At 50.9% G+C, this 57,671-nt stretch carries 55 protein-coding genes (2 of these 55 cut by a window edge); 22 read left to right on the top strand and 33 right to left on the bottom strand.

Features of this window, described 5'->3' with window-relative positions; all coding sequences use genetic code 11:
- The 23 genes from FEF65_RS09520 to FEF65_RS09410 form a co-directional block, all read right to left on the bottom strand.
- Window positions 1–1,504 carry the 5' portion of a carbamoyltransferase family protein gene (locus FEF65_RS09520; RefSeq protein WP_138239577.1) on the bottom strand. The gene continues 248 nt to the left of window position 1, outside the view, so 1,504 of the gene's 1,752 nt are visible here — the first part of the coding sequence; its start codon is at window positions 1,502–1,504; its stop codon lies off the left edge, out of view.
- Between the two features lie 30 nt (window positions 1,505–1,534).
- Window positions 1,535–2,695 carry a glycosyltransferase gene (locus FEF65_RS09515; protein ID WP_161595219.1) on the bottom strand — a complete coding sequence of 387 codons (1,161 nt, stop codon included), beginning with the start codon at window positions 2,693–2,695 and terminating at the stop codon, window positions 1,535–1,537.
- A 19-nt stretch (window positions 2,696–2,714) separates the two neighbouring features.
- The gene (locus FEF65_RS09510; protein ID WP_138239575.1) at window positions 2,715–3,827 is read right to left on the bottom strand and encodes a glycosyltransferase family 4 protein; all 1,113 of its coding nucleotides are present in this window, start codon (window positions 3,825–3,827) and stop codon (window positions 2,715–2,717) included.
- A gap of 5 nt (window positions 3,828–3,832) precedes the next feature.
- Complete coding sequence (locus FEF65_RS09505) at window positions 3,833–5,080, bottom strand: hypothetical protein (RefSeq protein WP_138239574.1); 1,248 nt, start codon at window positions 5,078–5,080, stop codon at window positions 3,833–3,835.
- 70 nt (window positions 5,081–5,150) lie between these two features.
- On the bottom strand, window positions 5,151–5,696 hold the full coding sequence (locus FEF65_RS09500; protein ID WP_138239573.1) for an acyltransferase: 546 nt from the start codon (window positions 5,694–5,696) through the stop codon (window positions 5,151–5,153).
- Between the two features lie 24 nt (window positions 5,697–5,720).
- Window positions 5,721–6,857, bottom strand: a complete 1,137-nt coding sequence (locus FEF65_RS09495; protein ID WP_161595218.1) for a glycosyltransferase family 4 protein — start codon at window positions 6,855–6,857, stop codon at window positions 5,721–5,723.
- Window positions 6,854–7,864, bottom strand: coding sequence for a glycosyltransferase family 2 protein (locus FEF65_RS09490; protein ID WP_138239571.1), 1,011 nt, complete (start codon window positions 7,862–7,864; stop codon window positions 6,854–6,856). Before FEF65_RS09490 ends, FEF65_RS09495 begins: the two co-directional genes overlap by 4 nt.
- Window positions 7,865–7,964: 100 nt before the next feature.
- Entirely contained in the window at window positions 7,965–9,140 is a 1,176-nt protein-coding gene (locus tag FEF65_RS09485; RefSeq protein ID WP_138239570.1) for a DegT/DnrJ/EryC1/StrS family aminotransferase, read from the bottom strand.
- Window positions 9,141–9,188: 48 nt separating this feature from the next.
- Window positions 9,189–10,586, bottom strand: a complete 1,398-nt coding sequence (locus FEF65_RS09480; RefSeq protein WP_138239569.1) for a hypothetical protein — start codon at window positions 10,584–10,586, stop codon at window positions 9,189–9,191.
- 101 nt (window positions 10,587–10,687) lie between these two features.
- Window positions 10,688–11,371 (bottom strand): SGNH/GDSL hydrolase family protein, encoded by a 684-nt coding sequence (locus FEF65_RS09475; protein WP_138239568.1) that lies wholly within the window; start codon window positions 11,369–11,371, stop codon window positions 10,688–10,690.
- A gap of 13 nt (window positions 11,372–11,384) precedes the next feature.
- Window positions 11,385–12,122: a cytidylyltransferase domain-containing protein gene (locus FEF65_RS09470; protein WP_138239567.1), complete on the bottom strand. Its 738-nt coding sequence runs from the start codon at window positions 12,120–12,122 to the stop codon at window positions 11,385–11,387.
- Complete coding sequence (locus FEF65_RS09465) at window positions 12,119–13,117, bottom strand: N-acetylneuraminate synthase family protein (RefSeq protein WP_138239566.1); 999 nt, start codon at window positions 13,115–13,117, stop codon at window positions 12,119–12,121. Before FEF65_RS09465 ends, FEF65_RS09470 begins: the two co-directional genes overlap by 4 nt.
- Window positions 13,114–14,163 (bottom strand): nucleotidyltransferase family protein, encoded by a 1,050-nt coding sequence (locus FEF65_RS09460; protein ID WP_138239565.1) that lies wholly within the window; start codon window positions 14,161–14,163, stop codon window positions 13,114–13,116. The genes FEF65_RS09465 and FEF65_RS09460 overlap by 4 nt, the downstream gene beginning before the upstream one ends.
- Window positions 14,160–14,786, bottom strand: a complete 627-nt coding sequence (locus tag FEF65_RS09455; RefSeq protein WP_138239564.1) for an acetyltransferase — start codon at window positions 14,784–14,786, stop codon at window positions 14,160–14,162. The genes FEF65_RS09460 and FEF65_RS09455 overlap by 4 nt, the downstream gene beginning before the upstream one ends.
- Window positions 14,783–15,865, bottom strand: coding sequence for an N-acetylneuraminate synthase (gene neuB, locus FEF65_RS09450; protein WP_138239563.1), 1,083 nt, complete (start codon window positions 15,863–15,865; stop codon window positions 14,783–14,785). Before neuB ends, FEF65_RS09455 begins: the two co-directional genes overlap by 4 nt.
- Window positions 15,862–17,016 (bottom strand): UDP-N-acetylglucosamine 2-epimerase, encoded by a 1,155-nt coding sequence (gene neuC, locus FEF65_RS09445; protein WP_138239562.1) that lies wholly within the window; start codon window positions 17,014–17,016, stop codon window positions 15,862–15,864. Before neuC ends, neuB begins: the two co-directional genes overlap by 4 nt.
- Window positions 17,013–18,164: a LegC family aminotransferase gene (locus FEF65_RS09440; RefSeq protein ID WP_138239621.1), complete on the bottom strand. Its 1,152-nt coding sequence runs from the start codon at window positions 18,162–18,164 to the stop codon at window positions 17,013–17,015. The genes neuC and FEF65_RS09440 overlap by 4 nt, the downstream gene beginning before the upstream one ends.
- Window positions 18,164–19,354 (bottom strand): UDP-N-acetylglucosamine 4,6-dehydratase, encoded by a 1,191-nt coding sequence (locus tag FEF65_RS09435; protein WP_138239561.1) that lies wholly within the window; start codon window positions 19,352–19,354, stop codon window positions 18,164–18,166. The genes FEF65_RS09440 and FEF65_RS09435 overlap by 1 nt, the downstream gene beginning before the upstream one ends.
- 31 nt (window positions 19,355–19,385) lie before the next feature.
- Complete coding sequence (locus FEF65_RS09430; protein WP_138239560.1) at window positions 19,386–19,832, bottom strand: NanQ anomerase/TabA/YiaL family protein; 447 nt, start codon at window positions 19,830–19,832, stop codon at window positions 19,386–19,388.
- Between the two features lie 76 nt (window positions 19,833–19,908).
- Window positions 19,909–21,165 carry a lipopolysaccharide biosynthesis protein gene (locus FEF65_RS09425; RefSeq protein WP_138239559.1) on the bottom strand — a complete coding sequence of 419 codons (1,257 nt, stop codon included), beginning with the start codon at window positions 21,163–21,165 and terminating at the stop codon, window positions 19,909–19,911.
- Between the two features lie 275 nt (window positions 21,166–21,440).
- Window positions 21,441–22,409, bottom strand: coding sequence for a GNAT family N-acetyltransferase (locus FEF65_RS09420; protein WP_202978261.1), 969 nt, complete (start codon window positions 22,407–22,409; stop codon window positions 21,441–21,443).
- A 107-nt stretch (window positions 22,410–22,516) separates the two neighbouring features.
- Complete coding sequence (asnB, locus tag FEF65_RS09415; RefSeq protein WP_138239558.1) at window positions 22,517–24,340, bottom strand: asparagine synthase (glutamine-hydrolyzing); 1,824 nt, start codon at window positions 24,338–24,340, stop codon at window positions 22,517–22,519.
- Window positions 24,341–24,362: 22 nt separating this feature from the next.
- A complete protein-coding gene (locus FEF65_RS09410) occupies window positions 24,363–25,652 on the bottom strand; it encodes a nucleotide sugar dehydrogenase (RefSeq protein ID WP_138239557.1) in 1,290 nt (429 codons plus the stop codon).
- Between the two features lie 539 nt (window positions 25,653–26,191).
- On the opposite strand from FEF65_RS09410, the gene FEF65_RS09405 reads away from it, so the two are divergent.
- The 4 genes from FEF65_RS09405 (at window position 26,192) to FEF65_RS09390 (ending at window position 27,945) form a co-directional block, all read left to right on the top strand.
- Window positions 26,192–26,425 (top strand): AbrB/MazE/SpoVT family DNA-binding domain-containing protein, encoded by a 234-nt coding sequence (locus FEF65_RS09405; protein ID WP_138239556.1) that lies wholly within the window; start codon window positions 26,192–26,194, stop codon window positions 26,423–26,425.
- On the top strand, window positions 26,422–26,820 hold the full coding sequence (locus tag FEF65_RS09400) for a PIN domain-containing protein (protein ID WP_138239555.1): 399 nt from the start codon (window positions 26,422–26,424) through the stop codon (window positions 26,818–26,820). The genes FEF65_RS09405 and FEF65_RS09400 overlap by 4 nt, the downstream gene beginning before the upstream one ends.
- A 596-nt stretch (window positions 26,821–27,416) precedes the next feature.
- Entirely contained in the window at window positions 27,417–27,662 is a 246-nt protein-coding gene (locus tag FEF65_RS09395) for a type II toxin-antitoxin system ParD family antitoxin (RefSeq protein ID WP_138239554.1), read from the top strand.
- Complete coding sequence (locus tag FEF65_RS09390; protein ID WP_138239553.1) at window positions 27,655–27,945, top strand: type II toxin-antitoxin system RelE/ParE family toxin; 291 nt, start codon at window positions 27,655–27,657, stop codon at window positions 27,943–27,945. Before FEF65_RS09395 ends, FEF65_RS09390 begins: the two co-directional genes overlap by 8 nt.
- 666 nt (window positions 27,946–28,611) lie before the next feature.
- Here the strand turns inward: FEF65_RS09390 and FEF65_RS09385 are convergent.
- From FEF65_RS09385 to FEF65_RS09350, 8 genes are all read right to left on the bottom strand, one after another.
- The gene (locus FEF65_RS09385) at window positions 28,612–29,148 is read right to left on the bottom strand and encodes a peptidylprolyl isomerase (RefSeq protein ID WP_420813978.1); all 537 of its coding nucleotides are present in this window, start codon (window positions 29,146–29,148) and stop codon (window positions 28,612–28,614) included.
- Between the two features lie 62 nt (window positions 29,149–29,210).
- On the bottom strand, window positions 29,211–30,167 hold the full coding sequence (gene truB, locus FEF65_RS09380) for a tRNA pseudouridine(55) synthase TruB (protein WP_138239551.1): 957 nt from the start codon (window positions 30,165–30,167) through the stop codon (window positions 29,211–29,213).
- Window positions 30,168–30,265: 98 nt separating this feature from the next.
- The gene (locus FEF65_RS09375; RefSeq protein ID WP_238701315.1) at window positions 30,266–31,288 is read right to left on the bottom strand and encodes a DHH family phosphoesterase; all 1,023 of its coding nucleotides are present in this window, start codon (window positions 31,286–31,288) and stop codon (window positions 30,266–30,268) included.
- Window positions 31,285–31,629: a ribosome-binding factor A gene (locus tag FEF65_RS09370; protein WP_138239550.1), complete on the bottom strand. Its 345-nt coding sequence runs from the start codon at window positions 31,627–31,629 to the stop codon at window positions 31,285–31,287. The genes FEF65_RS09375 and FEF65_RS09370 overlap by 4 nt, the downstream gene beginning before the upstream one ends.
- 10 nt (window positions 31,630–31,639) lie before the next feature.
- A complete protein-coding gene (infB, locus tag FEF65_RS09365; RefSeq protein WP_138239549.1) occupies window positions 31,640–34,891 on the bottom strand; it encodes a translation initiation factor IF-2 in 3,252 nt (1,083 codons plus the stop codon).
- A gap of 9 nt (window positions 34,892–34,900) precedes the next feature.
- Window positions 34,901–35,479, bottom strand: coding sequence for a YlxR family protein (locus FEF65_RS09360; protein ID WP_238701313.1), 579 nt, complete (start codon window positions 35,477–35,479; stop codon window positions 34,901–34,903).
- A 13-nt stretch (window positions 35,480–35,492) separates the two neighbouring features.
- A complete protein-coding gene (nusA, locus tag FEF65_RS09355; protein WP_138239547.1) occupies window positions 35,493–36,962 on the bottom strand; it encodes a transcription termination factor NusA in 1,470 nt (489 codons plus the stop codon).
- Between the two features lie 58 nt (window positions 36,963–37,020).
- Window positions 37,021–37,503 carry a ribosome maturation factor RimP gene (locus FEF65_RS09350; RefSeq protein ID WP_238701312.1) on the bottom strand — a complete coding sequence of 161 codons (483 nt, stop codon included), beginning with the start codon at window positions 37,501–37,503 and terminating at the stop codon, window positions 37,021–37,023.
- Between the two features lie 277 nt (window positions 37,504–37,780).
- Here FEF65_RS09350 and FEF65_RS09345 point away from each other — a divergent pair, with 277 nt between their 5' ends.
- Entirely contained in the window at window positions 37,781–38,368 is a 588-nt protein-coding gene (locus tag FEF65_RS09345; RefSeq protein WP_138239546.1) for a urate hydroxylase PuuD, read from the top strand.
- Window positions 38,369–39,021: 653 nt separating this feature from the next.
- Here FEF65_RS09345 and FEF65_RS09340 read toward each other — a convergent pair.
- Both FEF65_RS09340 and FEF65_RS09335 read right to left on the bottom strand, forming a co-directional pair.
- Entirely contained in the window at window positions 39,022–39,846 is an 825-nt protein-coding gene (locus tag FEF65_RS09340; protein ID WP_138239545.1) for a substrate-binding domain-containing protein, read from the bottom strand.
- Window position 39,847: 1 nt separating this feature from the next.
- Window positions 39,848–42,433 carry a hybrid sensor histidine kinase/response regulator gene (locus FEF65_RS09335; protein WP_138239544.1) on the bottom strand — a complete coding sequence of 862 codons (2,586 nt, stop codon included), beginning with the start codon at window positions 42,431–42,433 and terminating at the stop codon, window positions 39,848–39,850.
- 169 nt (window positions 42,434–42,602) lie between these two features.
- On the opposite strand from FEF65_RS09335, the gene FEF65_RS09330 reads away from it, so the two are divergent.
- The 17 genes from FEF65_RS09330 to FEF65_RS09250 form a co-directional block, all read left to right on the top strand.
- A complete protein-coding gene (locus FEF65_RS09330; protein ID WP_138239543.1) occupies window positions 42,603–43,361 on the top strand; it encodes a motility protein A in 759 nt (252 codons plus the stop codon).
- A gap of 15 nt (window positions 43,362–43,376) precedes the next feature.
- Window positions 43,377–44,153 (top strand): OmpA family protein, encoded by a 777-nt coding sequence (locus FEF65_RS09325; RefSeq protein WP_138239542.1) that lies wholly within the window; start codon window positions 43,377–43,379, stop codon window positions 44,151–44,153.
- Complete coding sequence (locus FEF65_RS09320; RefSeq protein ID WP_138239541.1) at window positions 44,153–44,851, top strand: OmpA/MotB family protein; 699 nt, start codon at window positions 44,153–44,155, stop codon at window positions 44,849–44,851. Before FEF65_RS09325 ends, FEF65_RS09320 begins: the two co-directional genes overlap by 1 nt.
- A 57-nt stretch (window positions 44,852–44,908) precedes the next feature.
- A complete protein-coding gene (locus FEF65_RS09315; protein WP_138239540.1) occupies window positions 44,909–45,424 on the top strand; it encodes a flagellar basal body-associated FliL family protein in 516 nt (171 codons plus the stop codon).
- 14 nt (window positions 45,425–45,438) lie between these two features.
- Window positions 45,439–46,425, top strand: coding sequence for a flagellar motor switch protein FliM (locus FEF65_RS09310; protein WP_138239539.1), 987 nt, complete (start codon window positions 45,439–45,441; stop codon window positions 46,423–46,425).
- Between the two features lie 2 nt (window positions 46,426–46,427).
- A complete protein-coding gene (locus FEF65_RS09305; protein ID WP_138239538.1) occupies window positions 46,428–46,724 on the top strand; it encodes a FliM/FliN family flagellar motor switch protein in 297 nt (98 codons plus the stop codon).
- Window positions 46,725–46,730: 6 nt separating this feature from the next.
- Window positions 46,731–47,033, top strand: coding sequence for a FliO/MopB family protein (locus FEF65_RS09300; protein ID WP_138239537.1), 303 nt, complete (start codon window positions 46,731–46,733; stop codon window positions 47,031–47,033).
- Entirely contained in the window at window positions 47,033–47,791 is a 759-nt protein-coding gene (gene fliP / locus FEF65_RS09295; RefSeq protein ID WP_238701311.1) for a flagellar type III secretion system pore protein FliP, read from the top strand. The genes FEF65_RS09300 and fliP overlap by 1 nt, the downstream gene beginning before the upstream one ends.
- A 107-nt stretch (window positions 47,792–47,898) precedes the next feature.
- Window positions 47,899–50,859 carry a hybrid sensor histidine kinase/response regulator gene (locus tag FEF65_RS09290; protein ID WP_138239536.1) on the top strand — a complete coding sequence of 987 codons (2,961 nt, stop codon included), beginning with the start codon at window positions 47,899–47,901 and terminating at the stop codon, window positions 50,857–50,859.
- Window positions 50,860–50,937: 78 nt separating this feature from the next.
- Window positions 50,938–51,207 (top strand): flagellar biosynthesis protein FliQ, encoded by a 270-nt coding sequence (fliQ, locus tag FEF65_RS09285; protein WP_138239616.1) that lies wholly within the window; start codon window positions 50,938–50,940, stop codon window positions 51,205–51,207.
- A gap of 5 nt (window positions 51,208–51,212) precedes the next feature.
- A complete protein-coding gene (gene fliR / locus FEF65_RS09280; RefSeq protein ID WP_138239535.1) occupies window positions 51,213–51,995 on the top strand; it encodes a flagellar biosynthetic protein FliR in 783 nt (260 codons plus the stop codon).
- 6 nt (window positions 51,996–52,001) lie between these two features.
- On the top strand, window positions 52,002–53,072 hold the full coding sequence (gene flhB / locus FEF65_RS09275) for a flagellar biosynthesis protein FlhB (RefSeq protein WP_138239534.1): 1,071 nt from the start codon (window positions 52,002–52,004) through the stop codon (window positions 53,070–53,072).
- 28 nt (window positions 53,073–53,100) lie between these two features.
- A complete protein-coding gene (gene flhA / locus FEF65_RS09270; RefSeq protein WP_138239533.1) occupies window positions 53,101–55,185 on the top strand; it encodes a flagellar biosynthesis protein FlhA in 2,085 nt (694 codons plus the stop codon).
- A complete protein-coding gene (locus tag FEF65_RS09265) occupies window positions 55,175–56,236 on the top strand; it encodes a flagellar biosynthesis protein FlhF (protein WP_138239532.1) in 1,062 nt (353 codons plus the stop codon). The genes flhA and FEF65_RS09265 overlap by 11 nt, the downstream gene beginning before the upstream one ends.
- Window positions 56,233–57,147, top strand: a complete 915-nt coding sequence (locus FEF65_RS09260) for a MinD/ParA family protein (RefSeq protein ID WP_138239531.1) — start codon at window positions 56,233–56,235, stop codon at window positions 57,145–57,147. Before FEF65_RS09265 ends, FEF65_RS09260 begins: the two co-directional genes overlap by 4 nt.
- Window positions 57,147–57,365, top strand: coding sequence for a hypothetical protein (locus FEF65_RS09255; RefSeq protein ID WP_138239530.1), 219 nt, complete (start codon window positions 57,147–57,149; stop codon window positions 57,363–57,365). The genes FEF65_RS09260 and FEF65_RS09255 overlap by 1 nt, the downstream gene beginning before the upstream one ends.
- Window positions 57,362–57,671, top strand: partial view of a FliA/WhiG family RNA polymerase sigma factor gene (locus FEF65_RS09250; protein ID WP_138239529.1) — the start only. It continues 422 nt past the right edge of the window; the window shows 310 of its 732 coding nt (coding positions 1–310); its start codon is at window positions 57,362–57,364; its stop codon lies beyond the right edge, outside the window. The genes FEF65_RS09255 and FEF65_RS09250 overlap by 4 nt, the downstream gene beginning before the upstream one ends.

Raw genomic sequence — 57,671 nt, 5'->3', positions numbered from 1 at the left:
CAGTGCGCTTTTCCCCCCTGATCTGAAACACCTTCATCATAAATGGTACTTCGGCGTCAATCTCAAACCACTCAGCAACGGAGTCCCTGAGCACGGAGGGAGCAAATGGCCTGAAAGATTCACGGCGTTTTATTTTCAGGTTGAGAATATCTTTCATGTCTGAACGGCGCGGATCACAAACAATCGAGCGATTACCCAATGCCCTTGGGCCCCACTCCATACGCCCCTGAAACCAGCCGACGACCTTCCCTTCCGAAATCGCCTGCGCGGTTTTTCGACACAGTTCAGTTTCGTCGTCTATCAGCTTTATGACACATCTTTCGGATTCCAACTCAGTCCTTAGTCCTTCGACCTTAGTCCTGATTTCTTCACTGCTGAAATGGCTGCCCCAATAAGCATGATCCATCACAAATTGACGTCCCGCTTTAGGACTCACCTGGTGGTGAACAACAAATGCCGCTCCAATCGCACCACCGGCATCACCAGCGGCGGACTGAATGTACACATTCCGGAACGGCGTCCGTAGTGTCACCTTGCCATTGGCCACCGAGTTCATACCACATCCGCCGGCAATACACAGGTTATCTGTGCCATGCCGGGCATGGAGTTTATTCAGCAGGTGAAAAAACGCTTCCTCATACATTGCCTGGACTGAGTGTGCGATATCCTTGTGGCGCTGAGTCAACTCCTCACCCTTTTCTCGTGCAGGCCCCAGCAAATCAGCCAGTCGATCCGAATAGATCTGACCAACCGTCGGAATACCACTTTCCCACTCGTAGTTCACTTTCTCAACATGGTGTTTGAAATAGTCCAGGTTAAGACGGAACGATCCATCATCCTGCAGGAGTACAATCTGCCGCATCTGCTCCAGATATGACGGCTTACCATATGGTGCAAGCCCCATTACTTTGTATTCATCGCCATAGTGGGGAAAGCCGATAAACTGGGTCAGGGCCTGATAAAAGGCCCCAAGCGAGTGCGGAAAATAAACTTTATCATCGATTGAAATTTCACTTCCCTGACCGAATCCCCAGGCCGCACTGGCAAAATCACCGAAACCATCCACCGAGACCACCACAGCATCCGCATAGGGTGATACATGAAATGCCGAAGAGAGATGCGCCAGGTGATGTTCGACATGCCTGACTTCAGCCTTAAAACCATCGTTCGGAAACGCTGCCTCGAACTCCTGATCGACAGTACGGCGCTTATTTTGATCCTTGAGTTTATCCACAATCAAACTCAGCTCCGGTCGATTTTTCATCGTATAGCCGATTTTCTTCATCAGATTGGCCTTTGGGTCGGAGTTAATTGCTACGTAGTCAACATCGGCCAACTTAATACCCGCCTCTTTCAGGCAGTAACGAATTGCCTCAGAAGGAAATCCGGCCCAGTGTTTGATGCGACGAAAGCGCTCCTCTTCAATCGCGGCCACCATAGCTCCATCAACGACCAGACATGCTGATGAATCACCATGATAGGCATTAACTCCCAGAACAATCATTCTGTAACCTCTTACAATTTATTATTAAGATTATTTTGACAGGACCTTATTGTAGACCGCTTTCACGTCATTTGCGACCGAACCCCAGTCCAAATATTCAGAGATATGATTTTTTGCATTGAGGCCCATTGTTTTTGACAGTTCCATATCCTGTCCTAAACGGCAAATGGATTCGGCAACCACCCTTTCATCAGGCTCAATCCAGTAACCGGCATTCCAATCTTCAACCTGCGGCCAGGGACAGCCTTTGCTGAGAATGACTGGAAGTCCGTAAGACATCGCTTCTGCAATCGCCAAGCCAAAATTCTCGCTTTGTGACATCAATGAAAATGCATTCGCCGACATAAATGCATCTGCCTTCTCTTCCCCGTCTAGGTGGCCTGCAAAAATAAGATGTCCACTTGAAACAAGATCGGAGAACTGTGATTTCAATTGATTTACATACTCTTCATCACCATCGCCAACAAGAACCAATCGAATATGAGACATACTTTTCTTTGCAAGCCGCAATCCACCGCACAAAACGTTAAGACCCTTGATTGGATGAAGCCGGCCGACAAAAAGGAGTACAAATCCCCGGTCAGAAATATTGAACCTAGCACGAAGTTGTTTATCGCAACCGCTCTCCCCTTTTGGCAAATCAACACCGTTCGGAATCACGGACACAGGCGGAGTGATGTTCAGGGCCTTGACACTGGACTCCTCTTTTAAGCTGGTTGCGTGAATCCAGGCAGCGCCATTCAATTGCCGCTTTTCAAGAATGGCATAAGCTATCTTTTTCTTGAATGCGCTGACTTTCATTGCCTCAGATTCCAGCATTCCTCTGGGCGATACAATATAGGGCACGTTATTTTTCCGACATATGTGGCCTGCCATCCAGCTCATATAATTCCAGCAGCCATGGATATGTACCAAATCAAAATTATTAATGATTGATTCCAAATAAACTTTCATATCAGGGCAATAGAAGTAACCCTTCGGATAAGCCCTAGGTAAGTAGATAACCTTGACTCCATTAAAGGCATTGGCAGCGACTATTTGATCAGGAAGCTCAATGTTGCCATTTGCAGCTGAAGTCAATGCACAAACAATCATACCACTATTAGCTAGAGCAAGACATAACCCATGGATGCTTCTAGGAGGGCCGCCATAGCAATATGCTGGGGCAAAATATGCTGATACGTGCAGCACCCGAATACAGTCCTGCACCCTATGTTCGCTCTTTCAACCAGTACGGTAAAGGTCTCTCCTCTATACCGTCCATGTAGTTCACAATCGACAACAAATATTTTGCGCCAAAATCAGCACTTAGACAGTCGGCCCATCCTGCAACCCTCAACCGGTCGGCATCAGAAACTCGTCCCCTTTCGATGGCTTTAGCGATCAATTCAGTTAACCCTTCTACATCACCTGATTTAAATACGCCTCCGACCCCGCTTTCGGCCACTACCCCTGCAGCTCCACAGCGATCACTTGTTATCACTGGAGTGCCCACCATAAGGGCTTCAGAAACAACAGCACCCCATCCATCATGACGGCTCGGGAGGACTAAACAATCTGATTGCTTCATATACGCTGGAATTTCAAGCATTGGTAACTTTCCCGCCCATCTAACGCATCCAGGTATTAGTGCATCTGCTGTCGCCCTCAACTCCGAAGCCAACGGACCAGTTCCAATTACAAGCAGTTGCAGATTCAATCTGTGCAGTGGCTCTAGCGCCAAAATCAATAATTCAAGTGCCTTACGTTCAATCAACTGACCTACAAATATTAATCTAAACGTGACATCCGACTCCTCATTCTTTTCAATCAGACAGTTTTCGTTCTGAAGAAAATAAGTAAATGGAAAAACCTTCTTTGTTGAAACGCCACATGATATGACCCAGTCCGAAGTTGAGTATCCAATGGAGAGAACCCCTTCTAACCTATTGCGCCAAAGAAAAAAAAGACGCCGATACTCGATTCTTTTTAATATGCCTTTCCAGCCATAATCATTAACCGTTTCTACCATCGCCCACTGGCGCAACTTGCGTTTCGCAAGCTCTCTCTGTGCGATGCACACTAAACCATTGCCTCGAAGACCTTGGCAAAAATGAATAGAATCGTTAGAAGCTTTTTTCACTAACACGCAAACATCGAATTCATTTTCTACAAATTTTAGCTTCGCTCCACGCATACGCATTGAGCCCCACCCCAGCTTTTCCCGCTCAATAGAAGTCATTTGTTCCGCCACAAATATGACCTCAACATTGTGCGTACTTAAAGCCTCTGCCAAGCCCACCATATGAGGGCTAACTTCTGTTTGCCAAAACCAGAAGGACATTTCTCTCAAACCCGCAGCCCTTTAAGGTGCTTCTGACTGGAGACAGCCCAACTTAACACAATAAGTAACAACATCCCCATTCCACCTGCAGAAAACAGTACCGCTTCTCCCATATTCATAATTAGCGCCGTATAACTCGCAGCAAGAGCAACAACACCTCCCCATGCAACAACTCTAACAAGAGCTATTATCCACACGGTTACAAACAAGAATCCAACCAAACCCACTTCTTCAAAAACAGCAATAGGAAGAACACCTTTTTCAATTGGGGCACTAACGGGGAAGTCAAAAAAGGGGTCTCTTGTGACCCTCATAAAGTATGGCTCCGATGCAATACCAAATCCGATCCCTCCCAAGGGGTTCTCTTCAATATTACTCAACATCGCATCTATCAACATACCCCTGGAAGTATTATATGCATCAAGAATACCAGAAGTTTGTGCATGTTTAACCAAATATGAATCAATCCTGTCAACCAAAGCTGAGCCCATAAATAATGAAACAATTAAACTCGATAACACTGTAAATACAAACCGTTTGCTTAATACTCCTGGCAACACCGACCTCCATGAGCATCTAGTCAAAAAAGTTATAGTTAAAGCGGCAAGACCCAGTCCAAGAAAGAGAGATAATCCCGCAGTTCTAGCCTCTGACAATACAACCAAAATCAGGCAGGTCATAAACAATCCTATTGATAGCCAACTAGGTTGTGAATGCCTAAACATTTGCCCTCCAGATAGGGCTCCCAATATTGCCACGGTCATACCAAACGCTTGGGGTTGATTAAGCACACCTTGAAAACCAGTTCCGTTATTAAGATAACCTATTGGATGCCCAAGCAGCGGAATACTGGCCAACACCAACGAAAGAATTCCCCTATACATTTCACGTGAAAGTTTACCCCATTCATCATTATCGAGAAGAGACCACGCCGTAAGCAATGTCATAATGGACAAAGTCCAAGACACAACCTTCAAGATAGACACATCTGGAATAAGACTGATGATCAACGAGTGGGCAATAAAAAAAACGCTTAGAAACAGAGTAGTCTTAGAGAACGAATTAATACTTCTACTTCTAATAAACACCGATACCACTGCACTCGCTAATACTGCAAGTCGCCCGATTGCGCCAAACGATGAGTCTGGTGCTATTCCAGGATTAAGCACCGAAAAAAACCAAGTCAACGCCAAAGCTTGAATTGCTTGTGCAGGACCGAACAATGCAAATCCAGCGAGCAGTAAATAGCTCATGTCGGCAGTCACTGGAGATGCTATTCGCATCGCGATGACGGCCGCCAGAAAAACATACGTAATCGAATCTTTATTTATCTTCACAATCGGCCGGAGCTTTCTTCACATTTAGAGCAGTAATTTGACGCAATACTTTTGCAGGGTTTCCTCCAATCAAGCTACGCTCTGGAAACTCTCCTTTCACTACCGATCCAGCCGCAACTATGGAATGTCTACCTATGGTTGTGCCACCTAATATTACAGAACCTGCACAAACCCATGATTCATCTTCAATAATAATTGGTAGAGAATAACCATATCCCGCGACTCGACCGCATTCTTGATAATTGATTTCGTGCGACCCAGTAACCAGCATCACCTTGGGCGCGATGTCGCAGCTATGGCCAATTCGAACTAATGCATCTCCCCCCACAATAGAAACGTAATGGCCAATCCACGTATCATCGCCAACCTCAAGCGGGCCACTCAAGAAATAAGAAGCACTTGAAACAATCCGCACATTGTTACCGATGTTAGCACCGGCACATCTCAGCATCGTTCTTTTCAGCCCCCAGCAACGTGTTTCCGGCAAGAGGTTACACATCAGGTTGTACAGGTGTAATATAAAGGTGTTCAAAGCAACCTCAGCTACAATTAAATATTAAATGGAAAGGGCATGCCGATACACTTCTAACATCTTTTGAGAAAACACCTCAGAAGAAAATCGTTCATTAACCCAGTTAAAGGCAGCTTTTGCCTGCTTCTCTTGCTGAGTTACATCAGACTCCAACTGCAAAATTGCATCCCGAAGCGCCACAAAAACCTCCCAACTTTGCTCAAGACTAAAGCTTGTTGGCTCAGACCTTTCCACAAGCACCGAGTTGTCCACTGTTACCAAGGGATACTCTGCCTCAGATATCTCCCCATCCCCCAGCAAACCGACAACTGGCTTTCCACAAGCCATTGCCTCAGCAACTGACAGACCAAAGCCCTCATACCAAGACATGAACAAATAAAAATCAATTTTCGCATAAAATCCTGAAATATCTTCAACAGAACCTAGCCACCGAACCCTGTCACCAACCCCCAATTCAAAAGCCCGTAATCTCAAGGCTGTTCGAGCCGGGCCATCTCCAGCAATCGCCAATTCATATCTTTGAGGAAGCAACCCCAAAAGGTTTAACGCATCCTCGACCCCTTTATCTTCAACCACTCTCACAGCCATCCCCAACACACATTTATCGCTTGAAGCCATTGGGGGAGGCAGGCACAAATAATCGAAATTGACTGCATTGTGCACCACTTCCACCTTATCTGGTCGGACTTGGCACTTTTCAATCAACTGCTTAGCGGCACCATGTGAAATTGCTACAACCTTGTCGGCTGTACCACACAGAAGTCGAATACGTTTAAGTCGCTTATCTCCATCAACACCAATATTCGGTCGAAAATGTTGGTGCATAATTCTTTTTCGGGTAATTCCTATCCCCCCCAAAATCATCCAAGCGACATCATCTATATAGTGAATAATATCTGGATTTATTATTCTCACCAAACTTCTATATGCAAACCAAGCAGGAATATCTCTAGGGCCTGATGCATGCAGAAAATGGCAATTATTTCCCACGAGCCTTTGCAACCGCCCACCGCCGCCATACGCAACAGCCAAGTGTACATCAACACCAGATTTACGCATGGATCTGATCAAAACCTCAGCAACCCTAACACTACCGCCGGCTCTCTCATCATCTTTATATATGCAAATAAGCAGTTTCATTATTCCGTAATCAACACTCACCTAAGAGTATCAATTATACCTCTGCAATATCGTGCAAACCGCTCTTTTGTCTCTAGTGATAAAAGAGAGGCAACCACTCTATGGGCAATGGTTCCAGGGTGACCCTTCAACCCATAGTTTCGAGCAGAACTCAACCATTCTTTTCCCTCATCCAACATGCCTTTCCGGTAAAAGTACTTAGCATTGAAGTAACAGAATTCTGCCAATGCGGGAAAAATATCTTCAGTAGCTAGACCTTCACGCCGACACCATTCGACAACCTGTTCGACAACAAACCTCTGAGAGAGAGAAGCATTAGAATCCGAACTTTGCGAAACTCTCGAGGTATTAATTGGATGCTGCCAATAAACACCGCAACCTTCGTCACTAACTGCAACCGTTTCACCAGCCATGAGTGCACGCAGCATTATCTCACCATCTTGATTCCGCGACATTTGTTCATTCCATCCACCAATACTCCTAACTACTGATGTCCTCCAGAGCACTGAACAGGTCGGGACATATTGCCCCTTTAACCAAGAATCCATCCATTGCAAAGAGGAACGGTGTCTAGATGGCGCTACCACCCCCCCCTTAACGCCATCCACATCGCATATACACCATGGGCCAAATGCAATCGAATCACTACTATGATTTAGTGCCTGACACAACCCTCTCAGCAACGGACCTTCAATGGTATCATCAGCATCCAAAAACATTACATATTGATTTGACACATTTTCCAAGCCAACGTTTCTTGAGTATGGAGCCCCCATATTTCTAGCATTAGTTATAAGCTTCACTGAATCGTATTTTTCAAGAAATTCTCGTGTATTATCAAACACACCATCTTCGACAACTATGATTTCAGTATTTACTGATGGTTGCCCGATCACTGAAGATATCGTTCTCTCTATAGAATCACTTGCTTTATATGCTGGAATCACTACTGAAACAGTTTCCAATTTACTCCCCAGACCATTGGTACCCTCATTGGAACAACAAATAATATATTGAACGGCTTTCAACGGATGGCATTAGTAAATAAAAGCTAATCCGATCCATCTCAAAATCTTATCGACATATATCTATACGTCAGAGAAACTTATTTCTTTGGCGAAAATTAAATCATGAAGATTTAGAGTCAATAATGTGTACTGATAAATATTCCGACCAAGAAGGAATATTTACTATGTTGGAACTAAGATAATCAGTGTTCACATAATCTCCTTCAGAAACGACAGAATTTATCTTGAACTTCCGGTGCAGCGGAATTGGCCAGTTATAGTTTCCAACCTCAACCCCCTCTAATCTTAGACTATCCTTTATTTCACCACTCGCATCAATCATAACATAGCGATTCCAGAGCACCCCTTTAAAACTTAACGAAACTCCAAATTTTTTGCATAATCCAGCGTACACCATATCCATATTTGCCACATTTTTCGACAAATTATCAACACAATTCTTTTCTTGAAGACCTATAAGAGTAATTTTATTTTCCCTGATTCTTCTAATACTGATGTCAGACGACACATTCTTTCTAAATTTACCGTGAAAAGTCGACATCATAGATAAAAAAAACTTGGATTTTAGCAACAAACTAGGGACATGTAGCGAAAGGCAATTACGGATCATTGAAAAGTTATTGTAATAAGCCAGATAATTATTCTCGTCAGAAAATTGAAATAGAAACCTCAATAGCCTTAAGTCGAGATTGTTATCGCACATCTCTTCTAATGGAACATTAGAATATGCATCTAAAAAAGATTCTATTAAATTCCCATGTCTCGAATGGATTACTACTTCTCCTCCATCCATACATGTATATGGCTTATCAAATGCATATGAATATATACCAAAATCACCTTGAACATCTACTATACCCTTTGCGCAATGAGCCAAATCTTCGATCACCAACACGCCATGACATTTGCAAAATTCAATAATTTCTGAACGCTCTACATTTACTATTCCCTGATAGTGAGTAAGCAGTAGTATATCAAAAGATTCATGATTGTTGGCTATCCACTCAAACGAAATCGAAAAATCAGTCAGTTTAACATCACTCAAGACAACCTTGCAACAAGCCTGAAGAGCTGCATCCATTACTGATGTACAGTTAAACGATTGCATACAAACAGTTGGCCTACTTTTATCTCTTGATAAGAACTTCAGTAAAAATTTTAACGCAGCAGCCCCTCTATTAAAATAATATCCGGATACAGCAGAAGATCGGCCATCCACAGAGGAAAGCATATTTTCATCCAGGTATTTTGGAAATGCTCTTCTTATAGATAACATATCTTTCTTCCAAGTTCAATAACCACATAATGCACAGAATAAATCAATTTAGTTATTCAAGCCAAGTCGCCTTATAAAATTCGCCATATTCAAACCCCAACTTTCAGCAAAGAAATAGTCACTACCAACTCCGTTGTTAAACTCTGCATCAAAGTCAACCTGACTCGGGTGATCAACAAGCTTAACTATTCCAATTTTTACTAGGTCATTCATATGCTCTACCCCGGGCAAATTAACCAGGTAAGTCTTACACCCCATGGCGATACCTTGAAAAACTGCTGTGGAATATACACCCACCTGGAAAGCACATTCTGAAAACAATTCACTTAGTGAAACATCATCATTTTGAACTACATTTATATTAGCCTGCTCAAGATATGGATACCTATCTCGCCAAGTATCATATTCACAGGGGTGAAGTTTATAATACAAATTGTATTCCTTCCCAAGCCTTAAAGATAGCTCCATGGCAAAGAGCGAAAGCTTAGTCCCAACGCTCCACTGTGAAACAAACAGTATATTTTTTTTACCCTTTCTAACCCCATGCATTTCACTTGAAATATACGGAGCTCCAAGAGTGATGATATTCACATCATCGATAGGAAATCTAATAGATTTTTCCCAGTATTTTCCCATAGTTAAAAAGTAATCTGGAAACAATACTTTCTTTCCACCTTCAGGATAGCTATACCCCAAGTGGAAAGGACTAATCACCCCATGCTGAATTTCAATTACAGGGATAGATAACTGTCTACACGCATCAATTAAGTACTCTCGTCCATAACTGGAAATTAAAAAAACAGCTTTTGGGGATTTAATTAAGAGCAACTTTTTATAGAAAAAAAGATTCGTCAAATGGTATGAAATAGCGGATGAGACCATTGATGGAAAGTTCGCTCTAACACAAAACATTTTTTGAATTTCTGCATCAATACCATCCAGCAACTCCACTTCAAAATCTGAAAACTTAACCCTAAACAGACTGCACCCAAACCGTCTAATCACGCCATCCAGTAAGTTTGTATACATCACATTCTTTGTATGTGGATTGGAATCGGCAGTATCAAGGCTTTCGATAAGAAGGCATGACTCAGGCCCTATTGAGTCAATTAAATGATCAAAATAAATATCCCATGCTTTGTTATCACCTCCATTTCTTCTAAATGAAGATGCAGCACTAAAGAAATAGAAATCTTTCCTCCCTTGAAAAATAGGGCTTTTTAACAACCATTCAATTGGTCTTATTTTTTCTTTAGGGCTTTTGCCATGCTCGTGTTTAACAACTTTAACTGGTCGCGATTCAAAAACCCCCTTCTCTCGAATTATTTTTTCAAATACCTGGAAACGAACTAAATCCCAAACATTCACACCTTTAATTTTCAGGTTAAATAGCCCAAGATTGTCCTCTAGAGTCCTAAATTCATGAAAAATACAATTAAATCCCATTAAATACTTTCCTTTCTGAACCATTGAACACAGAAACAAGCCGGATCCAAATGCTAAAGTCGCAAAAGATTTTTACGCAAATGCTCTTAAAATAATATATTTCAAAAACAATTTTGAATCACCTCAAGCAGGTAACTTGCTAACAATTCATTTCCATATTTATTCAAGTGAATACCATCATCGCAAAGATCTGAATCATTAGAAATGATCTTGTTTACGTCCGCGAACTCAAATTGAAATTCTTTTGATGCATTGAATAATATTTTATTATATTCATTGACGTTATCATCAAATCCATAAGAACGATTAAGCACTGAAACCGGAGGCATAATGATCCCAAGAATGATCACTTTTGAGCCCGTTTGTTGAGCAGCACGACACACTCTCCAAACGTTACGGGCAAATTCATCTTTTTCCACATATACAATATTTCGATGTTTTGTAAAAAAACTTCGATTCTTCGAAAAAAAATGGATCACTCCATTTCTCATAAATGGCGGTACAATTGAAATGATGCGCCTCTCTATTGGTTTAAATAGCCTAGGTGCGCAGTCAACTATCCCTAAATGCATCACAAGCATATCAGGCTGAAGCCATAATATATCATCACAAATCTGTTGTTCAGAAGATTGCAGCCTTGTATCTCTGGCTCTAGAAAATCTAGATATAACATCACATCCAGAAACCTTTCTCGCAAGCAAATACGGATATGTATTCTCGTAAAAAACATTTTCACTCGGGCGTGGCATCCCAAGAGAATCACCCAATAAAACAATCTTATGCACAGTTTGCTATATACTATTTTAATTTAATAGGTAGTGAAACTTTCTGTTTAACACTGGAGTTCAATGCGACCAATTCAGGATTATCTCGACAGAGCTGGACTATTTCCTCAAGTGAAAATGTACTGTTACTATTATATAACTTTGCAAATATCTCAGATATCATATCGAAATCTTCTTGAGTATCTACAGTGAGCCTCAATTCAGGCCACTTCACATTACTATCGACAACCTCTAAGACCCCGCACTTAAACAGCCCTGTTTGGGTAAAATACCCCCCCCAAACCTCAGTATCGACCTCATCTTTGATCTCGCACGCCTTCTTAATTGCATCTCGTTTCAATGCATAAGAAAAAGTACCAAACGGCAGCCCCTCTATCCTTGAGAAATCAAAGTCTCCTGCCAAATGAAAATCAACCAGCTTGTCAATGTACACAGGATCAACAAATGGATTATCTGCCGTGCAACTTACAATCGTATCCACATCGAAAGCTTCTGCAGCAGACAGCATTCTAAACAGGACATCATCCGGGTCACCTCGAAAGCAGCGGATCCCCTCAGCCTGTGCAAACTCACATAGTCGATCATCCTGTCCTATTGTTGAGGTGCAGATAACTATTTCGCTTGGTCTTTGTGCCAAACGAAGGCGCTCTACCATGTAATGAAGCATCGGGCGGCCAAGAATCGGTTTCAACACCTTTTCCTTCAAACGGGTCGACTTCAACCTGGCCGTGATCAAGATTCCAATCTTCATACTAAATCCCCGCTCATGATCACGTTGCTAGCAGATATATCCTTTTCGACGGTTTTACCAACCGCAGACAATGCATCCAATTGACTCAAACCGCCGGATTGGCTGGTACGTCGAAAATCGAACAAATCGACCGTTAATTCTGTACCCTGCTTGATATCTTTAGTCGCCACAGCAGCCATCTTCATAGGGCCATACACCGAATAGTCTTGCTCACCCTTGTTCAACCCAATAGACCCATTACCGGCAAGCTGATTCAGCAGCTTCAACTTCTCAGAAAGTTGATTGAGCATCTCTATAGAAATAGCGGCTGAGTAGTCACACCGCTCTTTGCCATACACAGTCGTCACATGTTTCTCCACGTAACCCATACCATTCGCTGCAACCAATAGAGTTACCAGCTCATTGTTCTCATGGTTCCATGCAGTGTGATCAGCATATCCATATTCCAAGCGACTATAGAGGGATTGAAGCTTCCTGATTTTTGCCAAATTCACATCTTCATATTTGGTCGGATAGTTTTGAAAGCCAAACATCAGGATTGTTCTTCTGTCGGAAAAAGCCTCAACAGCAGCATCAATCTCCTGAATCGAGCTGCCTCCCACTCCGATGACTACAGGTACGTCAGGAGAGAGATACTGATTAACGGCTTTTTGCAAGCGCGGAACATTTAAACAAACCGAGTGCAATTCGACCAAGTCCGGAGTGAACTGCGCTGCAAATTTGATCGCAGTTGTGTCGTTTAGCAGCAGCATGAGCCCTTTGCCACTCGACTTGACGATATTAATCAATTCTTCCCACTGTAAAACGGATAGCATCCATGCTTTTAAAGTATCATATGCGGCGTGATCTCGACTCATATATTCATCTAAGTCGAGAGTGACATGCATTTTCACAATATCTGACCGTGACTCTGAACAAATACGGCTTACCAAGTCCTTCATGAACTCAAAATTACCTTCATGGTGCCAAGCTGTTTCAGCAATCAGCTTGATCATTCTGATGCCTCCTTATTTTGGTTAGCAAGCTTATAGTCTTCATGACTACCAACATCGCGCCACTCCTCCCGGAGTGGAAACACTGTCACTTTCTTTTTCTGTGCCTTCAATAAACTGAAGAGATCCGGCAAATCAAAAAATTGATCTTCAGGAATATTCTGTATTTGATCAGAATTAAATACATAAATTCCGGCGTTCACAAAATAGGAGTGTGCCGGCTTTTCGACCACATCGATAAAGCTCTCACCATCAATATTCACAACACCGTAGGGGACTCTAAAGCTGTAATCGCGTACAGCCATTGTAGCCACGCCACCGTTGGCTGTATGAAAATCGAGCAGTTGCCGGAAATTAAGGGTAGTCAGCAAATCACCATTCATAACAATAATTTGTTCCGACAGCCCTTCTTGCGGCAACAAACTCAATGCACCGCCAGTCCCCAGTGGTTTATCCTCTTCCAGATAGGATATTTCAACACCGAAGCGTTCGCCACTCCCGAAGTGCTCGACAATCATTTCGGCCTTGTAATTCACTGACAGCGAAAATCGTCTGAATCCCTGCTCGACAAAACGCTCAATTATGTGCTGAAGCATCGGCTTGCCGTTCACTTCCAGTAGCGGCTTGGGAATGCTCTCGGTCAATGGCCTGAGCCGCATACCCAAGCCTCCGGCCATCAGAACAACCAGCGTATCATTGATCCCCTGACGAAAAAGGCTTGTCTCGGTTTCAAGGCCTAAAACACATCCGTCATTATTAATTACCGGCACTGCATGAATCGATCGACCGCGCATCAAAACCAGTGCTTGATCCCTGCTGGCATTCTCGCTGAGGGTAAGCGGACTGCAATTCATGCAAACAGAAACTGGTGCCGAAAGATCAAGCCCACGAAGAATTCCTCGCCTGATATCACCATCGGTAACCGTTCCCAGCAGCCGTTGCTGCTGATCGATCACCAGCAAGATCTGCAATGCCTCGCGATCCAGAACCCTGATCGCCTCCAGCACTGGCAAGTCAGGACTCACCAGAATATTTTTCAGGTCTTTCATTTAACTATCCTTCGTGCGGGCACACCAACTACAGTCTGATCACTACCGACATCAGCAATAACAACTGCACCAGCTCCTACCACACTATAATCGCCAATCGAAATGCCCTGAATAACCGTACTGCCCGCACCAAGATGCACATGGCTGCCAATCGAAACATCTCCAGACAATGTAACACCGACAGAAACATGCGTGTTAGCACCAATAGTACAATCGTGGTCAACACCAGCCCTCGTGTTAATGAGAACATTTTCACCGCAGTAAACCCCGGTCTGCACAACCGATCCGGCCATAACCTGACATCCCTCTTCAAACTCAGCGTCTGCAGCAACAATCGCAGCAGGATGAATGAGCGTCGTAAATCGATAGCCGCGTTCCTTGAATCGGTTGTAAACCATGCTCCTGAGGTTTTGTGAACCAACGCTACCCAGGCCATTTGCCAGCTCCACGTCAGTACTGGAATATTTTCGGATGGAAGAATCATCACCAAGATACTCGACAGGCATTCGAGAAGCCTTCGTCGGCGCAAGATAGCCAATCACATTAGCTTGCATGGAACGTAGAGTATCCAGCACAACCCGTGCATGCCCGCCGCCGCCAATGATGATAACATCCAAGCTCACTCGGCAATCATCTCATCTGAAGCATAATCTCGTGAAGCCCGCTTTCCTAATAGCTGCCAATACCTAAACGGACTCATGCCATTGCCCGGTCGTTTAACTGTCATATTCTCCATACTGAACAACTCACCTTCCCGAATCAGTTCGGATGCGACCAGACTCTTTCTGGCAACAGCCCGATTTTTCAATTCAGAGGCAGCAGGCTTCTTTTCAGCAGTGCCAAGAGCCAGTTCAACTGTTCGAATAGCCGCAACCATGCTTGAAAGCTCTTCAGGCTCCAGAGATGCTTTATGGTCCGGTCCGTCCAAGGTCTTATCGAGAGTAAAATGCTTCTCAATCAGCGTGGCACCCAAAGCAGCCGCAGCCACGGACACGGCAATACCCTCGCTATGATCGGAATAGCCAACGCGCAACCCGAATGCCGAGCGCATCGTCTGCATTGCCCGCAAATTGATATCAGCCGGCGGCGCCGGGTATTCAGTGGTACAATGAAGCAGAGTAACTTTCTCCTTCAACAGACTCTTTCCACGCTCGCTTTCATAGGCAGCCCGAAACGCATTGATTGACGGATGTTCTTCAATTCCCAGCAATCCGAATGCGATCACGCCAAGTGCAGCTTCAATCTCCTCCAGTGTTGCCATGCCGGTAGAGACAATCAAATCACAGCCTGTTTGCGCATGTGCGAGCAAGAGGGGCCCATTGGTAATTTCTCCAGATGGAACCTTCAAAGTCCGCAAGCCGATTTCACGAACAAGAAAATTGAGACTCTCTTCATCAAATGCTGTTGAAAGAAAGCTGATCCCCATCTTGTTGCAATGGCTGAGCAACTCATGATGCACCTCACATGATAATTCAAGGCGTTTGAGCATAGCATGCTGTGACTCTTCCTTACCTGTGGCTTTCATTTGATATGCGGCTTTTTCAGCAGACCCGGTCACCAGCTTATCTGCCTTGAATGTCTGAAATTTCACAGCGTCAGCCCCGGCTTCAACAGCCGCATCAATCAACTGCCTGGCCATCTCCAGCGAACCATTATGATTTACCCCCGCCTCGGCGATGACAAAAACCCTGCCTTCAGTCACTCCTGCTCCCCCATAAAAAAATGCTTTTGAAGCAGTGCCGCCGGATCAGCAACATCACACAGTACTTTGACTATTCTTTCTGACGCATGCCCGTCGCCAAACGGGTTTCTTGTTGAACTGAAATCCTCGTCCAAAGCTCGGGTGATTGCTGTTTTAATTGCATCACGGTCCGCCTCACAATTAATAACAGAAGTTGCCTGAAGACGCCCCTTCTGGCGGTCACCGATATTCACTGATGCAATGCCAAAGGACGGTGCTTCATACAAGCCGCTTGATGAGTTGCCAACAACAGCGTCAACATGTTTCAATGCACAGAGATAATTTGACCCGAGCACATCGTACGCTTTCGCATGCGGATGAGACGCTACAAAACGATCCAGCATTGCATTGAGCGCCCTCCCTTCAGTATCCGCATTCGGTCGGGTAAATATTAATCCTGTATCTTCGCCCAACCCATCGAGAGCGGCCAGCAACTCTCCAAACTGCTCGCAAGAAGAGGATTGGCCAAGAGTAACGGGATGGAATGTCAGCAGCAGGTTTTTCGCATTTGGTTCAAACCCTATTGCATCAAAAAAATCATCTCTGCTCATTAACTCGGCTTTTTCAATGGCATCAAGGCCCGTTGACCCTACTACATACACATGCTCCGGATTCTCTCCCATCCGGGCTACCCGTGCAGCCGAACTTTCGTTGCTGACAAAGTGAATATGAGACATCTTGGTAATGCTGTGGCGAATCGATTCATCAAAAGCGCCTTCGGTTGTATCCCCCCCGAACAAATGGGCGACAGGTACTTTTGCAATAAGGGCAGCCTGCGCGGCAGCCAAAATCTCGTAGCGGTCACCCAGCAGCATCACCATATCAGGCCGGAGTTGATCAAACGCATCAGCAAAACCAATAACACCTAACCCGAGAGACTTGGTCACAGCAACCGGAGAATCAGATGAAAGCAACATCTCTACCCTCCCCGAAACCGGAAATCCATCGAGTTCAAAACGGTTAACGGTCATGCCGTATGCATCGGAAAGGTGCATGCCTGTCACAATCGTTTGAAGCTCTAGTCTATCGCACTCCTGTATTGCCCTCATAGGCCAGTACAGCAGCCCATAGTCCGCACGACCACTCGACACCACACAGATTTTCCTCTTCATTCGAGAAACTCCGGCAACACACTACTAGGGAGATTCACCACTCGTTCCTCCAGCCATTGGGAATTACTGATATTCCCTTTCCGGCAAGCAGCGTACATTGGCAGGCGAGTCATTAATGCCCAGATAGGACGTGTCATAACGCCCTGTTCGTTGGTCGCCGAAAGAAGTATATCGCGCTGCTTTTGATTTTCGCAAATCACTGCATTCAGCCAATAGTTGGAGCGACAGCCATCAGGTTCGGAAACAAACTGTAATTCTCCTCCCTTCAAATACTCAGCATAACGGTCAGCCAGTACTCGTTTGGCCTTAATAAATTCCTCAAGGCTTTCCAATTGTGCGCAACCGAGTGCTGCATTTAGATTCGGCATACGGTAATTAAAGCCCAGTTCGTCATGGACAAACTCATAGGGATGCGTTTTTTTTGCAGTCGTAGTCAGATGCTTGGCATGCGCCCCGAACTTTTCATCTGCAAGGATCATACCGCCGCCGCCGGTAGTCATAACCTTGTTACCATTGAAACTGAGCGTGCCCATTAGACCGAATGTGCCTGTGTGGCGGCCATGATAAAAACTGCCGAGCGATTCGGCAGCATCTTCAACCATGCTGATGTTCCACTCTGAGCAAACGGCAACCAACCCATCCAGATCGGCCGGGTGTCCAAACGTATGCATGGGTACACATGCCCGGATGATGATGCCATCAGACTTTGTCCGGCACAGTCCGTCATCCGAAATTTGGGCATGCTCCGACAACCACTCGCGCATCGCGATTGCAGACAACCCGAGCGTATTGCGATCGACATCGATAAACAGAGGCTGTGCACCGATATAGGCAATGGCATTACAGGTGGCCACGAAAGTCAGTGGTTGGGTAATCACCAGCTCACCCTGTTTGACACCCGCCAGCAACAACGCTGCATGCAGTGCAGCTGTGCCGTTAACCGTTGCCACGGCTCTGGGACTACCGGTATACGCCGCCATATCGCGCTCAAAACGATCAACATAGGCGCCAACACTGGAGACAAAAGTCGAATCGATCGTATCGTTAACATACTCTCGCTCTCGACCACAAAACACAGGGGCATGCAGGGGAATGAACCCCTCAGTACGGTACTGCTCCCGGACAAACCGGATCAGGGCATCAACCATCACATTTTCCCGTCAAGGTATTTCCCGGTTTCCTTATGCGCAAAACCGGGCAGCATTGTATGAAAAAGATCGACCAGCTGCTCTTTATGCCACAGGCCATCCAACTTCATCTGACTGACCGAATCAGCAAAATGGTTCAACAATGTATCATCAAATTCGGCTGCAGCCTTGATAACGCCGAGGTTTGTGAATCTCTCCATATCGAGGATCTCATCACCGGTATAAAATTCTTCGAAATCTTTTTCACCCGTGGTGTCGCTGGCTGTAAACAGGCATGGCCACTGTCCCTTCTCAGGAATCGTGTGCACCAGAGCCCGGGCTTCTTGTTCATCGGCACAGAGATAGGGCTCAAAACCACGCTGTCGCAGGTAATTCTCCGCAATTTCGGCAAAGGTAATCAAATGCAATTGCTCACTGAGCTTTGGAAAGAAGATATCCCTGTTTTCACCGAATATGCAGCTCATCAGACACAGCTCGCCGCTCTCCTGAGGAGTTACAAAATAGCGTTTGATATCATTCGGAGCGACGATCGGCTGGCGCTTTTCCAGTCGCCGGTTGAATCCGTGCAGCAATGAACCATCTGAAAATGCAACATTGGCAAATCGGGCAGTGGAAATACTGATATCCGAGGAGCGACGCATCAGAAACATTTCCATAATTCGTTTGCTGGCACCCATCATGTTCACCGGATTAGCAGCCTTGTCCGTCGAAACACAAAAGTATTTTTTAGCTCCGTTACGAACAGCCTGAAGCATGGTTTTTTCAGTATTGAAAATGTTTACATCAACCATCCGCATCAACGTAAACGGATCCTTTTCGCTCCTGACATGCTTCAACGCCGACAGATTCAGGATATAGTCGTATTCACCATCCGACCGAATAAACGCATCGTATTCCACGCTTCCGATATCCAGCGCAAATGTTTTGAAGTCACCGTCGATGTATCCAAATGAACTGCGAATATCGCGCACCAGTTCAACCAGGTTGTTTTCACTGATATCAACGACATGCAGTTTTTTCGGGTTGCGCTTGAAAATTTCTTTAGTCACTGCCTGACCAATTGAGCCTGCGCCACCTAGAACTATAAATGAAGAGCTACTGATAATTTCACCGAGTTTTTCGTTGCGTTCAAAAATATCCTGCACGAAAAGGGGGGCGTTTCTACCAATTAAATTTAGCATCCGTTTCACAAATGACCACCGGGCACCATATATAAGCCCATCACGCCTTCACTTTAACTACGATTTTCCGAACCGAACCAGGCACATCAGATATGCCTGGCATATGCAGATCTCCGGGAAAGAATATTGCAAACATTCCCCCACAGAGATTAACAAATGAAGCATTCCCACTATGTAAAGCATAATCATGCTCTTCATGATATGGTTTAACTACCACTTGATCTTGTAGTGGTGCATATCCAATCGACTCCTCCCCTCTAACGACATATTGTACATCGACATAAAGCTCGTGGCGCTCAAAAAAAGAGGAATCAGCGGGCTTTGTCTCATATTCGCTCACCAGTGCATATACACACTGGCCATCAATCTCATGTTTACCAATGCTCAGTGCCTCTAAATCATGACTAACGAGGAACTCTAGTGCCTTTGATACCCCATCACCCAGCCCTTGGTACAATTCGTATTTATCTATACAGTCTATTATCAACAGTAGCTCTCCTTCCCAAAATTCACTTTACACATTCAAAACATTACTCGAACATGAAATAGGCCAACCGACATATCTAACTATTTTTCATCACCCATGGCATCGGGAAAACCAAATTTGCAGCATACCAACACAACAAAAAGGAGAGAAGTTGCCCTACTACCACACCTAGAGCAACACCTATCATTCCGAACGGATCACATAGAACATAAGAAACAGCTAGTCCAACTGCTCCACTAAATATGGTGCTAATTGCTAAATATTCATTCTTATTCGCCACCTGTATGTAAATAGCAGTTGAGAAATAACAAGCCCCAAAGAATGAGGATAATGCAATCAACAATACAATCCATTGACCTTCGATAAATGAAACGCCAACCAAGTATGGGTACATAAACCAAGCGACCAATGAGAATACAATATACAACAATAAAGAACCGCCCATAACCTTATATGAACCTGAAACCAAAAGGCGCCGTCTGTAGCTATCATCCAATGCACGCTCCATTATTTTTGGATGCCATGCTTTGAAAAATGATTGATATAGTAAGTTCAAGGCCAATCCTGCCTGTGCCCCTACTGCATATATCCCGACATCTGAAGTAGTCATCTTCGACTCAATAATCATTCGATCCCCCAACGCAATCATCATTCCTCCCAACACATGGGGAACCAATGGCACGCCGTATCGCAAGGCATGTTTTACATGATGAAAAAGTTCAGTACCCGGAAGTGATAGAAGCCCCCCCCTCCACATCCAGAACAAGGCAAGCGTTGAAAAAATCGCAATGGTGAGGCATTGAGCAATCAACCGCCCCTCCCACATCATGCCTAAGACTAAAATCAACAAAAGGGAAAGAGCAGCATTCATAATACCTGAAGAAACTTGGAAAGCAGAATAATTAATCGCATTCCCAACTACTTGCCAAAGGGTCAAGCGTATTTGTATCAAGAATTGACCTCCAGATAATATTACTGCCAGCAAAATCCAGTCTCGTTTCAATCCAATCAGCGGCGACAAATAATCTCCGAGCAAGACAATCAAAAGGGACATAATTATTGTAGTCACAATCAGAATTGCTAGACATGAACCTACATATGCTGCAATACCTTCGCGCCCATGTTTATAGTAACGTAAAGCTACGGCTCCGTGCACACTCAGGCCTGCGAACACCCCAGAAATACTAAGAACAATAGTAAATATCGTTATAATGCCGTAATCTTCAGGTGACAACACTCTAGTAAGGATAGGTAATAGAAAAAATGGGACGCTTGAATTAATCATCGTACCCAAAAAATAGATCACAACATTCTTAGAAAAATGATTCTTCACTTACGAAAACCCTCATGCTTGACAATTACTTCCTACAGCAACAGCGGAAAGGCCAGTTCCTTCTCTTCTAATCAACGCACCTAGCTTCAATCGATTTAGCAATCAATCGTTGAGCCGATGGATAAACAAAATAAGCAGGTTGCCCTTATCACACTGAAGTAGCTGTCTATACATGTACCAGCGTGTCACCCAATTACCCTGCTACCGCGACTTCACGAAACTGTGGGATTCACAATTAATGTGATATATCTTTCGTTTAATATAAACTATTTGCACTAAGACTTCATATACCTGTTCATAATGGATCTTATCACCTTAAACTTAAATGAGTTCACTTTACTGACACAAAAGTAAGGAGCTTGCTTGGCTCCAAAGCCTCGAAAAAAGCGCTCTATCGGTTCAATCATTGAACCTAAAAAGTTGAATTCATTGGTTACCACTGCCGCATATTGAATGGCGTGCCACATACACAGGCTAGTAGCGCCACTGTTTCTCAGACTTGGATCTCCTCCCCCCATTAAATAATAGGCACAATTATCATCCCATACGATGTAAACCCCAGCATGAAGCCTTCCATCTTCCCCCTGAGCTACAAAAATCTTCCGACAATCATTTGCCTCGCACACCTGATCAATGCGCCTAGCCAACTGGTCAGGGTATATGTTATCCATCCCCTGTCTTTGGGCTGTCATATTTGCCAACCCCAAGAAGTCCTCAATCGACAAATCATCTCTAACAACGATTTTTGCCTTCTCTGCTTTCCTAATATCAGTCCTAACTTTTTCAAGGAATCCAGCCCATAATGCTTCCTTATCCTTAAGCTCAGGAAGGGTGTAGGTGTACTTGGTCATTTGTTTATAGTCACGCCAATAGAATGGCATCCAATTAGTAAGGAGAGGGGTCCAACTTTGCTCATAGCAAGAAAAGCTTGGCAACTCATCAATTAGGCCCTGCATGACTTTTTTCTCTGTCCCTATTTGATTTGCATACTTTGTCTTATGTGGCTTAAGCCAAGGCCCCAGATACGGGGTTAACTTAGTTGTACCCAAATACATTCCACCCCACTTCTTGCAGAATACATAAGGAAGCGCCCCAATTATTCGCCCATCCCTCTTATACAGGGCAACCCCCCATTGCTGACCTTCAGAGCAAACCGCATCTAACCACCAATCTTTGAGGAAAATTGGTATTGACGACTCTTTAGAACACAAGTTCCGATACTCATCTATTGATATATCATCCATTCTATCCGATTTCCTTTCATCACCACTACTCAGGAGCAGTCTAATTGCATTTCATATATTCAAGTCGGATTTAAAAACATAAACTTTTGGACCTTATCTACTCCAATTCAACCCAATAGGCCGCTTCTATCAGCAACCACAAAGGCCCACCTTCGGGCCCATGGAGCAGAACCTTTCCTCAAAGAGGGAATCGATTTCCATACATCAAGTCGATTATCGCTTTGAAGCCATTTCGATACAGGGGTATAAAAGCCAGTTTTTGACCTTGAAGTAATAAACTCAGGTAGCGGCCTGTTCAAAGAACCATAAAACAACCCTTTACCAGAACTGTTCCATACTGAGGACAATGCAGGAACTATTTTTCGAATCAAATGCGCATCTACAAACGGAGTCCGTATTTCAAGCGAGTGTGCCATGCCAGCCCAATCTGAATCGCGAAGTAACTGGTTTCGCATATACAAAGAGCTTTCCAGCAAAGAGACCATCGACTTCTCTGTCGTTTTGCCAACACCAATTCGGCGGGAAATATGCTCCTCAACTGAAAGCTGTTTGAGCCCTTCTGCAGCCATCTCTTTTCCAACAAGCTCCGGAAGCTCTTCAGGCAGAAAAATCCCGCGTTTAAGCAGATAGGCTCCTTCGTATGTACCACCATATTTAACAAGTCCGGCGGCTTTTGGGTTTAATCGTGCATATGTTGCAAGGTGCGAGAATATATTTCCCAAACCGGGTATTCGAGAGGGGGTCCCCATTAATCGAACCCAACTCGGGATATCTGTAAACGATGGATAGCCGCAAAACATCTCATCTCCGCCGACGCCGGACAACGCCACTTTCCAGCCCAATTCAGAGACAGCTTTACTGACAAAATATGTATTCAATCCGTCTGTCGTCGGTTGGTCCATTGCTTCAAAGAAGCCATCCAAACCAGCCGAGAACTCATCACCTGCTAATATCCGTTTATGATGATGTTTTACCTGGAAGTGCTTTGCCACCTGTGCAGCTAAAGGTGACTCATCATTTGCAGAACCTCCGAACTCCTCAAAGGCCAGAGTAAGCGTCTGCAAATGCCGGCACCCACCCTCTCCGGCCAGACTTAGTATCGCCCCCGAATCAATCCCAGCAGATAGGAATACCCCCACCGGAACATCGGATATCAAGTGATAATTGATGCTCTCGGTCATGGCATTAAACACCATTTCCTGAGCTTCTTTCTCGGATAATTCAACGGTGCAATCAAAGACATGTTGAAGATCAAAATAACATACAGGATCATGCATGCCAGACTCATCTATGACCGCGTAATGTCCTGCAGGCAGCGCAGATACATCCTGGTACTGCGTGTAAGGCTCTGGCATGTGTCCAAACAGAAAAAAACCAGCCATGCCGGCAGGAGATTTAGATTTTGACACCTTGCCGCCTGCCATCAATGCCTTCACCTGCGAAGCGATACGAATTGTCTGCCCGTCATTTGAATAATAGAGCGGCTTGATACCATAGGGATCTCGCGCAATTACCATGCAACAGTGCTCGTTATCCCAGAGAGAAAAGGCAAACATGCCACGCAGATCATTGAGCATGGCAACACCTTTTTTCGCATAAAGATGAAGTAACACTTCAGTATCAGAATCAGAATGGAATACGGAGCCCGCCCTCTCCAGGTCGGCACGGAGTTCACGGTAATTGTATATCTCGCCATTGAAGCTGATGGCATACCTTCCATCACCGCTCTGCATAGGTTGAGAACCATGCTCAGACAAATCGATGATCGACAGCCTGCGATGGGCCAGACCTACTCGATTGTCAGCCGAGAACCACTCACCTTTTCCATCAGGGCCTCGAGCAACCATATGGTCACGAATGAGGATGAGCTCTTCCCTGCTTATTTCAGCAGACTTTGGGTGATAAGAATAAATCCCGGCTATGCCACACATGTTTCAAATAGTCCGTTTGCTACTACAATCGCCAGACAGCAAACCCGGCCGCAGCCAGTGTTGCCCTGTCATAGGATGACTTGATATCAATAAAAGGGATCGATCCATTCGCCATCGACGCAAAAACTGACACATCCAGGGAGACCAGTTGATCATGGGCCACTGCAGCAACAATTGCATCAAGATTCGACAACGCATCCTGTTCGACCAGCGACACACCATACTCCTCTTTGGCATCATGCTGATTTGCCACAGGATCATGTACGAGCACCTCAACCCCGTATGATTCAAGCTCCCGGATCACATCAATCACCCGCGAATTCCTCAAATCTTCACAGTTTTCCTTGAAGGTCAGACCAAGCACAGCAACCCGTGCCCCCTTGATCTTGCGATCAGATGCAATCATCTGCTTGACCGTCTTCTCGGCAACGAATTTACCCATTCCGTCATTAATCTGCCTGCCCGCCAGAATCACATCCGGGTGATAGCCAAGTGTTTCAGCTTTATAGGTCAGATAATATGGATCAACACCGATACAGTGACCGCCGACAAGTCCCGGCCTGAAGGGCAGGAAGTTCCACTTGGTCCCCGCTGCTTCCAGCACATCAAGCGTGTCGATATCCATCTTGTCAAAAATCGTGGCAAGCTCGTTCATCAGCGCGATATTTAAATCACGTTGTGTATTTTCGATCACTTTGGCGGACTCTGCCACCTTGATCGTCGGTGCACGGTGAACACCAGCCTCAATAATCATCTCATACAACGTTGCCACTTTCTCAAGGGTCTCCGCATCCTGGCCGGACACCACCTTTACGATGCGCTCAAGCGTATGGACCTTATCGCCAGGATTGACGCGCTCAGGAGAGTACCCCACCTTGAAGCCGTCATCACCACACGCCATCCCCGACTCCCGCTCGAGAATCGGCACACAGATATCCTCGGTCACGCCCGGATAGACAGTGGATTCAAAAATGACAATCGCGCCTTTTTTCATATGGCGCCCCACTGTCTCGGAAGCCCTGATGACCGGAGTCAAATCAGGCATGTGTGCATTATCAACCGGCGTTGGCACTGCAACCACAATAAAGTCAGCGCCCGCAATATCTTTCGGGTCGGTCGTGTAGCTGAGCAACTGAGCGCGCTCAAACAGCTCACCGGCCATCTCACCTGTCGGGTCATAGCCCTCACGGTAAGCATTTACCTTGGTGGAAGATATTTCGAATCCAACTGTCGCAATCTCACGACCGAATGCCAGCGCCAACGGCAAGCCAACATAACCAAGTCCGACTACGGAAACTGTTTTCGTCTTCATTCTTCATACTCCGTTAAAACTCTGATGAATGCATTTTCGATCAATTCGGCTTGATCAAATATGAATCTTCGAAATCGACTCATCCAAACTGACTGGCAAGCACGCTACCGCAATCCAGGTGCGCCGGCAGCTGGATTCGGGGGGGGGGGGCCGCAATCACAGTAACCTGCAACGATGGCAGATATATGACAGCCCGGAGATAAATCCGGCTATTCCTTGATTGTGATCAACGGGATGGTGTACACCATTTCTGAACAGACATCCCTGTCATGCAAGCGCTGCCATGCAGCCATTGCGAAACGGCGAATAACTTATAGACCATCATCCCAAAACCGCAAGCAACAAAGGTGAGCAAATGGGGTCAGTTCTTTAGTTGCTAGTTCAGGGCTGTGACTGGTGACTGATGTTTACATTACCCGCTCGTGTTTCAACAGGAACATCCGACCGTCGCAGTGCCATACCTTTATTAACAACAACATCACTATAGAGCATTGTAATACTTATTTTATTTTGTACACTCAACATTCCGGAGGTATTCCATGAAAACGTCACTGGTCACGACAAAGGGGCAAGTCACCATTCCTGCCAGCGTAAGAAATCAACTTGGCATTCATCAGGGTGACCGGGTCGGTTTTGTATATGAAAATGGCAAAGTCATTATTCTGCCAGTCATCAAGGATATCGAAGCGGCATTCGGACTCGTCTCTGCATCACAAAGTGCCAGCCTGGATGATATAGAGCAGGCGATTCAAAGCAGAGGCGGCAAACTGTGATTGCCGCAGACACCAACCTCCTTGTACGCATTCTGGTTGATGACCCCAATCAATCGGAACAAGTGGCAATCGCCCGGAAAATTGCCAGCGATGCAAAGCAGATGTTTGTACCCCAAATTGTTGCTGTTGAACTGGTTTGGGTATTGCAGGCTGCATATAAACTCGACAAATCAATCATTGTGCCGCTACTGGAGCACCTCCTGCATAACAGCGCTTTTATCCTGCAAGCAGAAGAGCGCTTTATGGAAGCACTCGAACTATTCAAAAAAAACAGCTGTGGTTTTTCTGATTGCCTGATTGCAGCGGAAAGCCAGGCCGCCAACTGTACGCTCATGACCTTTGACAAAAAACTATCCCGCCTCTACGGCGTGAAACTGGCTGGAAAGAAGGAGTAAGTATCGGCTCCTGGCTTGAGTGTGACATTTTCAATCAGACCAGACGTGATTATTTCCAGCTTTCAGCATGACAGTTTACGGTTAGAAGCAAATTCTGTTTTCTCTGCCGACTGATGACTGGCCACTGCCTACTGATCCCCTCCACCCACACTACCGCACAGCAGGTGCGTGGCAGCTGCTGTGAAAACAGTCCAGGCGGCTCTCTCTTTGCGCAAAAGAGGCCTATGTGAAATGACAAAGGAAACCCTCACGCCGTATTTCAGCGGGCGTGACACTCTATCATCAAAGTTACCGTGTGTGACTGAATCCCTTCCCCGGCTCAACAAAGATCTTTCACGCATTCAGCCCACCATGAGCTGAAAAACCACTGCAGAGCCGTGGTCGCGGATAGTTACAGACGAAAAGACGAGATGAGCAAGGGGCGAGAGGCTGGTGAGATGAAAGATGTGAGATGTCCCCCGGCGGGGGCAAGCAACGGCGCTCCCGGTGCACGATAGAGCTTAACTGAAACAAAAGGATTGGCGGGCGTACTGCCTGGCGCTATATTGCGTAGATAGTATGAATATTTGCGCGATTGTACGCTTCCGAGGTGACATATGACTACCGTTCGCAAGACTATTACGCTAACCGACCAGCAAGACGCCTGGGTCAAAGCGCAGATCGATGCAGGACATTACACCAACGACAGCGAATTTATCCGCGACCTCATCCGGCGTGAACAAGAACGCAGCGTCGAGATTGAGGCGATACGCGCAGCTCTGGTAGCGGGCGAAGAGAGCGGCGAGCCAAGGGTGTTTAACAGTGCGGCATTCAAGCAACGCATGCATACCACATATGGCTGAATATCGACTCACCCCGACCGCAGAACGCGACCTTGAGAATATCTGGCTCTACACCCGGCAGCAATGGAGTATAGAGCAGGCTGATCTCTATATCGAAATGTTGGCGAATACATTCACTGAACTGGCGCAGACACCGAAAACAGCGCCTGGCTGTGACCACATCCGTAATGGCTATCGCCGCCTTAGTGTTGTGAGACATATGATCTATTTTCGTGTCACGGATTTCGGCATTACCATCGTTCGCATCTTACATGACCGAATGGATGCGCCACGTCACTTGTAGCAAATGGGGTCAGATACTTTAGTTGACAGTTAAGGGGAGCCAGTCTCTCTTCGCTAAATGGCTCTATGCGTGGGCATTGCCCCAGGAGCATACGTGCGTCGTGGGCAGGTTACACCCGGATCTCAAGGCACAGTCCAGGCACGCGCCCAAACGGCCTCATATTTTTTCAGCATACTCATCATGGAGAGATCATACTCACCAATACCGTCCAGCAGCTCACGAAAGAGCTTATTGCCCATAAGATCCGGACCTTGATAAACCTGAAGATAAAGCTGTCGATTACAGTCACTTTTTCAAACTCATCCAGCGAAGCCACATCCCGATCGTCATAACATATCATCACCTGATCATGCGCCCGACTTACCCTGTCAAAATGCAAAGAGAGCGTCTGACATGTCTCAGCAGTCATTGCTTCGTTCCTCCGCCCCTTGCTGTATCATCAATAGTTTTCCACTGCACCCGGACCATTCACAATCAGATCTATCTTACGCATAGCAATAGCCAATTGAATGGCTCTCATCATGTTAATTTCCCGTCCGGCCGCATGCCTGCTCAGACTCGACGTAGAGATCAATATCGCGCGAGGGGCAAGAAAAAAAGGGGCCGTGCTTCACGCTGTGGTTTCCCGACAGGTGAAGGCACGACCCCGATGTGAATCGGTTGATTTCAGGGCTCGACGGTCACCTTCACCATCGCATCGCCCTGGCGGATCTGATCCACCACATCCATACCCTCAACGACCTGGCCGAATACGGTATACTGGCCATCCAGATGCGGCTGCGGGCCGAAGCAGATATAAAACTGGCTGCCGGCTGAATCAGGATCGGAGGAGCGCGCCATCGCTACCGTACCACGCACATGATGATGACTGTTGAATTCAGCCTTCACCTTATAGCCGGGACCGCCGGTACCATTGCCCTTCGGATCACCGCCCTGCGCCATAAAACCTGCGATCACGCGATGAAACAGCAGTCCGTCATAGTAGCCCTTGCCGGCCAGTGCCTTGAAGTTGGCAACGGTGTTCGGTGCCTCATTCGGATAGAGCTCAATCAGAATCGAACCGTTTTTCGTCTCGATACGGATATGGTTGCCTGCCGGAATGTCCTTATCGCCTGCCTGTGGCGCCTTGCTGAATAAACCCACGTTATTTTCCCCTGCTGTTGTTGTCGTCTGACCGTAATTGACCAGACCGGTGATCACCATCAATGCCAGTGAAATGACGATAATGATACCGTTTTTCTTTCTGATCTTCTCTGTCTCGTCCGTCATACATACCTCTGCTGTGCCGATGGTAGAATACGCGAAGGATGCAGAACCACACGGTGATGTCCAGATTTGAGCTCGCCGGTTCCAAGCAGATCATCGCCGACAAACAGCATCACCGATATCTCTCCGTCACCCGGATCCGGACATGCCGTTGTCGCCGGCAACTGAATGCGCTGCCCCTGCAAAAAACGTCGCCCCATGGCTGCATCGAGACGGACAGCCGGCATCGCCCGCAACCACATCGATAGTGGCAAAAGATATTGCGCAGGCGCCTCATCCAGTCGCTCAAGCGACACCATCATTGCCTCAGGCCAGCCACCGGTCGAAAGCCTGCGCAAGGCTGTCACGCAGCCGCCCATAGCCAGTGCGGTACCGATATCACGGGCAAGCGAGCGGATATAGGTACCCTTGGAGCAGCTGACCTCAAGCGTCAGCAGCGGAAACTCAAATGACAACAGGTCGATCCGGTGCACGCAGACAGGCCGGGCGGGAATCTCCACCGCTTCCCCCTTGCGCGCCATGGCATGGGCCCGCTGGCCATCGATGCGAATGGCGGAATAGGCAGGCGGCACCTGCAACTGATCACCGCTCAATGAGGCCAGTACAGTGCGTACAGTGGCTTCATCCACGCTGCCGTCATAACGAGCCGTCACCTCACCCTCACAATCGAGCGTGTCGGTCTGATATGAGAGATCCAGCGTCACCTGATAGGATTTATCAGCATTAAGCCCCAGCTCGGCAAAACGGGTCGCCTCACCGATCAAAATCGGCAACATGCCGGTAGCCAGAGGATCCAGTGTGCCGGCATGGCCGGCCTTGATACGCTTTGCCCCCGGCTGACTGAACAGGCGAACCATGGCATTGACTGCCTGTCGCGAGGTCCAGCCATGCGGCTTATCGAGAAACACCACCCCGCAAACAGGGGCTGACTCCGCCTTTACATTCTGCTGCTGCATGCCACTCCATCCATCACACCGTCACCGCAACATACGGCCGGGCGTTACAAAAAAAGGCGGAGACCTCTGCAAGAGGCCTCCGCAATGAAAACAAGAACTCAGTGAGCGGAAAGGGTTCGGGAAACCTCGGCCTGAACACGACCGCGCACCTCATCAAAGCTGCCGGTTAACTGACATCCGGCCGCATAGGCATGGCCGCCGCCACCGAGCGCACCGGCCAGGATACCGACATTGGCGAATGTTTTGCCACGGAAACTCACCTTCCAGCGTCCCGGAACATTTTCATCACTGCGGATAAATACAGCGATTTCGACACCCTCAATACTGCGGGCATAATCGATCAGTCCTTCGGTATCCTCGACATCGGCACCGGTTTGACGGTACATCTCATCGGTGACATAAACCCAGGCCGACAGCCCCCCGTCATGAATCTCCAGCGTATCAAGGCATGCTGTCATCATATGCAGACCGGAGAGAGAGCGGCTTTCGTAAACATTCACCGTAATCGGCCACGGCTGCGCCCCTGCCTCTACCAGATCCGCCGCCATGCGATACACAGCCGGCGTAGAGCTTGCCAGCCGGAAGCTGGCGGTATCGGTCATCACCGCCACATAGATCGCACTTGCGGTATCGGCATTCAGGGCATAGCCCATGGCAATCAGCAGATCAAATATCATGGCACCGGTGGCGCAATAACGGGCATCGACAATATTGATATCACCAAAGCGGCGATTGCTGGCATGGTGATCGATATTGATCAGTGTGGCGCCCTCAAAAAAGCTGTCGGGCATGCCAAGGCGACTGCGCGCCCCGCAATCAAGGGCAATAATCACATCCGCTGCGGCACACGCCTCTGTCCAGACGCCCATACGGGCCTGGTCGGCATGACGCAGAAACGAGTAGATACGCGGTACAGCATCGCGGTTATGCATGGCAACACCGGCATGACAAAGCAGTGAATCACTGCTCAGCGCATCATACAGGGCCATTTGGGAGCCAATGCCATCCCCGTCCGGGTTACAGTGGGTAATCAGAACAATACGTTCAGCCTGTCGTATCGCATCAATCACAGGCATCCAGTCCACATCACCGTACAGAGGGCGCGGAAAGATCTGCTTCAAGGACGCTCCAGCGCCCGGAGCATCTGCAATACATCACCGCTCTTTTCAAACTTGTCATCCCAGCGCAGGCGCAAGGATGGCAGACGCCGTTTTTGCAGTGCACGACGCAGCTCATGTTCAAAATGCGGCGTCATGCGTGCAAGTGCAGTCATACATGCTTCGATATCACACTCACCGACACGATAGACCCAGACCGTGATGGCCTGTCGGCCGGATGGCTCAACGCGGGTAATACTGACCCCCGAAAAACGGGGGTCAGCCACATCACGTAGCATCAGCGTGGAAAGAAGGCGCTGTATATCGGTCAGAAAACGGCTCTGACTGGCAGAAATCTCTCGCATGGCCGGATCCTTACAGCGTAGCAGCCACTTCCTCGATTACATAAAACTCGAAGCTGTCGCCCACCTTGATATCGTTGAACTTTTCAACACTCATACCGCACTCGTAACCCGTTCTGACCTCTTTGACATCATCCTGGAAGCGGCGCAGTGAAGCCAGCACACCATCATATACCAGTACACCTTCACGCAGTACACGTACATGCGAACCGCGCAGTACATGGCCCTCGGTGACGTAGCAGCCGGCAATCGCGCCAACCTTCGGTGCCTGGAATACCTCACGCACCTCGGCAGAACCCGTGACCTTCTCCACCTCTTCCGGAGCCAGCACGCCGGCCATGGCCGCCTTAACATCGTCAATGGCGTCGTAAATCACCTTGTAGAAGCGGACATCAATGCCTTCCTGCTCGGCCAGGCGCTTGGCCTTGGCTTCAGGACGCACGTTAAAGCCGATGACAATCGCATTGGCAGCCGATGCCAGCATGATGTCGGACTCGGTAATACCACCGATCGCCTTATGCACCACCTTGACCTTGACCTCATCGGTACCGGCCTTGGCCAGCGATTCAGCCATGGCCTCAACCGAGCCGGTCACGTCACCCTTGATCAGTACAGGCACTTCCTTCATACCGCTCTGCATGTTGGCAAACAGCTCATCAAGGCTTGCACGCTTCTGCGCCTCGGAACCCTGCTCACGCTCCTTGTCCTTACGGTAGCGGACGATATCGCGGGCCTGCTTCTCGCTCTCGACGGTAAAGATCTCCTGACCGGCCTCCGGTACAGAGTCGAGACCCAGCAGCTCAAACGGAATGGATGGACCAGCGGTACGGTGCTGTTTGGCATTTTCGTCGACAATCGCACGAATGCGACCGGTGACTGAACCGACAACCACGGTATCGCCCTGCTTGAAGGTACCATTCTGAACCAGCACCGTTGCCACCGGACCGCGACCACGATCAAGACGGGACTCAATCACAATACCCTTACCGCGGCGGGTCGGGTTGGCCTTCAGCTCAAGAATTTCGGTCTGCAGCGCCAGCATTTCAAGCAGCTCATCCAGACCCTGACCGGTATGGGCGGAAACCGGTACGAAGATGGTATCTCCACCCCAGTCTTCTGCCAGCACGCCGTGCTCGGAGAGCTGACGCATGACCTTCTCAGGATCTGCACCGACCTTGTCCATCTTGTTCACAGCGACAATCATCGGCACACCGGCAGCACGTGCATGATTCAGTGCTTCGATGGTCTGTGGCATCACGCCGTCGTCGGCAGCTACAACCAGCACCGCCACGTCGGTCATGCTTGCACCACGGGCACGCAGACTGGTGAAGGCCTCATGGCCCGGGGTATCAATGAAGACCACGCGCTCGCCGCCTTCAAGTTTCACCATATAGGCACCAATGTGCTGGGTGATACCACCCGCCTCACCGGCTGCCACATGCGCCTTGCGCAGTGCATCAAGGATGGAGGTCTTGCCATGATCCACGTGACCCATGACCACCACAACCGGCGGACGCGGCTGCAGATCGCCCTCATCATCATCGGAAATATCTTCAATCAGCACATCTTCCACGGCAGCTGCGTTGATAATCTTCGCCTTGTGGCCGAACTCCTCAACGATCAGCACGGCGGTTTCGCCATCGATGCCTTCATTCAGGGTGACCATCATACCCATTTCGAACAGCTTCTTGACCACTTCAGCGCTCTTGATTGCCATACGGTTGGCAAGCTCGGAGATCAGAATCGGATCGGTCACTTCAACGGTACGCACGACGAAATCGTCATCATCCTTGGTAATCTGGAAACGCTTCTTGCTGCCACGGGCAAGCCTGGCCATACGCTCTTCCTGCTGCGGGGTCAGCAACTGGTTGCGCTTGGAGGCATAATCACGACGGGCTGCTTTTTCAGCCGGCGTCTGACGACGCTGACCGCGTGCAGGTGCACCCGGTGCGCCACGACGACGCTGCTGAGCAGGTGCTGCCGGTGCGGATACATCCACCTGTGGAGCAACCGCAACCGATGGCGTACGACGAGCCATGGCCTGCTTGGCGGTCGCAGCTGCGCCACCCTGATTGCCAGCTCCGCCGGCACCGCCCTGGTTGGCAGGACGAGGTGCAGCCTTGCGACGATTGGCGCGCTCTTCCGAAATCTTCTGTTCAATCTGTTTGACCGAGGAGCTTGGTGCCTTGGAGGCAGCAATCTGGGCCGGTGTCAGACCACGACGAATGGTCGTGCGAGGTCCCTTGTGAGCACCCTGCCCCTGCGCTCCATCACGTCCGCCCGGAGCCGCATTCTGTGCACCGGGTCCACCGGGACGACGTCCCTGCGGCGCAGTACGATTACCGGCAGCGGCAGTCGTATTGGCAGCGCCGGTCTGTTGCGGTCTGGCCGGCCTTGGCGGCCGTGCAGCACGTTCCTGTGCCGCCTTTTCCTGAGCCGCGGTACGGGCAGCGGTAGCTGCAGCAATCTTCGAACGGGCGACCTGAGCCGGGTTGACTGCAGGCTTTCTGACAACACCGGCCTGATCGGATGGGGAGCGTGTATCTGCAGCGGCAGAGCGTGCAGTGGCAGGCCTGGCTGCACTGCGCACAGGCTGTCTTGCAGCGACAGGGCGCGATGGGGCAGGAGCAGCTGCAACCGGCGCAGCCTCTTTGGTCACCACCGGTGCTTCAACCTTGACCGGTTCAGGCACAGCCACCGGCTCGGCAGCCGCAACGCGGGCCACGGTAACAACCGGTTTTTCCACCACCGGTGCACTGGCAGCGGCCGCAGCAGCAGCCTCCTGCTGGCGGGCAGCAGCGGCCCGGCTCTCGGCTTCCGCCTGTTTCTTTCGCTCCAGTGCGGCAGCAGCTCTCTGGGCAGGTGCCAGCGGCTTCGCACTCACTTCCGGTGCTGCAGCTGCTTTCGGCTGTTCAACAACCGGGGCCGCAACCGGACTCTCGGTCGTGCGATCCACGACGGCTGCCGGCGTATGACGGCGACGCACAGAGACCTCCACCGAGCGACCGCGGCCTTCAACACGGCCACCGCTGCGCGACTGACCTGCCACCATCGGGCGATTCAGCGTCAGGGTCTTTCCACCGGCACCACCGCCTGCAGACTTGCCTGCAGCGCCCCGAATCGAGGCCCGTATTTTTTGCTGGTCATCGGCATCAAGGGTGCTTGTCGGGCCGCTCACCACAACATTGCACTGCAAGGCCACGCGCTGAATTTCAGCAGCGTCAACTCCAAGTTCTTTTGCCAAATCTAGAATACGCTTCGCCATCTGCCTTATTTACCCTGATACCTTCATGCGCCCATACCAGACACAGTATTGTTTTAATTTCCCTGCCATTGCCGAGGCGTCAAGCGCCGCCACAGCAACCTGGTCGCGCCCGAGCATCCGGCCAAGCCAGTCACGTCCGGCTACACGCACAAGCTCACAGCCATCCCCGGCATGCCCTCTTTTATCCGCTGCATCCTGAATCTGCCGCACCAGTGCATCACCGGCATCCTCTGCCAGCAGCAATACAACCGGCGCATTATTCCACAAACGGTGCATCACTGCATCCCTGCCGATTGCAGCAGTGCGGCCAAGGCGACTGAACATGCGCTGCTGTTGCTTATCCAGCACATGCTCAATCCTCAAACGCAGCGCCTCCCATTGTGGAAACACAACGGAAAAATCCTTCTTTAACACCTGCAGGCGCTTGTCGCTGCAGGCGGAGAGACAACCATCACCCATACAGTGATAAGCCCCCCGCCCCGGCAACTGACGCAACAGATCGGGCCAAATCTGCCCTTCTTCATCCACAATCAGACGCAGCATAGCATCTGCAGGCAACGACTGCCTGCAGATGATGCAACGCCTCATCGGATCACGATGATCAGTCAAACCAGCCTGACGCCTCGCGAGCCGCAATAATCAAAGCCTCAGCCTGTTCACGACCAAGCCCTTCAATGTCATCAATCTCATCAGCAGCAGCATCCGCCAGTGCCTCAACCGTTGTCATCTCGCGTGCAGCCAGCTGCTCGGCGATCTCGCGGGTCATACCCTTCAGATCCAGCAGTGACACGGAAGACTCACCCGCCTCAACACCCTGCTGCAGTGCCTTGTCCAGCAGCACATTACGGGCACGCTTCTGCAGCTCCTGAGCCACTTCGGCATCCAGCCCTTCAATGGCAGCAATATCTTCCACCGCACAATAGGCCAGATCCTCAAGACCGTAGAAACCTTCATCCACCAGCACCGTGGCAAACTCTTCATCCACATCAAGCCCTTCGGTAAATGCTTCCCGCGCCTTGACGACCTCTTCCTTGCGACGCTCTTTCTCTTCACCGGTGCTCATCAGCTCGATCTGCCAGCCTGACAGATCGGACGCCAGACGCACATTCTGTCCGCGACGACCAATGGCAATGGCCAGATTCTCTTCACTGACCGCAACCTCGATCGTGTTGGTCGCTTCATCCACCAGCACACGCTCAATCTCGGCCGGAGCAAGTGCATTAACCACGAATGCAGCCGGATCTTCGGTCCACTCGATGATATCGATCTTCTCGCCATGCAGCTCATTGACCACAGCCTGAACCCTGGAGCCGCGCATACCCACACAGGCACCCACAGGATCGACAGACGGATCGGTTGAAATCACGGCAATCTTGCTGCGCGAACCCGGATCACGGGCAATCGCCTGAATCGCCACTGTACCATCCTGAACCTCTGGAACTTCCTGTTCAAACAGGCGCAACACCATGCCTGCATCAGAGCGGGAGATAAACACCAGTGGTCCCTTCGGCTGATTCCTTACCTCACGCAGATAGGCACGTACACGATCGCCCTGACGGAATGTTTCACGCGGCAGCAGATCCTCGCGGTACATCACCGCCTCACCACGGCCGAGATCGACATACACATTACCACGCTCGACACGCTTGACGATACCGGTGATCAACTCACCCACGCGCGGCGCATACTCCGCAATCACCCGCTCACGCTCGGCTTCACGAATCTTCTGGTTGATCACCTGCTTGGCTGTCTGTGCTGCAATACGACCCAGCTCAATCGGAGGCAATGCCGTACGAATCTCAACACCCGGCTGGGCATCATCACTCAATTTCAAACCCTGGGCGACGGTCAGTTCATTATCAGGATCTTCAACCTCTTCAACCACCATGCGAACGTGAAACAGACTGAGCGCACCGGTCAAACGGTCAATTTCAGCTTCCACATTCAACCCGGGATAGGTTCTGCGCGCCGCTGTTTTCAGCGCCTGCTCCATAGCCTCCAGAACCAGCTCACGATCCACTGATTTTTCACGCGCAACCGCGTCTGCAACCTGCAACATTTCTACATTCATGACTGCCTTCTCACCACATTCATTCTAGATTGTATGGAAATCACGCTGGCGCAATTCCCTACTTCATTCCTCTGGAGACTTCCTTCCAGTTGATGGCCCGAATCACCTTGCTGACATCAGCAAGTGCAACCACACGTTCCTGCTCACCAACCCGCTTACCGCCATCCACCAGCAGCGTAAAACTGCCGTCGTCGACCGCACCAAGATTACGTCCCTCCTGGCTACTGCCATCAGGAAACACAACCTTGACCCACTCATCCGCATGACGATCAAAGTCAGCCTTCGTCTGCAGCGGCCAGTCCAGACCCGGTGTCGACACCTCAAGGCGATAAACGCCCTTGATCGGATCTTCTGCATCCAGCTGCAACGCCAGCGCACGACTGATGCTCGTCAATACATCCGAATCCAGACCACCGGCCTTATCAACCGTCACACGCAACAGCTGGCTATGCCCGCCACTACCCAGACTGACCTTGATGACATCTACGCCAAGCTCATCGGTAATGGGTTTAAGCAACGCTTCAATTTTCTCTTCCAACACACTAACCCGCCTGACAAAAACAAAAAAAGCGAGCCGCAGCTCACTTTCAACATTCCGAACCATAAGGCAGAAACATGCATAAAGCAACAAAGGATCGAGTCACGCCAATCGATCTGCAGAGATCGATGCGTTATACCCACACTTTCCATACCCCTTACCTGAGTAATTCATTAGGGTATTATTCGCCCATTGAAAACATGTGCGTCCGTACGGGGTATGTATATAGAGATATACCATCCCCTGCAGCGCAGCATAGCGATATAGACAAGGAGCATCCATGAAAATTTTACAAGACCATAAATTAACCATTGCCGCAGGCTTTGCCCTGACAGCTATTCTGATCGGTGCCGCATTTGCAAGCGGCGGCGGCCTGACCGCGGATCAGGCACTGGGCGCGGTATCACGCTGGGGCCACTTCCTGTCAGGCATCACCTGGATCGGCCTGTTGTATTACTTCAACCTCGTACAGGTCCCCTCTCTGGCCGGCGTATCAGCAGAAACCAAGGCTGATCTGTTCAAGGAGGGCAGCATCGTCCGTCGCGCCCTGTTCTGGTTCCGCTTTGCCGCCATGTTCACCGTTCTGTTCGGCCTGCTGCTGCTGTTCGGCCTGTGGAAGCAGGGTGGCGCTCACGCCATCGGCGTCGACATCATGATTGGCGCCACCTTCGGTATCATCATGTGGCTCAATGTCGCACTCATCATCTGGCCTAACCAGAAGAAAGTGATCGGCATCGTTGCTGCTGATGCAACCGCCAAGGCCGCTGCCGGCAAACGTGCCCTGATCGCCAGTCGTATCAACACCATGCTGTCGATCCCGATGCTCTTTTTCATGGCATCAAGCGCCCACTTCCCGATCTTCGGCTGATACCAGGCAACAAACAAAAAAAAGGGGTGCATCCGCGCCCCTTTTTTTTGCTTCATCGCGCATGAGCGGGTAATAGACTGAAGCAGGTTTTTAATGCCCTGTCAGCGACAAGATCGCTTTTAAAGCGATACGACTACTCTGCCAAAGCAGAGCAGCCCCCTTTCTTTATCGGTAAAGAAAGGGGTGAAAGAAAGCCGCCCCCGATATTTTTGTCCTGCGGATTCCCTCATACGAGTGATTCACTACAGTCGCTGCATCCGCAGCTTGCTTCTGTAGTGAATCACTCTGCTCGGCAAATCTATAAGGGGGAATGAAGCGGTTTTGCCACCGCCCGGTGAGTGCTGGATGCAGCGCGTCAAATCAGACACGCAGGCGTTTGATTTGCAGGCAAAGGAAAAAACGCACATCCAACCTTTGCGGACTGATGCCTGGCAACACATCAACATCTCTCTAAAGCAGAGTAGCCCCTTTCTTTATCGGTAAAGAAAGGGGCGAAAGAAAGCCGCCCCCGATATTTTTGTCCTGCGGATTCCCTCATACGAGCGATTCACTACAGTCGCTGCATCCGCAGCTTGTTTCTGTAGAGAATCACTCTGTTCGGCAAATCTTATAAGGGGGAATGAAGCGGCACCCACTCATCTTTTCAAGCCGTCTCACTGCAGTGGCACATAACCGCTATTGCGCAGAATCGCCTGCCCGTGCGGTGAACATAAAAACTCGACAAATTCCTGCACATAGGCCGGCGCATCTTTTTTATGCAGCACATACAATGATCGACTGAGCGGATAACTGCCATCACGGACACTGCCGGTATCGGCAACATAATGATGCCCGCCATCGATCACCCTGAGTGCATGCAGGTGATCCCCTGTCTCACCGAACGGCAGAAAGCCAATGGCCTGATCACTGGCCTGCAGCAGCGTTTTCATATCATGGTTGGGACCCACCACAACCGCCTCAGGCAGACTGTCACCATGGGTACTATCAAGGATATAACCGGCAAATACCTGGCGGGTACCTCGTTCCTTCTCTTTATCAATCACCAGAATCGGCCGGTCCGGACCGTCAAGCTGCAGCCAGTTGCGAATATCACCGCGATAAATCGCAGCAATCTCCTCCTTCTTCAGTGCGGCAATGCCACCTCTAAGATAAAGCGGCTCGGAAACAACCACAGCCACCGCATCAAAACCGATCCGCACCTGCACCATGCCTGCCTGTTGCAGCAAGGACAACTCTTCCGGCTCCAGCTCGCGCGACATCATGCCGATCTGCGCCCGCCCATCCAGCACCGATGAAAAACCGGCACTTGAGCCACCGCCACGCACGGTAACCACCACATCCGGGTGCAGCTGATGCCAGGCATCGGCTGCCGGCTCCATCATTGCCCTGACCGTGGTGGAGCCGGCCACCTCGACAATCTCCGCCTGAGCCGGCACCACAAAGCCAGCCAGCAGCAGGAACAACATCAACCTGCGCATCTCACCCTCCAACCGCCTCATGCATCGCCTTGCGCAGGCGATCAGGTGACACAGGTTTCTGGATAAAACCGGCCAGCCGCTTGCCGGTAAAGGTTTGAATCGCATCCTGCTCGTTATAACCACTGGTCAACACAACCCGAACATCCGGGTTGATACGTCGCAACTCGCGAAAACACTCCTCGCCCCCCATGCGCGGCATCGTCAGATCCATCAGTACAGCCCTGATCTCCTGTCCCCGGGCACGGAACAGCTCCAGAGCCTCCATCCCGTCGGCGGCGGCAAGGGTGGTGAACCCCATATCCTCAAGCAGCATCACAGCTGTTTCCCGCACCGTCTCCTCATCGTCGACCACCATTACCAGCCCCGAACCCTGCCAGGGCGATACCCGCTCGATCGCGGCCTCCTGACTCGACTCTGCCTGCTCACAGACCGGCAACAGAAGCTTGAAAGTGGTCCCCTTACCGGGCTCGGAGTAGAGCTTCAAAGCCCCGTGATGCCCCCGCACAATGCCCAGCACCGCACTCATACCCAGACCGCGACCTGTAAATTTGGTGGTAAAAAACGGATCAAAGATCCGCTGCTGCGTCGCTGCATCCATACCGCAGCCGGCATCACTGACCTCGACATAGGCAAAGCGCCCGGCCACCGGATTGTCGCCATAGCAATCCATCAGATAGCGGAGGTCGGCATGCATCACTCCGGTTGTAATCGAAATCACACCACTTCTGCCAGCGATCGCCTCATTGGCATTGGTCACCAGATTCATCACCACCTGCTGCATCTGTGCTTCATCCGCCTCGATCAGGGGCAGCGGATCCGCGAGCGAATATTTAATCACCACCCCCTTGTCGAGCGACACCTCAAGCAGATGGGTCACCTCTTCCACCATGGCAGAGAGATTCAGCTGCCGCACGACAAACTTCCCTTTACCCGAGTAGGCCAGCATCTGCCGACACAGCACCGAGGCACGGTCACAGCTTTGCACCACCTTCTCCAGCTTTTCGCGCGCATCCAGCGGGTCACTGATCACCTTGCGACTGGCCAGTGCCGCATTGCCGAGAATGGCAGAAAGGATGTTATTGAAATCATGAGCGATACCACCGGCCAGAACACCCATACTCTCCAGTCGCTGGGTATGTTGAATCTGCTTCTCTATGCGATTGCGCTGCTCTTCAGCCTTGCGCAACTCGGTGATATCAAGAAAGGTGACCACACAACCCACCACATGCCCGGACTCATCAAACATGGGGTGAGACCAGTACTCGACAGGGAAACTGCTGCCATCACGCCGCCAGAAGACCTCTTCCCGGCAATGCATGCGTGTCTTGTTGCGATAGGAGAGAGAGATTTTGCATAGCTGCTCATCATAGGGGGAGCCATCGGCATGGGAGTGATGCAACAACAGATGCATGTTGCGCCCCATCAACTCACCAGCACTCTCATATCCGAGCATGCGCAGACAGGATTGATTGGCAAAGGTACAGCGCCCGGCAAGATCAAGCCCGAAGATTGCTTCGGCCGTTGATTCCAGCAACAGATTACGCAGCTCATTATCCTGCCGCTCCAGCCTGCGCCGGTAGCCGGCATAGCTGCGGGCAACCAGCCCGCCGGACACCAGCAACCCGCCCAGCAACAGCAGCAACAGATTACGCGTACGCTGATAACTGCCCAGAGCTTCGCCCATATCAATCTCGGTGATAATCGCCGCATCATGCAGCCGATCCCACTGCCACACCCCGGCCACCAGCCCGCCGCGATAACCGATATAACCTTCGGCATTCATCCCTTCCCGGGCATCCAGCATATGTGCCACAGCAAACGTCGGCTCATCTGTGTGTGGCTGCATCGCCCGCACGGCCAGTACACTGCTGTGGCCCGGCTTTAACTGCCCGCCGGCAATCAGCTCATCCTCAAATCGGCTGGGAGTCAGCAGCCACCCCTGCCTGTCTACCAGATAGGTCTCCACCGTACTGCCATAACGACCAAGACGAGCCACCTGGGCAAAATGGCGTTCCTCTCCAAGTACCAGTGCAAATACTCCGACTGACTTACCTGCCTGATCGTACAGCGGCGTCAGCAACCACATGCGCACATCCCTGCCTTCAGGCAGCGGATGGGTCAGCAGCGCTTCACCATGCAACACCTCGGTCACCTTATGAGACAATTCCGCCGATACCACCTTGCCCTGATCGGACTGACGCATTCCGGCTGCAATATGCCCGTCAGGATTTACGATATAAAAATCACTGAAGCCATGGGCCACAAGCCATGAGGCCAGTTGCTGGCGCAGTGCAAAACGGGTCATCTCATCCGCATCCGCCTGCAGACAGGCCAGCATCAACCCGTGCAGCGGCTCATTGTCTGTCAGCGAGGCACTTTCAGCCACCATCCGCTCACTCTGCTGACGCAAACGATCAGCCGTCGAAAAATTGACAGCATGCAGTGATGCCACAACCGATTGCATTTCATATTTACGGATCTGATTCAGACTCAGCCAGGAAACAAGGAGTGCGAACAACAGGAAAAGGAGGACAACGAAATTGCCGAGATAGTCAGAAAAACGCGCATGCATCTGCCGAAATGGCATCTATCCCCTCCCTGACGACCTTCAATTTGAAAACCATAACCGAAAAGAGCATCGTATGGCAAATACAGGGCATGCAATGACCGGCATGTAGCTAGCACACTTCTTGCTTACCCTGTCCCTAAAGGGCCCGGCGCGGGCAGCTATTTTTGGAACACATCGGGAGGCAGCCGTGGATATAGCAACACTGCTCGGCATTATCGTTGCATTTGGTCTGGTGATATTTGCCATTGGCAGCGGCATATCAAGCTTTATCGATCCTCCGTCACTGATGATCGTGGTCGGCGGCACGGTCGGTGTATTGCTGGTCGGTTACCCGCTGAAGAATGCGCTGGGCGTGATCGGGGTGGCACTCAAGACATTCATGTACAAGGTGGACACCGGTGCAGATGTAATCGCCAAACTGGTGGAGCTGGCACAAACGGTGCGCAAGGATGGCATCCTGGCCCTGGAGAGCGAGGTAAAAAATATCGACAATGCCTTCATGGCCAAAGGGTTACAGATGGCCATTGACGGGCAGGAACCGAATGTCATTGAAGAGATTCTCTATATGGAAATGGACAAAATTGCCGAGCGTCACTCACGTGGTGCCGACATGTTCACCTCACTTGGCACCTATGCGCCATCCATGGGCATGATCGGTACACTGGTCGGTCTGGTACTGATGCTGCAGAATATGTCCGACCCCTCCTCGATCGGCCCATCGATGTCGATCGCCCTGCTTACCACTTTTTATGGTGCCCTGATTGCCAACATTCTCTGTCTTCCCATGGCAGGCAAGCTGAAAACACGCAGCAAGGAGGAGCTGCTGATCCACGAGATTATTCTTGTCGGCATTCAGTCTCTGGTTGTCGGCGAAAACCCGCGCATTATGGAACAGAAGCTGCTCGGCTATCTGCCTCCGAAAGAGCGCAAGTCCTCATTCGAGTAAAACGGACCGGTTGATATGGCCAAGCGCGAAAAGAAACCGGCCCCTGTCCCGTTTCCGAATGATCCGGGAGCGGCGCTGTTTCTCGAACTGATGATGCAGATGCTGGCATTTTTCATTCTGCTGACCTCTTATGCCGTCATCGTGGAAGAAAAACGTCTGGCCGCCATCGGCTCACTCGCCGGTACCTTCAACCCGCTTCCGCGCGGTGCCAATCTCGTCAACGGCAACGGCCCGGCACTCCCGACCCGTTCCATTGTCGATGGCTCAACAGCCCCGAAGCGGACCGCCAAGGAATTGACAGAGATGTCCAAAGAGCTTGGTGAAGGCAACGCGGTCGAAGTACTCCCCCTTGATCAGGATACTGTACGCATTCGCTTTCCTGAACATATCGCCTTTGCCAGTGGCCATGTCGACCTCTCGCCGAAAGCACTGGTGTTTATCGACAAGCTGGCGATCAGCTTTCAACGACCTGAAATTATCGAAATTCAGATAGAGGGACATACCGATGCATCACCGACCAAAGGCAGTATCTACGCATCAAACTGGGAGCTTTCAGCAGCACGGGCAATGAGTGTATTTCATGCGCTGGCCGAGCGCGGCGTCCCGGAAGGGCGAATGATTGCTGCCGGCATGGGCGACCGCCATCCGGTCAAGGATCACCCCGAACTCTCCCGACGGGTTGATATTACACTGAAATTCCGCCCTGTGACCGACAAGGCCAGTGACAGTGAACAACGCGGTCCAATCCAGAAGCTGCACCGCTCGGCTGTGTCGCAACCGAGGCAGCTGTAATGGCCAAAAAGAAAAAATGGCCGGTTGAATACCTGCCGAACACCGAAGCATGGATGACCACATTTGCCGATCTGGTCAGCCTGATGCTGACCTTCTTCATCCTGATCATTTCGATGTCGACCATGGATAAAACCGGCCTTTCCGATATCGAGTCATCCTTCCGCAAAGCGGTCTCGGTGCTCAACTCCGGCGACAAGACCGAAATACAGATTGTACCCCCGTTCGAGATGCAGCGACTGGCCACACCGCGCGAGCTGATGCTGGCCATGCGGCAGAACAGCCGGGCGATCTTGAAAAACAGCGCCCTGGAGCACAAGGTGAATGGCGTCATTATCAATGACCGACTCTACCTGCGCATCCCCGACTCCATTCTGTTTGACCCGGGCAGTGCACAACTCAAGCAGGACAATATTGAAACACTGAAGAAACTGGCTCAAATGCTGGCCATGTCACCCGGCCAGATCCGTGTACTTGGTCATACCAGCAACGATATCGATCTTGAGAACAGCCCTTTCGATGACCCGTGGACGCTGTCACTGGCAAGAGCGGCATCAGTCTTGCATGTACTCGAAGATGAAGGCGTCAGTCCTTCCCGCCTGTCACTGGCCGGCTATGGTCCATCCCAACCGATTTCAACCGAAGTTACTCCGTTCGGACGCAGCAAAAACAGACGGGTGGAGATCATGGTGTATGAGTAATACAAAAATAATCAGGCCTGCACGCAAGAGCGATATGACTGATAAGGAGATGATCTGATGGCTGAAGATGCAAAAGAAGAAAAAGGTAAATCATCCGGCGGACTGCTGCCGATCATCAATCTGGCTCTGCTGGTTCTGGTACTGGCTGTCGGCGGATTTATTGCCTGGAAGCTGATGAGCATGGAGCAGCCGGCTGCAGATGCCGATAAAAAACCGGTCACCCAGACCGAGGAGACGGCTCTGCCCGAGGCCGAAGAAGAGAATGCCGGGCCACCAATCATGATCGATATCGATAACATCACGGTCAACCTGGCTGATACGGATGAAAGCCGTTTTCTGCGCACCAAGATCAAGCTTGAGGTACGCAGCGAGGAGGCCAAGACCAAGGTCACCGAAAATATGGTCAAAATCAATGACCTGATCATCACCATGCTGGCCAGCAAGACCTTTGCAGAGATCCGTACACCACAGGGAAAATATGCGCTGAAAGAGGACATGGTTTATCGGCTTAACCGCATTGTCGGCGGCAAACCGATCAAGAACCTGTACTTTACGGACTTTGTTTCCCAGTAAAGCCGGAGCTATCCATGAGTGAACCGATCCTGGCCCCCGAAGAAATAGCCGCTCTGATGGCCGAGGTTGACAGCGGTGAGCAGACCGAGGCGATCTTTGCCACGCTGCCGCCGATCATACAGCCGGCCGATGTCAAATCGTTCCAGTTTGATGGCCGCGATGACGAAAGCCCCGAGCGCTACCCGATGTTCGTTAACCTGCAGGAGCGTCTGGTTGAAATGCTTGATGAGCAATGGGATGAGCTGTTCCGGCGCGACATCAGCGTGCAGGTCAGCAGTCTGGAAAATCTGCTCTACCGGGATATCATCTCCGTCGATGCTCCGCAGGTTTATTTTGTCTTTGAAGCCGAGGGCTATGGACGCATTCTGATCAGTTTTGATACAGCCCTGATCGTTGCATTTGTCGACGCCATGCTCGGCGGCGACGGTGAAGCCAGCGGCAATCCGCAGACGCTTTCGGCTGTCGAGATGAAGCTGGCCAACCGTATCGGCGACAAAATAAGCAAAACACTGTCCGATCTGTGGGGGCCGGTTCATCCGCTTGAATTCAGCCTCGAACGTCTGGATTACGACCCCCAGTTTCTGGCCGTCACCGGTGCCATGGAAAAGTGTTTCAGCACCTTCTTTGATATCAAACTTAACGATGAACTCACCGGCCAGATGGGCATTTACTATCCCCGCCCGTTTCTGGAGCCGCTGATGGATATTCTGCGGGTCACCGTCAGTGATGATACCGTGGAGAATGACGATGAATGGACCGGTAACCTGCTTGACCGGCTGTCACTGACGCAGGCATCGCTGCGACTGGAGCTTGGCCGCTGTCAGATCAACATCGGCTCCTTTCTGGCCATGAAACCGGGTGATTTTTTGCCCCTGAGTACACGCACCACCGATCCATGCTCGCTGTGGATTGAGGATATTCCCCTTTTTGAGGCCAGACCGGGCGAGAAAAACGGCGTACTGGCAGCAGAAATCATTCAACCCGTTCAACACGGAGGCTAATTATGAGCAACAACACAGGCGCACCTGATCACTCTCAAAAAGCAAATCTTGAAGCGATCATGCATGTCCCTCTCGAAATCAGTGTGGAGCTCGGTCGCGTCAAGCTGCCGCTGCATACCATTGCCAGACTCAATCGTGGTATGGTGATCGAGATGAACAAGGAGGCCAATGCCGAGGTACAGATTCTCGCCAACGGCAGTATTTTCGCCAAAGGCGAAGTCGTCTCCACCGGTGACAAACTGGGTGTCCGTATTACAGAAATCGTGCCGCCTGCCGCACGCATCACCACCCTTTCCTGAACGATGATGCAAAGCGGAATGCTGGCCATGCTGATGCAGTCCCTGCTGGGGCTGGCCTTTGTACTCGGCCTGTTTGCCCTGCTGGTATGGGGCATGCGCCGCTTTCAGGAGCGCCAGGGCATCAGCAACAACAGCGACTTCCGGGTCGTAAGAAAGATCCATATCGATCAACGTAACAGCATTGTCGAAATCACCCATCAGGGGCAGCAGTACCTGCTTGCACTCTCCCCCGGCGGGGTGGCCCAGCTGCGGGCGGATCATACCATAAACCACAAGAGTGAGCCGTACGCGGCTCCTCCGGAGCAATAATGAAAGCGTGGATGCCCGGTCATACCCTGCTGGTTGCAGCACTGATGTTGTTGCTCATGCCACAACTGGCAGACGCAGCCACGATCCCGACCCTGTCACTGAATCTGGGGGACGGGGAAGACCCGGATACATGGTTCACAGGCCTGAAGATTCTTGCCATGCTGACGATTCTGACGCTGGCCCCCTCCATTCTGGTCATGATGACCTCTTTCACGCGTATCCTGATCGTCTTTGCCTTCCTTCGGCAGGCACTGGGCACCCAACAGGCGCCTCCGAACCAGATACTGATCGGTCTCTCCCTGTTTCTGACCATGTTTGTCATGATGCCCGTATGGCAAAAAATTGACACTGAAGCGCTGACCCCCTATCTCAATGAGGAGATCAACCAGTCAGTCGCCTATGACAAGGCCATTGCCCCCTTGCGCGACTTCATGCTCAAGCAGACACGCGAGGATGATCTTGTACTCTTTCTCAGCGCTGCGAAAATCGACAAACCAGCCAAGGCGGAGGACATGCCGATGCACGTGCTGATCCCTGCCTTTGTCATCTCCGAACTGCGTACCGCGTTCGAAATCGGCTTTCTGATCTATATTCCTTTTATCGTACTGGACCTGATCGTCGCCAGTGTGCTGATGAGTATGGGTATGATGATGCTCCCCCCGGTGATGATTTCGCTGCCGCTGAAAATCATTCTGTTTGTACTTGTGGATGGCTGGCACCTGATTACCGCTAACCTGCTTGCAAGCTTCAAGCTTTAACAATAAAGCCCACCGGCTCGAGCGGCTGGAAGAGGGCAAAAAAAACCGCTACATTCACCGGCCGGATGACAGCGTTCTGTTTCGGGGAATAGAGGATCAGCCATAGCATGGACAAGCAAACAGATCGCATTCATCGCGATATCGATCGCCAGATGACCATCTCTATCATCATCTCCATGGTGATCGCCGTGCTGATTTCCGTGTCGCTGTGGTCCGGGCCGATTGAGCAGGCTTTGTCGTACTGGCTGGGAGCGATGCTGTCCATCGCGGTCATTCGTCTTGTTCTGCTCTATCCTCGTCGGCAGTCCCCCATCCGCTGGCGCCTGCAATGGTTGCTCACGGCACTCGCCGGACTTGGCTGGGGGCTCTCGGCCCCACTGTTTCTGCCATCGATAGACAGCCATCAGCAGACCCTGTTGTTGCTTGTGCTGGTGGGAATCGTTGCAACCAGCAGCAATGCCTATGCCGGTCGCATGCCGCTTTTCTATGCCTTCATGCTGACATCCCTGACCCCTGTGGCCGCCTGGCTGTTAAGCCGTGACGACCGCACCTTCATCACCCTCGGTATCATCTGCCTGCTTTATATGCTGGCGCTATCACTGTTTGCCCGTCGCAGCACGGCCCTGTTGCGGATCACCGCCGCCCACAATGAACAGCTGCAAACAGAGATCCGCGAACGGGTGAGACAACAGCAACACCTGGAGTTTCAGCGAGCGATTCTTAATGCCATCGCCAGCCATCGTGATCCCCTGCCCGCACTGCTGACTACCATCATTCACCTGGTTGAGGCACAGCGCGAAGGCATGCTCGCCTCCATATTGCTGCTGGATGAGACGGGTAAACACCTGCATGCCGGTGCCGCCCCCAGCCTGCCCAACGCATGGAACAAGGCCATTGACGGCGTCATGATCGGTCCGGAGGTGGGTTCGTGTGGCACGGCGGCCTTTCGCAATGAGCGGGTTATTGTCGAGGATATCGCGTCTGATCCGCTCTGGAGCAACTATCGGGATGGTGCACTGGCATTTGATCTGAAAGCCTGCTGGTCTGAACCGATTCGCAGTGCGGATGGCCGTGTGCTGGGCACCTTTGCCATGTATTATCACACCCCCTGTTCACCCGCAGCAGGTGATATTGAACTGATTGAAAGCGTCGCCAGCCTGACCAGCATCGCCATTGAAAATTACCGGCGCAAAGAACAGCTGGAGAGCAGTCAGCATCATGAAGCTGAACTTGCCGCCATTGTCGAATACAGCTCCGATATGGTCTACGCCCATGATCTTGAGGGTACGATCATCACCGCCAATGCAGCCTGTATGCGTCATTTCGGTGACCGGATCATCGGTAAAAACATCTCCGAGATCATTGCACCTGAGGATGCTGAAAAGGCAGTCAGCATGATGACGCAAAAACGTGAACAGGGCGGTAACACCGTCTATGAGCTCACCGTGATCGACCTGCACGGACACAAACGGGTTCTCGAAGTCAACTCCAGTCTGGTCACCCGCGATGGCACCGTGGTGGCGGTTCAGGGGGTTGCCCGTGATATTACCCGTCGCAAACGGGCTGAGGCACGGCTGCAGCTGCTGCAGCAGGCTATTCATGCCAGTGACGAGAGCATTATGATTCTGGATGCCGAAGGGCATATCGAGTTTGCCAATCCGGCTGCCGTTCGCATGTACCGGCTGCCGCTTGAGCAACTGCTCGGCTCCCCTGCCGCCTGTGTACGCAATGGCGAGGTCGGAGACGAGACCTACCGTGATATCATTGCCACCATCCGTGATGGCAACAACTGGCAGGGCAACATCCGGCTCAAGGATACTGGCCGTCTGATCGGACGCCGTGTTTCGCCGGTTATGGATGAGGCAGGAGTCCTGCACCATCAGGTATGTATTGACCGGGATATCACCGACGAACACCGGCGCAGCCAGCAGCTTGAACATACGCAACGGCTCGAGAGTCTCGGTATTCTTGCCGGTGGCATCGCCCACGACTTCAACAATCTGCTGACTGCCATTATGGGCAATGCCGCCATGGCAGAACGCAGCCTGGATGATGCATCCGCCGCCAAACCGTTTATCCTGCGTATCGAGGAATCGAGCCAGCGGGCCGCTGACCTGTGCCGGCAGATGCTGGCCTATTCAGGCAAGGGACAGTTTATCGTTAAACCGATTAATCTGAGTGAACTGATCACCGAAATGACCCGCCTGATGGAGGTGTCGATCGATAAGAATGTCACCCTCCGCTACGACCTGAGCCATTCCATCCCCCTGATCGAGGCGGACACAGCCCAGATGCAGCAGGTGATCCTGAACCTGATCACCAACGCCAGTGAGGCGATCGGCAGCAAAAACGGCATGATCAGCTTCACCACCGGTGTCATGCACCTGGACCGGGCCTACCTGGATCGCACACTGACCCATGAAACCCTGCGTGAAGGCGAATACGTCTATATGGAGGTCGCTGATAACGGCTGCGGCATGAGCAGCAGCACCATGGAAAAGATGTTTGATCCATTCTTCACCACCAAGTTTACCGGCCGCGGGCTTGGCATGAGTGCCATGCTGGGTATTGTGCGCGGCCATCATGGCACCATCCGCGTTTACAGTGAGCCGGGGCGCGGTACCACCTTCAAGATTCTGATCCCCGCCACCACTAAAAAAGCCCTCCCCTCCGCCGGCACAGTCAATCACCACTGGCATGCTCATGGCACCGTTCTGGTCGTGGATGATGAGGAAAGTATTCGCGATGTGGCCAGTATCATGCTGCAGGATATGGGCTTTGATACCATCACCGCCAACAACGGCGAGGAAGCCGTTGAAATTTATCGCACACAACAACATGCGATTGTTGCCGTCCTGCTGGATATGACGATGCCGAAAATGGATGGCAAGGCATGTCTTGCCGAGTTGTTGTGCATCAATCCGGATATCAGGGTCATCCTCTCCAGCGGTTACACGCGTGAAGATACAGATGATCAGTTCCCCAGCGGTTTGCTGGCCTCCTTTATCCAGAAACCCTATACCCCGGAAAGCCTGCAACAGACCATGCGCCAAAGCCTGAGCAGCTGATCTACCGGCTTGCTGCGATACAGCAGGCCGAAAACAGTACGTCCCGCCATTGGCACGTCGATTGCTCTGATCAACGGCATGAGTCCTGATTTCGTCATACAGATCGGCAGTGAAGCCCTCAAACTGGTGCTGTTGATCTCGCTGCCCATGCTCGGCGTTGCCCTGGTAGTCGGCATCGCCATCTCGCTATTTCAGGCCGTCACCCAGATTCAGGAGATGACCCTTACCTTCGTTCCCAAGATCGTCTGTGTATTTGTGGCCATGATCCTGGCCGCCCCCTGGATGAGCGAGCAGATGATCTCGTTCACCCGTGAGCTCTTTGCAATGATTCCGACGCTGACCCGGTAACAGCAATGGATATACCATGGCCGGAACTCGATCAGATCATTATCGGTCTGCTGATTCTGCTGCGTGTCAGTGCAACCGTCATGATGCTGCCGGTTCTGGGCCACCAGCTGGTCCCCTCATCGGTGAAGATCGGTCTGATTGTGCTGCTCACCATCGTGATATTCCCGCTGGTCGCCGACAAGGTGGCAGTCATCCCGCTCAAACCGCTGGCCTTTGTACTGGTTGCCACCCATGAAATTCTGGTCGCAGCTGCCATCGCCCTGTTTGCCCAGCTGATCTTCGCCGGCATCCAGTTTGCCGGCCAGCTGATGAGCTTCCAGATGGGTATGACCGTGGCCAATGTGTTCGATCCTGTCACCCGCTCCCAGCAATCGATCATATCACAGCTGGCCGTGACCCTGGCCATGCTGTTGTGGATCTCGGCCGGAGCACACCATATCTTTATTGTCACCCTGATCGACTCGTTCACACTGTTCCCGATCCAGCAGCCATTTCATTTTCCGGCCTTGCTGACCCTGACGGATGCTGCCGCCACCATGTTTGTGCTGGCCCTTAAAATATCCGCCCCGATCATGCTTCTTCTCACCCTGATCTATGTTGCACTCGGCCTGCTCTCCCGTGCCGTACCGCAGATTCAGGTGTTTTTCGTCAGCTTTCCGCTGACGGTCGGGCTCGGCCTGCTGGTCTTTGCCATGGGCATGCCCTCCTTTGTCTATCTGGTCAGCGATGCCTTCTCAACCCTGCCCGCCAACGTGCCGCTGTTCCTGCGCCATCTGAGCGGAGGCTAAACAGACATGGCCGACGAACAGGACAAAAGCCAACAAACAGAGGACGCCTCCCCCAAGCGCATCGAAGATGCGCGAAAAAAGGGACAGGTGCCCACCAGCAAGGAACCATCGACCGCCATCGCCTTTACCGTACTGAGCCTGATGATGATCACCGGCCTCGGCAGCTGGCTCGGCGAAACCATGAAGGAGATGATGGAGGCCTATCTGTCGGGAAAGATCCGGCTGGACACCACCACTGAAGGTGTCCAGGCGATGCTGATCACGATTGCAGCGGAGATCGGTAAAATACTGCTGCCATTTGCCGTCCCGATCATGCTGCTGGGGGTGCTTGTCACCTTTATGGTCACAGGGCCGGTCTTCACCTTTGAAACGATGAAGCCGAAGCTTGAAAAGATCAGCCCGATGAAAGGCTTCAAACGCCTCTTCTCGACCAAGGCACTGGCTGAATTTATCAAATCCGTACTCAAGCTGACCCTTATTTCCGTCGCCTGCTCGATTGTTGTCAGCGGCCTGATGCCGCAACTGCTGCAATCAGCCCTGACCGCGCCACAGGAGATTGCCTCACTGGCCGTGGATGGCAGCGTCAAAATAGCAACACTTGCCGCAATCATCTTCGTGCTCATTGCCCTGGCCGATGTGCTTTACCAGCGCTGGGAGCATGCCAAGTCACTGCGTATGTCGAAAAAGGAGCAGCGTGACGAATACAAGGAGAGTGAAGGTGATCCGCAACTCAAGGGCAAGATTCGCCAAATGCAGATGCAACAGGCTCAAAACCGCATGATGGCTGATGTTCCCAAGGCGGATGTGGTTATCACAAACCCGACCCACATCTCCATTGCCATGGCTTATGACCCGATGGGAACCGGCGCTCCGCGTGTGCTGGCCAAGGGAAAAGGCCATATCGCAGCAAAAATTCGTGAAATTGCACGCGAACATCATATCCCGATGCGTGAAAACAAACCTTTGGCAAGATCCTTGTTTAAGCAGGTCAAGGTTGGTGACGAAATCCCCGAAGAACTGTTCGAGGCGGTCGCCATCATCCTGGCCGAGATTTTCCGTCTCAAACAACGCCGATAAGGCGTAACGAACCAAGGAGCGCCCCATAGTGCAACAGGCAGCCGCATTAACATTGCAACGTATAGGCAGACAACCGGATATTCTTCTGGCTGTTGCCGTGCTCGCCGTATTGCTGGTGATGATGGTACCGCTGCCCACCTGGCTGATGGATGTGATGCTGGCAGCCAATATCACCGTCGGCATTCTGATTCTTCTGACCTCGCTGTATGTGCTCAAACCGCTGGAGTTTTCGGTCTTCCCGTCCCTGCTGCTGCTGACCACCCTGTTCCGCCTTGCCCTGAACGTGGCAACCACCCGTCTGATCCTGCTGCATGGTCAGGAAGGACCGGCAGCCGCCGGTCATGTGATCGAGGGCTTCGGTCAGTTCGTCGTTGGTGGCAATACCGTCGTTGGTCTGATCATTTTCATTATTCTGGTACTGATCAACTTTATCGTGATCACCAAGGGTTCCACCCGTATTGCCGAAGTGGCCGCCCGCTTCACCCTCGATGCCATGCCCGGTAAACAGATGGCCATCGATGCAGATATGAATGCCGGCCTGATCAATGACCGTGAGGCACGCATCCGTCGTGAAAGCGTTGCCCGTGAAGCCGAGTTTTACGGCTCCATGGACGGTGCATCGAAATTCGTCCGGGGTGATGCCGTAGCCGGCCTGATTATCACCGCCATCAATCTGATTGGTGGTCTGGTGATCGGTGTGATGCAGAATGGTATGTCGGTCAGTGATGCCATTGCGGTATTCAGTCTGCTGACCGTTGGTGATGGACTGGTATCACAAATTCCGGCACTGATCATCTCGACCGCCGCCGGCATCATTATTACCCGTGCCAGCAGCAACAAGGCACTTCCTCTTGAGCTGAAAGACCAGTTCACCGCCCACCCCAAGGTTCACTGGGTTGCCGCCGGCGCACTGATGCTGATGAGCCTGGTACCCGGCCTGCCATTCATTCCATTTCTCATTCTTGCCCTCGGACTGGGAGCCAGTGGTTATTATCTCTATCTCGGGCAGCAACAAACCGACCTTGAATCGGAGGCGGAGGATGTCACCCCTGCTATCGAGCCATCACCTGAAGACGGACTCGATGAGCTGCTGGTCGAGGATCCGATCCGGCTGGAGATCGGCTATGGCCTGATTGATATGGTGGAGAGCGGGCGCGAAGGCAATCTGCTTGATCGCATGAAAAAGGTACGCCGCCAGATTACGCAGGAGATCGGCTTTGTCCTGCCACCGGTGCATATCAAGGATAATCTGCAGCTCGGTGTCTCCGACTATCAGATTCTCATCCGCGGTGCAGTGGTGGGCAAGGGCGAAATCCGCCCGCGTAACCTGCTGGCGCTTGAAAGTCAGATCAGTGGCCCGCCGGTGGAGGGCATCCCGACCCAGGAACCGGCCTTCGGACTGCCTGCTGTATGGATTACCGAAGATAAACGCCAGCAGGCCGAGCTCTCCGGCTACACCGTGGTGGAACCGACAACCGTCATTATCACCCACCTGACCGAGCTGCTGCGCGGACAGGCGGCGGAGATGCTCGATCGCACCCAGGTACATGAACTGCTCGACAAGTTTGCCCAGCGCCACCCGAAAGTGGTCGATGAGATCGTACCTGCGCAGGTTTCAATCGGACTGTTGCAGAATGTGTTGCAAAGGCTGCTGCAGGAGTGGGTTCCTATCCGTGATCTGATGCTGATTCTCGAAGCACTCTCCGATCATTCCGGCGAACATCTCGGCATTGATGATCTGGTTGAGCGGGTCCGTGCGCGTCTCGGCCGCACCATTACCCAGCGCTACCTCAATCAGCATGGCGAACTGACGGTGTTTATGCTTGATGGTGAGCTGGAGCAGCGGATGAGTGAACGGATCATGCAGCAACCGGGCTGGTCACTGCCGCTGGATATGGCCGAATGGCAGCGCTTCATCTCCCGTCTGAACGAGGTTGCAACCCAGTTTGATGTGGATACACCGATCCTGCTGACCACGCCTCAGTTGCGTGGTTACCTGACCCGTGCCCTGCGCAAGGTCATGACCCGTATTACGGTACTTTCTATCGCCGAAATTCCACCGCAAACCAACATTCAGGCGCTGGCCAAAGTGAGCTTGTACGATGCGCATTAGAGTCTTTTCAGCCCCCCATCTGCATGAGGCCCTCTCCAAGGTACGCAAGGAGATGGGGCCGGAAGCACTGATTCTTGACCGCCAGCAAAGCAAGGATGCCAGTGGCAACAGCCTGTGGCATGTGCATGCCGCCCTCGATGCGGTGGCACCGCCCCCGGCAAAGCCGGTCAAACCCGCACCACAACCGGTCGCTGAACCCGCTCAGCCCCATCCACTGCATGCAGACGCCACCATCCGTCGCCTCGAACGGATGATCGAAGGACTCGGCAACAGGGAAAGTGCCAGCCTGCGCCAGGCACTCACTGAAGGCGCTGATCAGCGCGCCTTTGACCTGTTACTCAAGCTGGGGGTTTCAGCCAGTCATGCATTTGACATGGCTCCGGACTTCGCCCGGAGAAATCCGACAGGCAGTAAAACCATCCGCTGGGGTAAACGCATTAATCCCGGCGAGCAACGCCATATCGTCCTCTTCACCGGCCCGTCCGGCTGTGGAAAAAGTACCCTGGTTGCCAAGCTTGCCGCCCATTACAGCATGAAAGGAATCCGTGTCGCGCTCGCCTCCACCGATACCGAACGTATGGGCGGGCTCGACAGCCTGAAGGCTTATGCCAGCACACTCGGCATCCCTTTCTTCCCCCTGCGCAAAGCGGCGGATGCCGGTGATATTCTGCGCCAGACGCAATCGGCACAACTCCTGCTAATAGACAGTGAAGGCTGGAGTCCACGCCGGGATTTCGGGTTAAAACGACAGACCGCGCTCTGGGATGCAATGCAATGTACGCAACGCTTCCTGGTGCTACCAGCCAATATGGATGAGGAGGATGGCATGCAGCTACTGGGCCACCATTCAGCATCGGCCATGACACATCTGGCGTTTTCCAAGCTGGATGAAACACAAAAGCCGGGTAAAATCGTTAACTGGGCCATTTCTGCCGGATTGCCACTGGGCTACTGCAGCTTCGGGCCTGAAGTACCCGAGCAGATGGGCTGGATGACCGATCATGCTCTCACCGCATTGCTGGGTAAAACCGGCCGGGATGCATCGGTATGAACAGCGCCGCTGAGTCAGCACTGCCCATCGAAGCGCAGGCCACCCCCGCCCCTAAAACAGCACCGCGTGTACTCTCCATCAGCAGTGGCAAGGGTGGCGTCGGTAAAACCTTTATCTCTGTTCACCTGGCCGCTCACGCCGCCGCCCAGGGAAAAAGGGTACTGCTGATCGATGCCGATCTGGGCCTCGCCAATGTGGATGTCATGCTCGGCCTGCAAACATCGGGCAGCATTCTCGACCTGCTCAGTGGTGATAAAACCCTGGATTCCCTGATTACCCCCTGCAAACAGGGCTTTGATGTCCTCCCCGGTGGCAGCGGTCTGTATGAGCTGACCAATCTCAACGTCAACGAGCAGCAGATCATCCTCGATACGCTGCGTGAGGCCGGCCAGAACTATGACCTGATCCTGATCGATACCGCAGCCGGTATCGGCGATAATGTGCTCTACTTTTCATCTGCCTCTGAAACGGCGCTGGTTGTACTCACCCCTGATCCAACCTCGCTGACCGATGCCTATGCCCTGATCAAGGTGATGTCACAGCAGCGTGATGTGCGCCGCTTTATGGTCATCGTTAATCAGGCGGATGAAATCGATGCGCTGATCACATTTAAACGGCTGCTATCGGTCAGCGACCGCTATCTGGATGTCTACCTTGACTATATCGGCTATCTGCCGCAATCGGCCGAGGTACGAAAATCCATTCAGCGCCAGACCCCTCTGACCCATGACGGCAGTGATTTATCCCGTCATATCGAGAAACTGTTTGACGGCTTGCTTGCCCGTCCGCGCGATCACTCCCGCTCTGCCGGTTTGCAATTCTTCTGGGAGCACAGCCTGTCATCATCACTGGATGACGATGACCAGCCCGTTCCTCATGAGGCCGGCAGTCAATCTGCCGGGGTGGTATGATGCAACTGCCTCATGCTGCTCTCGCCGGCAGCCTGACCGGCCTGCTCTTCGGGCTGGCCGTCTGCCTGATCCAGAATATTCCAGTCGTTGATTCACTTTATCGTATCATGATTCTGACCTTTGCCGGCGCATGGATGGGCATGCTGCTGGCCTGGCTGAACCAGTTGCTGCCTACCCGCTGCGATGACCATTCCGAACATCAGGATTCCGGTGTATGAGTGCCCTTCCCAATTACAGTAAAAGCCCGACCCCTGACGAGCTTCTGGCTGAATATATGCCGCTGGTACGCTATCACGCCGACCAGCTGATGCGTCGCACGCCCGACTCCATCGAGTTCGATGACCTGATCAATGCCGGTGTGCTCGGCCTGCTCGACGGTGCCCAGCGCTTCGATCACAGCCGCGATGTCCAGTTCAAGACCTTTGTATCCTACCGGGTACGCGGTGCCATGATTGATTACCTGCGCGCGTTCGACTGGATGCCGCGCGGCCTGCGCGATCATGCCAAAGAGATGCAAACGGCTT

Source organism: Mariprofundus erugo, from assembly GCF_005818865.1.
Classification (GTDB): Bacteria; Pseudomonadota; Zetaproteobacteria; order Mariprofundales; family Mariprofundaceae; genus Mariprofundus; species Mariprofundus erugo.
The sequence above is the reverse complement of the archived record's forward strand: the minus strand, read 5'-3'. Positions and strand labels throughout refer to the sequence as shown.

Bases quoted from the DNA above. Each gene is read 5' to 3' on its own strand.
- FEF65_RS09510 (WP_138239575.1), bottom strand. From the start codon at position 3,827: ATGTCCTTCTGGTTTTGGCAAACAGAAGTTAGCCCTCATATGGTGGGC.
- FEF65_RS09505 (WP_138239574.1), bottom strand. From the start codon at position 5,080: ATGAGCTATTTACTGCTCGCTGGATTTGCATTGTTCGGTCCTGCACAA.
- FEF65_RS09485 (WP_138239570.1), bottom strand. From the start codon at position 9,140: ATGTTATCTATAAGAAGAGCATTTCCAAAATACCTGGATGAAAATATG.
- FEF65_RS09480 (WP_138239569.1), bottom strand. From the start codon at position 10,586: ATGGGATTTAATTGTATTTTTCATGAATTTAGGACTCTAGAGGACAAT.
- FEF65_RS09470 (WP_138239567.1), bottom strand. From the start codon at position 12,122: ATGAAGATTGGAATCTTGATCACGGCCAGGTTGAAGTCGACCCGTTTG.
- FEF65_RS09465 (WP_138239566.1), bottom strand. From the start codon at position 13,117: ATGATCAAGCTGATTGCTGAAACAGCTTGGCACCATGAAGGTAATTTT.
- FEF65_RS09460 (WP_138239565.1), bottom strand. From the start codon at position 14,163: ATGAAAGACCTGAAAAATATTCTGGTGAGTCCTGACTTGCCAGTGCTG.
- neuC (WP_138239562.1), bottom strand. From the start codon at position 17,016: ATGAAGAGGAAAATCTGTGTGGTGTCGAGTGGTCGTGCGGACTATGGG.
- FEF65_RS09440 (WP_138239621.1), bottom strand. From the start codon at position 18,164: ATGGTTGATGCCCTGATCCGGTTTGTCCGGGAGCAGTACCGTACTGAG.
- FEF65_RS09420 (WP_202978261.1), bottom strand. From the start codon at position 22,409: ATGGATGATATATCAATAGATGAGTATCGGAACTTGTGTTCTAAAGAG.
- asnB (WP_138239558.1), bottom strand. From the start codon at position 24,340: ATGTGTGGCATAGCCGGGATTTATTCTTATCACCCAAAGTCTGCTGAA.
- FEF65_RS09410 (WP_138239557.1), bottom strand. From the start codon at position 25,652: ATGAAGACGAAAACAGTTTCCGTAGTCGGACTTGGTTATGTTGGCTTG.
- FEF65_RS09405 (WP_138239556.1), top strand. From the start codon at position 26,192: ATGAAAACGTCACTGGTCACGACAAAGGGGCAAGTCACCATTCCTGCC.
- FEF65_RS09395 (WP_138239554.1), top strand. From the start codon at position 27,417: ATGACTACCGTTCGCAAGACTATTACGCTAACCGACCAGCAAGACGCC.
- FEF65_RS09390 (WP_138239553.1), top strand. From the start codon at position 27,655: ATGGCTGAATATCGACTCACCCCGACCGCAGAACGCGACCTTGAGAAT.
- FEF65_RS09385 (WP_420813978.1), bottom strand. From the start codon at position 29,148: ATGGTGATCACCGGTCTGGTCAATTACGGTCAGACGACAACAACAGCA.
- truB (WP_138239551.1), bottom strand. From the start codon at position 30,167: ATGCAGCAGCAGAATGTAAAGGCGGAGTCAGCCCCTGTTTGCGGGGTG.
- FEF65_RS09370 (WP_138239550.1), bottom strand. From the start codon at position 31,629: ATGCGAGAGATTTCTGCCAGTCAGAGCCGTTTTCTGACCGATATACAG.
- infB (WP_138239549.1), bottom strand. From the start codon at position 34,891: ATGGCGAAGCGTATTCTAGATTTGGCAAAAGAACTTGGAGTTGACGCT.
- FEF65_RS09360 (WP_238701313.1), bottom strand. From the start codon at position 35,479: ATGAGGCGTTGCATCATCTGCAGGCAGTCGTTGCCTGCAGATGCTATG.
- nusA (WP_138239547.1), bottom strand. From the start codon at position 36,962: ATGAATGTAGAAATGTTGCAGGTTGCAGACGCGGTTGCGCGTGAAAAA.
- FEF65_RS09345 (WP_138239546.1), top strand. From the start codon at position 37,781: ATGAAAATTTTACAAGACCATAAATTAACCATTGCCGCAGGCTTTGCC.
- FEF65_RS09340 (WP_138239545.1), bottom strand. From the start codon at position 39,846: ATGCGCAGGTTGATGTTGTTCCTGCTGCTGGCTGGCTTTGTGGTGCCG.
- FEF65_RS09335 (WP_138239544.1), bottom strand. From the start codon at position 42,433: ATGCCATTTCGGCAGATGCATGCGCGTTTTTCTGACTATCTCGGCAAT.
- FEF65_RS09325 (WP_138239542.1), top strand. From the start codon at position 43,377: ATGGCCAAGCGCGAAAAGAAACCGGCCCCTGTCCCGTTTCCGAATGAT.
- FEF65_RS09320 (WP_138239541.1), top strand. From the start codon at position 44,153: ATGGCCAAAAAGAAAAAATGGCCGGTTGAATACCTGCCGAACACCGAA.
- FEF65_RS09315 (WP_138239540.1), top strand. From the start codon at position 44,909: ATGGCTGAAGATGCAAAAGAAGAAAAAGGTAAATCATCCGGCGGACTG.
- FEF65_RS09310 (WP_138239539.1), top strand. From the start codon at position 45,439: ATGAGTGAACCGATCCTGGCCCCCGAAGAAATAGCCGCTCTGATGGCC.
- FEF65_RS09305 (WP_138239538.1), top strand. From the start codon at position 46,428: ATGAGCAACAACACAGGCGCACCTGATCACTCTCAAAAAGCAAATCTT.
- FEF65_RS09300 (WP_138239537.1), top strand. From the start codon at position 46,731: ATGCAAAGCGGAATGCTGGCCATGCTGATGCAGTCCCTGCTGGGGCTG.
- fliP (WP_238701311.1), top strand. From the start codon at position 47,033: ATGAAAGCGTGGATGCCCGGTCATACCCTGCTGGTTGCAGCACTGATG.
- FEF65_RS09290 (WP_138239536.1), top strand. From the start codon at position 47,899: ATGGACAAGCAAACAGATCGCATTCATCGCGATATCGATCGCCAGATG.
- fliQ (WP_138239616.1), top strand. From the start codon at position 50,938: ATGAGTCCTGATTTCGTCATACAGATCGGCAGTGAAGCCCTCAAACTG.
- fliR (WP_138239535.1), top strand. From the start codon at position 51,213: ATGGATATACCATGGCCGGAACTCGATCAGATCATTATCGGTCTGCTG.
- flhB (WP_138239534.1), top strand. From the start codon at position 52,002: ATGGCCGACGAACAGGACAAAAGCCAACAAACAGAGGACGCCTCCCCC.
- FEF65_RS09265 (WP_138239532.1), top strand. From the start codon at position 55,175: ATGCGCATTAGAGTCTTTTCAGCCCCCCATCTGCATGAGGCCCTCTCC.
- FEF65_RS09260 (WP_138239531.1), top strand. From the start codon at position 56,233: ATGAACAGCGCCGCTGAGTCAGCACTGCCCATCGAAGCGCAGGCCACC.
- FEF65_RS09255 (WP_138239530.1), top strand. From the start codon at position 57,147: ATGCAACTGCCTCATGCTGCTCTCGCCGGCAGCCTGACCGGCCTGCTC.